The organism is Actinopolymorpha rutila, assembly GCF_013407855.1.
Classification (GTDB): Bacteria; Actinomycetota; Actinomycetes; order Propionibacteriales; family Actinopolymorphaceae; genus Actinopolymorpha; species Actinopolymorpha rutila.
On sequence record NZ_JACBZH010000001.1, the window covers coordinates 4,588,951 to 4,646,333 of the forward strand.

Genomic DNA, 57,383 nt, shown 5'->3' on the forward strand with positions numbered 1-57,383 from the left:
ACGCACAGGCCGCTGTCGTCGGCGACCGCGGGTAATCCCGAATGCGCGAACGCCGCACGGGCCTTCAGCAACGCGTTGCCGGCGAAGGTGGCCTCGGTCTCTGCGGGCTCGTCGTAGGACGCGACGTCGTCCAGGCTGAGCACCTCGACGTCGGGCAGCTGGGGGCGAAGGATCCGGTCGAGCTCGGCCAGCTTCTTGCGGTTGTGCGTGGCCAGCAGGATCTGTCGCCGCACGCCGGTCCCCATCGCCGTCACCACCTCACCGTGCCGACCCGGCCGGCAGGTCGACGGCGAGGGCCTCCGACTGGGCGCGGGTGAGCTCGGCGCACCCGATCGCTGACAGCTCCAGCAGCCCGTCGAGCAGCTTGCGGTCGAACGGCTCCCGCTCGGCCGTGCCCTGCACCTCGACGTAACGCCCGTCGCCGGTCATCACGACGTTCATGTCGGTGTCGGCGCGCACGTCTTCCTCGTAACACAGGTCGAGCATGGGCACACCGCCCACCACGCCGACCGACACCGCGCTCACCGAGTCGATCAGCGCCTGCCCCTTCAGCGCGCCCTTCCGCTCCAGGTGCCGCACGGCGTCGACCAGGGCGACGTAGGCGCCGGTGATCGCCGCGGTGCGGGTGCCGCCGTCGGCCTGCAGCACGTCGCAGTCGAGCACGATGGTGTTTTCACCCAGGGCAGCGTGGTCGATCACGGCCCGCAGAGAACGCCCGACCAGGCGAGAGATCTCCATCGTCCGGCCGCCGATCTTGCCCTTGACCGACTCGCGCGCGCTGCGGGTGTTGGTCGAGCGGGGAAGCATGGCGTATTCGGCGGTGACCCAGCCCTCGCCGGAGTCGCGCCGCCAGCGGGGCACCCCCTCGGTCACGCTGGCCGCGCACAGCACCCTGGTGCGCCCGAACTCGACCAGGACCGAACCCTCGGCGTGGTCGAGCCAGCCCCGGGTGATCGAGACCGGTCGCAACTGCTCGGCGGATCGGCCGTCCACTCTCGTCATGCTCGTCATGGGGCCGACCATACCGATCCATGCCGACAGGCATCGCAGCCGCGACGCGCACGCTTCCGGTGTCGCCCGGATGGCGCCCCAATGCCGCCCGGATCCTGCCCGGATCCCACTCGGATGGGCGCCTCAGATGTCGTACACCGCGCCGGGCCTGGCGAGCTCCAGCGGGCCGGCGTAGGCGGCGCGGGCGTCGGCGAGCATCCGCTGCCCGTCGTACCACGGCGGGACGTGGGTCAGCACCAGCCGGCCCGCACCGGCCGCCTGGGCGTACTCCCCCGCCTGCCGCCCGGTGAGGTGCAGGTCGGGCGGATTGTCCGCACCGTGCAGGAACGTCGCCTCGCTGAGCAGCAGGTTCGCGCTCGCGGCCAACTCGGCGAGCGCGGGATTAGGCCCGGTGTCACCGGTGTAGACCAGCGACCGGCCGTCGTGGTCCAGCCGCACGGCGTACGCCTCGACCGGGTGCCGTGCCGGCGCCACCGACACCACGAACGGCCCGATCTTGGTCGGCTCGACGTCCACCCAGGCACGGAAGTCGAACACCTCCCGCATGCCCGGGTCCAGCGGCAGGCCGTACATCGCGGCCAGCCGGTCCGCGGTGCCGAACGGCCCGTAGACCGGCACCCGGGCGCGCCGGCCACGCGGGTTGTAGCGGGACGCGACGTAGTAGGAACACACGTCGACGCAGTGGTCGGGATGCAGGTGCGTCACCCCCACCGCGTCCACGTCGTAGTCGGGGACGTACCGCTGCAGGGCACCGAACGCGCCGTTGCCCAGGTCCAGGACGAGCCGGAACGTACGCCCCTCGTGCGGCGCCTCCACGAGGTAACCGGACGCGGGCGAACCCGGCCCGGGAAACGAACCCGAACACCCCAGAACGGTGAGCCTCACGCCATCTCCTCCACGAAGGTGATCTCCGGTCCCAGGAACCGTCCCCCGATCTGCATGAAGGCGTCCGGGTCGCCGGTGGTGAGGAATCGGTGCCGCGGCGGATCCAGTGCCGGGCTGCGCTCGCCGCCGCTGCGCACCAGCTTCGCGAAGACGTCCTTCGCGGTCTCCTCCGCGCTGGACACCAGCGTGACGTCCGGCCCCATGACGTAGGAGATCACGCCGGTGAGCAGCGGGTAGTGCGTGCAGCCCAGGACGAGGGTGTCGATCCCGGCCCTGGTCAGCGGGTCGAGGTAGTCGTGCGCCACGGCCAGCAGCTCCGGGCCGGCCGTGAGCCCGCGTTCGACGAACTCCACGAAGCGCGGGCAGGCCTGCGTGTGCAGGTTGATGTGCGGCGCCGCCGCGAACGCGTCGTCGTAGGCCAGCGACGTCGCGGTCGCCCGGGTGCAGATCACCCCCACCTGGCCGGACCGGGTGGCGGCCACCGCCCGCCGGGCCGCCGGGAAGATCACCTCGACGACGGGAACGGAGTATCGCTCCCGGGCGTCGCGGAGCACGGCGGCGCTGGCGGAGTTGCAGGCGATGACGAGCAGCTTCACGCCCTGGTCGACGAGGTGGTCCAGGCACTCCAGCGCGTACTTGCGTACGTCGGCGATGCTCTTCTGGCCATAGGGGTACCGCGCGGTGTCGGCGAGATAGAGAACGGGTTCGTGCGGGAGCTGGTCGAGCAGGGCGCGGGCCACGGTGAGCCCACCGAACCCGGAGTCGAAGATCCCGATCGGCGCATCTGACACGGCCGTCAGCCTACGGGGCGAGCCGGACAGGCGTTCGCGGAGTGACCGGAGGTGTGACGTGAGGACCAGGGCGAACACCCGCGTGGCTCCGAATGTGGCCGGCGCCGGGGTTCGGCTCGCTCGCACGAGCCCGCACCCCGGTGCCGGCCACACCCCACTGCACCCCACCATCGGCGCCACCGAGCACCGTCACGCCGGCCTGCCCGGACCCCCCTCCGGTCCTGCCGACGTGCTCCACCCCTGGCCTCCTGTGCTCGGCGCCCCCCTCCGGGTTCCCCCGTAGTCGCCGTCCCGGGCGCGTCATGTGGCAGACCCGCGAGGTCCGAGCGTGGTTGCAGGCGGATTCGGGCAAATCCAGGTTTTTCTTACTGCTCGGTGGCTACGCCGCATCCGCCCTGCAATCCGGTGCATCTGCTCGGCGGTCAGGCCGCATCGGATCCGCGATCCCGCCACATTCCCTCGGCGGTCAGGCCCACAGCTGGCTGTCCAGCGCCTCCTCGGCGGCGTCGAGCGTGCCCTCGTAGGCGCCGGTGGAGAGGTACTTCCAGCCGCCGTCGGCGATGATCACCACGATGTCCGCGCTCCGGCCCGCCTTGACCGCCTGGTGCGCCTGGGCGATCGCCGCGTGCAGGACGGCACCGGTGGAGATGCCGGCGAAGATCCCCTCCGTGTCGAGGAGCTCACGAACCCGGCGCACCGCGTCGCGCGGTCCGACCGAGAAGCGGGAGTCGATCAGCTTCGGGTCGTACAGCTCGGGCACGAAGCCCTCGTCGATGTTGCGCAGACCGTAGACCAGCTCCCCGTAGCGCGGCTCGGCGGCGACCACGGTGACGTCGGGCTTGTGCTCGTGGAAGAACCGGCCGACCCCCATCAGGGTCCCCGTGGTCCCGAGACCGGCCACCACGTGGGTGACGCTCGGCAGGTCGGCGAGGATCTCCGGCGCGGTCCCATCGTAGTGGGCGAGGGCGTTGGCGGGGTTGCCGTACTGGTAGAGCATCACCCAGTCGGGGTGGTCCTCCGACAGCGCCTTGGCCACGCGTACGGCCTCGTTGGACCCTCCGGCCGCCGGTGAGGAGACGATCTCCGCGCCCCACATCCGCAGCAGCTGGCGCCGCTCCTCGGAGGTGTTCTCCGGCATGACGCAGACCAGGCGGTAGCCCTTGAGCTTGGCCGCCATCGCCAGCGAGATGCCGGTGTTGCCGGAGGTGGGTTCGAGGAGCGTCGCGCCGGGGCGGATCAGGCCGTCCTTCTCCGCCTCCTCGATCATCCGCAGCGCGGCGCGGTCCTTCACCGACCCGGTGGGGTTGCGGTCCTCGAGCTTCGCCCACAGGCGTACCTCGGGGCTCGGCGACAGGCGCGGCAACCCCACGAGCGGGGTCTGTCCCACCGAATCCAGCAGTGACGAGAAACGCATGCCGGCTCCCGTCCGCTCAGCCGCCGGCCACCGCGGGCAGCACGGTGACGACATCCCCGTCGGAGACCGCGGCGTTCAGCCCGCCCTGGAAGCGGACGTCCTCGTCGTTGACGTAGACGTTGACGAACTTGCGCAGGTCGTCGTTCTGGACCAGTCGGTCCTTCAGCCCGGAGTGACGTGCCTCCAGGTCGTCGAACAGCTCGCTCAGGGTCGCACCGGCGCCCTCCACGGTCTTCGCCCCGCCGGTGTGGGGGCGCAGGATCGTCGGGATGCGGACCTCGATAGCCATCGGTACGTGCTCCTTCGGTCGTGTCTCGTCGCGAGGGTCTGGCTGACTGACAGGGCTGGATGAACTGGCTGACTGCTGCTCTGGGGCGGGGCCGACCGGCGTACCGGTCCGGGAATCCGCCACCCGGATGCTCCAACACGCGCGTCGGCGCGGAGATTCCTCGGACTGCCGAGGGAGGGGACGCGCGGGAGACTAGGCGGGCGAACAGTCGTAGACCAGCGCCGGCGCCGAGTGGGTGAGCAGGAAGAGCTCCACGCCGCTCAGCTTACGGGCCTGCCGGTGCGGTGGCGGCGCCCGGTTTCACCCAGCGGGGACATCAAGGGACCAGGTGTCCTGAACCGGACTCGAGCCGTGGTCAGGTCAGGCGGTGCGGTCGGGTTCGGGGTCGCGGTCGTACGCCGGGACCACCCGAACCTCCTCCTCGGTGACCACGCCGTCCACGATCCGGTACGACCGGAACTCCACCGGGCCGTCCTCCGACCCGCACTCCCGGGTCGAGACCAGCACGTAGTGGGCCTGCGGCTCCGAGGCGTAGCCGATGTCGGTACGGGACGGATAGGCCTCCGTGGCGGTGTGCGAGTGGTAGATCACCACCGGTTCCTCGTCCCGGTCGTCCATGTCCCGCCACACCCGGAACTGCTCCTGCGGGTCGAACTGGAAGAACGTCGGGGAGCGCTCGGCGTTGGTCATCGCCACGTAGCGCTCGGGCCGGTCGGACCCGATCGGTCCGGCGACGACGCCGCAGGCCTCGTCGGGGTGGTCGGCACGCGCGTGGGCGACGATCGCGTCGCGGGTCGCCTGGTCGATCGTGAGCACGGGCCCGAGCCTACCGACCGCTCGGCGAGCCCGGCCGTCAGCACGAGCCCGTCAGCACGAGCCGGTCCGCACGAGCCGATCAGCAGCCGTCACCACAGGGCGGAGACCAGGGACTCCTGCAGCCAGCCGAGCCAGACGTACACGCCGTACACCTGCCGACGGCGGTCCTCCTCGGGCAGCGACGCCCAGCGGTCCTCGTCGTCCTCCTCCACCCCGAGCCGGGTGCCGAGGGCGAGCCGCAGGTCGGTGAGGGTTCGCAGCCAGCACTGCGCCTCCTCGGCGTTCAGCGAGACCGTCACCTGGTCGGAGTACTCGGGGTCGCCCAGCGACTCGAGCACGGTCTCGGCGCTCTTCACCTTGCCGTCGCGCAGGCCATACTCGGTGAACCGCCGGAAGTCGCCGGCCGCCTCCTCGTCGTCTGCGTACGCGCTGGGGAACAGCCGGGCGAGCACCTCGTCCTCGGGCGGCTCGGTCGAACCGAGGTGCCCGACCAGGGCCGCGAGGGTGTCCTCGGGCGGCGGGGCCGAGATCGGAGTCTCGCTGCGTACCAGCTCCACCAGCTCGCCGATCAGTCCGCGGACGAGCTGCACCTCCTCGGCCGCGAGGGTCGCGGTGATCACCCCGCGGCGGGACCGGAAGCCACTCGTCATACGTTCCCGCTCTTTCCGTCGCCGCCCCTGCCGCCCTTGCCGCTCTTTTCCAGCGTGGCCCACAGACCGTAGGAGTGCATGGCCTCGACGTCGCGTTCCATCTCCTCGCGCGAACCGCTGGACACGACGGCCTTCCCGCGCTTGTGGACGTCCATCATGAGCTTCTCGGCCTTCTTGCGCGGGTAGCTGAAGTAGGTCTGGAAGACGTAGGTGACGTACGACATGAGGTTGATCGGGTCGTTCCAGACGATCGTGATCCACGGCGTGTCCGGAAGGACCACGTCGTCGGTCTCGGGGCGTTCGAGCTCCACAGGTGCGGTACCGCTCACAGGTCCCATCGTGGCATCCGACGGGCGGAGCGTTCGGCACGCACCCCCCGAAAATCGTGCAGTCCGCCACCGAAGGAGCAGCGGGTCTAGGCTCTGGCCCATGGACGACGCGGCGCCCATGGGCCTTTCCCCCGCAGTGCCCACCGGGTCGGACACCGGGCCGGACACCGGGCCGAGCACCGCACTGCTCACCGACCAGTACGAACTCACCATGCTGCAAGCCGCGCTTGCCGACGGCACCGCGCACCGGCGGGCCGTGTTCGAGGTCTTCGCCCGCCGGCTGCCCCACGGGCGGAGGTACGGCGTGGTCGCGGGCACCGGGCGGCTGCTGGACGCTCTGGAGCGGTTCCGCTTCGACGAGGAGACGATCGCCTTCCTGCGCAAGCGGGAGATCGTGGACGACGCCACCGCCGACTGGCTGCGCGACCATCGCTTCCGGGGCAACATCTGGGGCTACGCCGAGGGCGAGTGCTACTTTCCCGGCTCCCCGATCCTGGTGGTCGAGGGGACCTTCGCCGAGGCGGTCCTGCTGGAGACGCTCGCGCTCTCCATCCTCAACCACGACAGCGCGATCGCCTCGGCGGCGTCCCGGATGACAGCCGCCGCCGGGAGCCGTCCGATCGTGGAGATGGGATCCCGGCGTACACACGAGAGCGCGGCCGTGGCGGCGGCCCGGGCGGCCTATGTCGCGGGGTTCGCGAGCACCTCCAACCTCGCCGCCGGCCACTGCTACGACCTGCCGACCGGAGGAACCAGCGCGCACGCGTTCACGTTGCTGCACGACTCCGAGGAGGACGCGTTCGCCGCCCAGGTGGCCGCGCTCGGCGTCGGCACCACGCTGCTGGTGGACACCTACGGCGTGCGGGAGGCCGTGCGGACCGCGGTCGAGGTGGCCGGTCCCGGCCTGGGCGCGGTCCGGATCGACTCCGGTGACCTCGCCGTCCTCGCCCACGACGTACGCGCCGAACTCGACGCGCTCGGCGCCACCGACACCCGCATCCTGGTCAGCGGGGACCTGGACGAGTACGCCATCGCCGGGCTGGTGGCCGCACCCGTCGACCGGTACGGCGTAGGAACGGCCCTGGTCGTAGGCAGCGGGTATCCCACCGCCGAGCTCGTCTACAAGCTGGTCGCCCGCTCCGTCGGCACCGAACCCGACTCGCCGCTGGAGGGCGTGGCCAAACTGTCCACGGGGAAGCCCACCCACAAGGGGCGCAAGTGGGCGCACCGCCGGTTGGAGGACGGAACCGCCGTCGCCGAGGTCGTGTCCACCCATCCCGAACACGTCGGCGACGGAGGGCGCCCGTTGCTGATCCCGCTGGTCGCCGAGGGGAAGATCGTCGGCCGGGAGCCGATCACCGCGGCCCGCGAACGTCACCTGCGGTCCCGGGCGGAGCTGCCGCCGACCGCGTTGAAGCTGTCGCGCGGGGAGCCGGTGCTGCCGACGACGTACGACAACACCGAGCACACGGGGAACACTGGGTACACGGGGCACTCGGGGCAGCCCGAGCACTCCGAGCAGCTCGAGCAGACGGGGCACACCAGGCGCGAAGGAGGAGCACGATGAGCCGTGCGCTGATCGTCGTGGACGTGCAGAACGACTTCTGCGAGGGCGGCAGCCTCGCCGTGAAGGGCGGCGCGGAGATCGCGTTCAAGCTCGGCGAGATCCTGCACACCTGGCAGGAGGCCGACCAGCGGGACAAGGCGTACGACTACGTCGTGGCCGTCCGCGACCACCACGTCGACCCCGGCGCGCACTTCTCCGCGCGGCCGGACTTCCGCGACACCTGGCCGCCACACTGTGTCGCCGGTACCGACGGCGCGGGCTTCCATCCGAACCTCGATCCGCAGCCCTTCGACGCGGTCTTCGACAAGGGTGAGTACGCCGCGGCGTACTCCGCCTTCGAGGGCAAGGCCAAGAACGGCGCCATGCTGGCCGACTGGCTGCGCGACCACGACGTCACCGAGATCGAGATCGCCGGGCTGACCACCGACTACTGCGTACACCTGACCGCGGTCGAGGCGACCAGGAAGGGCATCTCCACCCGCGTGCTGCTCGACCTCACCGCCGGAGTGGCCGCCGACACCACCCACGCCGCCGTCGAGGCGATGCGGGCTGCGGGGTGTGAGCTGGTGGGCGCCCCGATCGTCCGCGACCCCCGCGAGTAGGTGCGGCGGCGAGCTCCGCGCAAGCCCGGGCTCGTGCTCAGATCCGGACCCTGGCCAGCTCGGCGTCGGTGAGTTCCTCCAGCCGGGCACGCAGCCGGTCCGGGGTGAGCGGCAGCTCGCGGACCCGGATCCCCACCGCGTCGTCGACCGCGTTGGCCAGCGCGGCCGGGGTGGGCGGGGTGGACGCCTCACCGGCGCCGAGGGGCGGCAGACCGGGCCGGTCGAGGAGTACGACCTCCAGTGCGGGCACGTCGGCGAACCGCAGCACCGGGTACGTCGTCCAGTCCAGGCTCTCCACCCCGTCGCGGCCATGGCGTACCTGCTCGTACAACGCCCGGCTCAGGCCCTGTAGTACGCCGCCCTCCAGCTGGTTGCGCAGTCCGTCGGGGTTGACCACCACGCCGGCGTCGCAGGCGATCACCACCCGGCGGACCGCGATCGCCCCGGTGGCACCGTCGACGTCGACCTCGACCACCTGGGCGACGTAGGCCTTGCTGCCCTTGTACCTCGTCACCGCCACGCCCTGGCCGTGCCCGCCCTGACCGCTCGGCCCGACCCGCTCCCGCCAGCCGGCGTGCGCGGCGGCCGCCTCCAGCACCGCCCGGGCTCGTTCGTCGCGCAGGTGGGCGAGCCGGAACGCCACCGGGTCCGCCCCCGCGGCCTCGGCCAGCTCGTCCACGAACGACTCGATGGCGAAGGTGTTGAAGTAGCCGCCGAGAGAACGCAACGCCGACGTGCGCAGCGGTCCTGGCGCGTACTCCCCCACGATGTCGCGGGCGCCGAGCTCGTACAGCGGCTCGGCACTGCGTACCCCGCCCTCACCGCCGCCCGACCAGGGCCGCGGGCCGGCGTTCGCGCGCAGCCAGGACACCACCAGCCGGTCGCCGGTGCCGTGCGGGCGCGCGGTGTGCGCGTCGGTGCGGATGCGGTGCCGCCAGCCGGTGACCCGGCCGGCAGCGTCCAGGCTCGCCGCCAGGTCGGCCGACATCGGCGGGCCGTACGGCTCCCAGCCGAACTCGTCGTGCACGGCGTACTGGAACCGCACCGGCCGGCCGGGCACGGCGCGGGCGGCGGCCACCGCGAACCCGGCGGCGTCATCGGCGCCGTTGTGCCCGTAGCAGCCGGGGCCGTCCACGTGCCGGACGGTCAGCGCGTCCTCGGGCAGGCCGAACGCGGCGGCGAGTTCGCGACGCAGCGGATAGACGCCCTGGCTGTGGGTCCACACCGTGGTGCGGTCCGGCTCGACCAGGGCGACCGCGCTCGACGGTGCCACGGAGGCGTGCGCCTCGTACGGCTTGGCGTAGGAGGCCCGAACCACCCGTCCCGACGCCAGCGCCTGCTCGACGCCGGGCTCCTCGACGACGGGCGTACGCACCGGCGGGTTCGTCCGCGCGATGGGTCCGGTGCCGGTGCCGGTGCCCGGTCCGGCGCCGGGCTGGGGCGGCTCCGGCTCCCAGCGGGTCGTACCGGCGAGCCGGCGCACGGCCCGGACCGCGACCTCCTCGCGGGCGGCCACCACGAGCAGCAGCCGGCCGTCGTGCACGACGGCCTCCACCCCGGGCAGGTCCTTCGCGACCGAGAGGTCGACAGCGGCCGGCCGGGCGTCCTCGCGCGGCGGCAGCAGTGCGCGGGCGTACAGCATGCCGGGCAGGGCGAGGTCGTGGACGTACGCGGGCGCGCCGGTCAGCTTGGCCGGCAGGTCGCTGCGCGGTGCCGCCTCCCCCACCGGGCCGCCGGCCCATCGCGGCACGTCGTCCGGGCGGATCGGACCCCTCGGCGGGCCGCCCGCCGCGTCCCCTCCTTCGGCTGCCAGCCGGCGGTACGCCACGGCGGCCCGGGCGAGCGCCGCTCCCCCGGCCTCCAGGGAGTTGCTGCCCGCGGTGTAGCCCTCGTCGGGGGTGCCGTCGGTGGCCGCCGAGCGGACGACGAGGCGTTCCAGAGGTACGCCGAGTTCGGCGGCGACGACCTGGGCCAGCGCGGTCCGTACGCCCTGTCCCAGCTCCGCCCGCCCACTGCGTACCTCGATCCGGCCGTCGGGCAGCGGGCGCAGCCAGTCCTCGACGTTCGGCGCCGTCGCCAGCGCACCGGGCAGCGGCTCGGCCGGGCGGCCGGGCTCGGTGGGCACCTCCTCCGCCCGGTCGGCGCGGATGTCGGCGGCCACCTCCGGAGCGTCCCGGCCATCCGGCCCGTCGTCCATCCGGATCGGCGGGCGGGACGAGGGTTGCTCGTGGCCGGCGAGTTCGCGGATGGTGCGCAGAATCCGGTGGTGCGTGCCGCAGCGGCACAGGTGCTCGGCTAGTGCGGCCTGGATCTGTTCCTCGGACAGGCTCGGACTACCAGCTGGCTCGGTTGGTTCCGCGCCGTCGAGCAGGGCCGCGGTGGACATGATGATGCCGTTCAGGCAGTAGCCGCACTGGGCCGCCTGACGGTCGAGGAACGCCTGCTGGATCGGGTGCGGACGGTCGGGGGTACCCAGCCCCTCCGGGGTGGTGACCCGTCGGCCGGCCACCGCGGACAGCGGAAGCTGACACGAACGTTCGGCACGTCCGTCGACGAGGACGACACACGCACCGCACTCGCCGATCGCACAGCCCTGCCGGACACCGCGCAGTCCGAGGTCGTTGCGCAGCACGCTGACCAGCGGGGTCTCCGGATCCTGGTCGAGTTCGGTGGGCGCGTCGTTGACGACCGTCGGGATCGAGCCGGCACTGGTCACAGGCGGGTCCTCTCCTACGTCACGCGTTCTCGGCAGGCGGCAGACCGCTCCATCCTGTCCATCGCGTACGGGAAACGCCAGCCGGTCGCCGGTCACTCAGCGCGGGTCGATGGCGACCTGCCAGACCAGCCGGCAGTGCCGCAGCTCGACCGACCCACCGTGGTCGGCCAGCAACGATGTCAACGAGTCCTTGACATCGACGTACGAAATGCCGGAACCACCTACCAGCTTGCGGTACAGCTGCTCGCCGTCGTCGAAACGTTCGGCGACGTCCAGCCACCAGCAGCCGACCAGCTCCGCGCTCGCGTTCGAGGCCGCGACCCCGTCCCGCGAATCGAACGCGCGGGTCACCCAGGAGCGAACCGTGGCGTAGTCGAAGACCTGGCCGATCCGCAGCGGTTCCGGCAGCCGGGAGTTCCACGGCGGTACGGCACCGGCGGGACCGGTGGGGTGGATGCCCAGCGCCAGCGCACCGGGTCGCGCCAGCCGCAGCGCCCAGGGCAGCCAGCGTTCGAGCACCGGCCCCCGGCGGCACACGAAGAGATCGACCGAGCCGTCCGGCAGGTCGAGCTCCGCGCCTTGCTCCGCCGCGAGCGTTCGGAACTCGACGTTCGCGGCACCGCGTTCGGCGGCGAGTTCGCGGGCCAGAGCCACGACGCGCGGGTCGCGGTCGACACCGACGACGTGCCCGGCACCGGCGGCGAGCCGGCAGCTGTACGCGCCGTGGCCGCACCCCACGTCCAGCACCGTCGCGTCCGGCCGGAGCTGGGCGTGCACGAGCGCGTCGAAGAACGTCTCGCCGTTGCCAGCACCCACGTGCGAACGCCAGGGATGGGTGAAGCCACGCGCCACCAGCCGGTCGTCGCGTTCCCACTCCGCCAGGTCGGCCGGGTAGCCGGCCAGGAACCCCTCCGGAGGAGCGGGCGGGGAGGAACCGCCTCCGCCCCGGGCCGTCAACGGCCGAGCTGCCGGCGTTCCCGGATCCGGGCCAGCCGCCGCCGCTGCGACGGGTCGAGCATGAGGTAACCGGCGACCGGGGCACCGACCACCGCCAGCACGATCAGGAGCGCCACCCACCAGGGCAGCACGAGCCAGGCCACGAAGGCCACGCCCACTCCCCCGATGATCCACCACGCGCGATTCGACATCTCGTCCCCTTCACCCCGTTGTCCACCCGCCCCGCCCACGTCATACGACGGGGCCACCGCCCGGGTCGGTGCTTCAGCACAGTCTTCCTGCCACAGTCATTGTCCGCCATCCCACGCCCTACCGGCGACCGTCGCCCGTGCTGGTCGCCCAGCCCGGCCGTTGTCGAGCCCAGGTCGGGCGCGCTGTCGAGCCCCGGTCGGGCGCGCTGTCGAGCCCCGGTCGGGCGAACCATGCCCGCGCTCGGACATCGGGACGGACATCGGACGAAAACCAGGTGCCGGACACCCACGGACAATGCGATCCTCGCTGGCATCGTGCCCGACAGCGCCTTCGACGAGCCCGGCGACCTGCGAGTCGACCGGACTCCGGACAAGTCCGGCGACCAGCAGGACAACCACTCCGAGAACGCCCACCGGCGATCTGCCCGGCGGGCGGCGCTCGGCGTTCTGGTCCGGGCGTTCCCCGGCTGGACCGGCCTGCTGGCCGCGCTGGCCGTCCTGGGCGGCGCGCTGCCGTCGGTGTTCGCGCTGCTGGTCGGCCGGCTGGTCGACCTCGTGCCGGGCGCCGTGCGCGGTGGGTTCTCCTCACCCGACGGGCGCCGGATCGTCACCACCCTGGTCCTGGTCGGCGGCCTCCTCCTCGCCCAGGAGGTCGTCCGGATGGTGCGTGAGCTGGTCTCCAACGAGCTGTACCGAAGGTTCGACGAGTACCTCCTGAGCCGGGTGATGGCCACGATCCTCGGCGTACCCCGGTTGGATCTCTTCGAGGATCCGGTGCTGGCGGCGGCCACCGACCGGGCAGTGCGGATCGCCCGCTTCGGCCCGGGTGAGCTCGTCAGCGGCTTGTCCACCCGGTGGTTCGGCCTGGCGCAGGGTCTCGCCGCCGCCGCGGTCGCGGCCTACGTCTGGCCGGTCGCGGCAGTGGTGATCGCGCCGTTGTGGATCGTCCTGGGCCACCAGCTGCGCGCCGACGCGTTCCGCGCGAACCCGTTCTGGGCCGAGCCGCTGCGGCGCGCGGGCTACCTCAAGCGGCTGGCGACGATGCCGGAGTGGGCGAAGGAACTCCGCATCTTCGGCCTGGCCGAGTGGCTGGTCGACCGCTTCGGCGTGGAGTGGCGGCAGGTGATGGAGCAGTTGTGGCGCACCCGCCGGGTCGGCTACCGCGTGTCGGGGACGCTGTTCGGCCTGGCCCTGCTGGCGAACGTCGCGGTCGTCGTGTTCGTCGCGCACTCGGCGCTGACCGGCGGGCTGGCGGTCGGTTCGCTGGCCGTCCTCGTGCAGTCGATGTTCGGCATGGCCCAGCTCGCCTCGCAGGAGGGTGACGTGTGGATCGAGAACGGCGCCATCCCCGTCCCCGACGTTCTCGCCCACGAACGCCTGGCGGCCACCCGTGTACCGGCGAAGGTACCCACCCGCACCGCCCGCGGCCTGCCAGCTCGCGAGATCCGCTTCGAGGCCGTGCACTTCGGCTACCCGGGTCGGGAGCGTCCGGTGTTCACCGATCTCGACCTCACCATCGAGGCGGGCCGCTCGCTGGCCGTCGTCGGGCTGAACGGCGCCGGCAAGACGACGTTGACGAAGCTGCTCACCGGGTTGTCGCTGCCGCAGGCGGGCCGGATCCTCGTCGACGGTGTCGACCTGGCCGACCTGGACCCGGTCTCGTGGCGGCGTTCGGTGGCGGCGATCTTCCAGGACTTCGTGCACTACCCGCTGCCCGCACGGGACAACATCGGCTTCGGCGCGGTGGAGACCCTCGCCGATCCCGACGTCGCCGCCGTGGACGCACGAGTACGTGCAGCCGCACGGCGGGCCGGTGCGGAGCAGATCCTCGACGGCCTGCCCGGCGGGCTGGACACCTACCTGTCCCGGCGGCACACCGGCGGCGTCGACCTGTCCGGCGGACAGTGGCAGCGGATCGCGCTGGCCCGGGCGATGACCGCGGTGAGTGCCGGGGCCCGCGTGCTGGTGCTGGACGAGCCGACCGCCCACCTCGACGTCCGTGCGGAGGCCGATCTCTACGACCGGTTCCTGGACCTCACCTCCGGGCTCACCGCGATCGTGATCAGCCACCGGTTCTCGACCGTACGCCGCGCCGACCGGATCGTGGTCCTGGACGGCGGGCGCGTCGTGGAGGACGGCAGCCACGACGAACTCCTGACGGCCGACGGTCGCTACGCCGCGTTGTTCCGTACCCAGGCACTCCGCTACACCGACGAAGCGCACACCACGGCGGCCGGCGATGCCTGAGCCCGACGAGCCCGACGAGCCCGACAGGCCCGGCAGCGACCTCGCCGCTCCCCCGGCCAGTCGACTTCGCACCGCCCGGGTGATGGTCGGCCTGGCGTGGGCGGCCGACCCGCGCCGGTCCGTCCTCGCGTTCGGCCTGTTCACCCTGCAGGCGCTGGTGGCGGCGCTGTTCGGCTGGTGGCTCAAGCTGCTGCTCGACGGCATCACCGCGCACGACGTCGCGCGGACGGTCCTCGCCGCCCTCGCGCTCACCGGTTCGGTCGTCGGCGGTGCGGCCCTGGACTACGCCGGCACGCGGGTCCGGATGGCCCTCAACGAACGCGCACACCACCTGGTCGAACGCCGGCTCGCGCTCACCGTGGCACGCACACCCACCCTGGAGATCCACGAGACGCCCGCGCACCTCACCCAGCTGGAGATCCTCGTCGACGACAGCTGGGAGTTCGGCGAGGCGATCCCCTCGCTGGTCAACGCGACCAACGCCGCGGTCAGGGTGGTGGCGACGGCGATCCTGCTGGTGAGCGTGCATCCGCTGCTGCTCGCGCTGCCGCTGTTCGGCCTGCCGATGTTGTTGCTGAGCCGGTACACCAGCGGGTTGTTCAACCTCGGCAACGAACTCGCCGCCGAGCCGGCCCGCCGCGCGAACGACCTGTGGGAGCTGGCCACCACCAACGGACCCGCCAAGGAAACAAGGCTGTTCCGGCTGGGTGACCGGATCCTTGCAGGGTTCCACGCCGAGCACCGGCAGGTCCAGGCCATCCACCGCAAGCTGCAGGTCAGGGGGCAGCTGATCGGACTCGGCGCACAGCTCGCGTTCCTGGTGGGGTACTTCGGGTCGATCGTGTTCGTCGTCGACCAGGCGGTGCGCGGGCACAACAGCGTCGGCGACGTACTCCTCACCGCAGTGCTCGCGGGACAGGTGCTCGGTCTGGTCGGCAACTCCGCCGAGATCGTCCAGTGGACCGCCCGGACGCTCACCGCAGCAAGCCGGTTCGTCTACCTCGAGGACGTCGCCCACCGCGCCCGCAGGTCCGTCGACGAGACAGTGCCCTTGCCGACGCGGCTCACCTCCGGCATTCACCTTCGCGGACTGAGCTACCGCTACCCGCACCGCGACGATGACGTACTCCACGACCTCGACCTGCACCTGCCGGCGGGCTCGACGGTCGCGGTGGTCGGCGACAACGGCGCGGGCAAGACCACACTGGTGAAGCTGCTCGCCGGGCTCTACGTCCCGACGGCCGGCCGGATCGAGGTCGACGGTACGGACCTGCTCACTCTCGACCCGGAACGCTGGCGGCAGCGGGTGTCGGCGGCGTTCCAGGACCACGCGCGGTGGGATTTCTCCGTACGCGAGACCGTCGGGATCGGCGACCTGTCCGCGGTGGAGGACGAGGCCGCGGTGGCCGCTGCCCTGGACCGGGCCGGCGCGGGCGACCTGCCCGCCACCCTGCCGGCCGGACTGGCCACCCAGCTCGGCGCCCAGTGGCCGGGCGGCGTGGACCTGTCCGGCGGGCAGTGGCAGAAGCTCGCGGTCGGCCGGGGCATGATGCGCCAGTCGCCGCTGCTGTTGCTGCTGGACGAGCCCACCGCCGCGCTGGACGCCGAGACCGAGCACCGGCTCTTCGAACGCTGGACCGTCGCCGCCCGTGAGCTGCGGGCGGCGACCGGTGCGGTGACCGTGCTGGTGTCCCACCGGTTCTCGACCGTACGGATGGCCGACCTGATCGTCGTCCTCGACCGGGGCGAGATCGTGGAGTCCGGTACGCACACGGAGCTTGTGTCCCGGGGCGGGTTGTACGCGGAGCTGTTCGAACTGCAGGCCGCCTCCTACCGCTGACCGCCCGGCTCGGCGTTCCCGCACGAGGGGACCTACGGCTCCGCGGACTTCTCCAGCCCGCGCAGCAGGTGCGCCCTGGCCCGGTTGTCGGAAGGCCCGCCCCGCGCGGCCAGCCCGGCGGCGATCTCCCGACGGTGCGCGTCCTGCTTGTTGCCCGCGTACTTGAACTTCGCCCGCACCCCGGTGACGGTGAGCTCCAGCGCCCGCAGACCGGACAGCAGTCGCCGGTCGGCCTCGGTGGGCACGGGCGCGCGGCCGGACCCGGGCTCGAAGTGGCCCAGCTGCCGGTTGAGCACCGCCGCCTTCTCGTCCGGATCGTCGACGACGCGCACGTTGCAGGCCAGCTGGACCGTGGCATAGAACGACGTCGGTACGCCGAGCTCGATCTCGTAGTACGACGTGGTGCCCGCCACTTCGCCGGTCACCGCGTCGAGCTGGGTCCAGGGAAGGAGCACGCGCTTGTCCCGTTGCGCGAGGACCGCGCGTACGAAGGCCTCCCCCTCCTCGCGGGTCCTGGGCACCCGGGTGATCCGGAGGTGCTCGAAGACCTGGTCGTCGGCGGCGGCCGCGAGCCCCTCGGCGTGTGAGTGGGACATGGGTTCCAGGCGTACGTGGTCGCCGGACAGCACGGGTGCGTCGAACCATCGGCCGGCGGGCGCGGGCGTGGTCTCGTGGGCGGGTTCGGCGGTTTCGTGCTCGGGCTCGGCGGTCTCGGGTTCGGCCCCTGTCTCGACCATCGCATGCCTCCAGAACTTGCCGGCAGGTTTGTTTTAGTACAAACTGTTGATTGTGTCCTCACGATATTGCATCGTCGGCGCGACGTCGAACGCAATTGCCAGCAGCGTGGAGTCCGGCGTCCGCTCCGGTGACCTGACGCCGGGGACGAAGCTGCCCGCCGTACGCGCGCTGGCCGCGGAGCTGGACGTGTCCCCCGGCACCGTCGCGGCGGCCTACCGCACGCTGCGCCAGCGGGGCGTGATCGAGACCGACGGCCGGCGCGGTACGCGAGTCCGTCCGGTGCCCGCAGTCGCCAGCCGGTCCCGGACCCGGCTGCCGGTGCCGCCGGGCGCCCGGAACCTGTCCGTCGGCGGGCCCGACCCGGCGCTGCTGCCGTCGCTGCGCTCAACCCTGCGGCGGATCCCGCCCGACCCGGTGACCTACGGGTCGGGTTTCGGAATGCGGCCCGAGTTCGCCGAGCAGGCCCGGCGCCGGCTGGTCGCCGACGGGGTGCCCGCCGACGACCTCACCGTCACGAGTGGCTGCCTGGCCGCCGTCGAACGCGTCCTCGACGCGCACCTGTCCCCCGGCGACCTGGTGGCCGTGGAGGACCCCGGGTGGGCGAACCTGTTCGACCTGCTGGCCGCGATGGGGTTGCCTGTCGTACCCGTTCCCGTCGACGACGACGGCCCCGACCCCGAGGCCGTGGAGCAGGTGCTGCGGCGGGGCGCCCGGGCGCTGGTGGTCACCAGCCGGGCGCAGAACCCGTTCGGTTCCCAGGTGAGCGAGCGGAGAGCGGCGCGGCTGCGTGGGATTCTCGGCCGGCACCGGGAGGTGCTGGTCGTCGAGGACGACCACGCCGCCGAACTCGCGGCCGAGCCGCTTCGGCCGCTGGCCGGCGCGACGAGGCACTGGGCGCTGGTGCGGTCGGCTTCCAAGCCGTACGGGCCGGACCTGCGCTGTGCCGTGCTCGCCGGGGACAGCGAGACGATCGGCCGGGTCGAGGGCCGGCAGGCGGTGGTGACGCGATGGGTGTCGACGATCCTGCAGAACCTCGTCGTCGCCCTGTGGGAGGACGAGGCGGTCGCCGAACAGGTGGCGCGGGCCGGTGCGCTCTACGACGAACGCAGAGAAGCCCTGGTCGCCGCGCTCGCCCGGCACGGGGTGGCCGCACACGGCCGCTCGGGCCTGAACGTGTGGGTTCCGGTCGCGGACGAGACCGCCGTGTGCGCGCGGTTGCTGGAGGAGGGGTGGGTGGTGGCCCCGGGCGCGGCCTACCGGGTGCGGAGCTCGCCCGGCGTACGGATCACCGTCGCCGGGCTGCCCGTCGAGGACGCGGACCGGTTGGCCGACGCGATCGCCGCGGCCACCCGGCCCGCCCGCGGCCAGTACGCCGTGTAGGCCGTCCTGCCGTACAGCCGTCCAGCCGTACGCCGCGTGGGCCGTACGGCAGGCAGGTCGTACGGCGAAGGTCAGCGGTGCAGCTGGCCGCGGTTGCGCAGCCGGTGCAGGCGGCGCCGCTGGGAGTCGTCCAGCATGAGATATCCGACGACCGGTGCGGCGACCACCACGACGATCAGCAGGGCGGCCAGCCAGTTGGGCAGCAGCCACCAACCGAGGAGGGCGACGAGGACGCCGCCGATGACGTACTTGGTGCGGTTCGACATGGCATCATCCTCTGCCCTGAACCGCCCGTGGGCTCTCCGGCATCACCCTGGGATGTCCCGGAGAGCCCATGCGATTTGGCCTGGTTACGGCTGGATGATCACCGGCGTCCCGTTGGACACCAGCTGCCAGTCACGGGAGAAGAAGACCGTCGGGTCGATCTCGCCGGCGGCGGTCACCCAGTCGATCAGCAGCTGCCGGATCTCCACCTGGGCGTTGTAGAGCACCTCCGCGGTGTTCACGCCGGGGAAGTTGCCACCGCCGGACTGGCGGTAGTTGTTGACCGCGAGCGCGAACTCCTGGTCGGCGGCCACCGGAGCGCCGGCGTAGCTGAGGCCCGTGATGCGCTGGCCCACCGGCTTCGCGATGTCGATGTCGTAGGTCAACGGTGCGTCCAGCCCGCTCACGACGTCGTAGTTGTAGTCCGGCGTTCCGTTGGGAGCGGTCGGGGTCGGCGCGTTCGTCACGTCGTCGGGCGCGAACGGCCCGACGCCGCTGACCTGCTTGAAGTAGGCCGCGGACTGCTCGAGGTAGGCCTTCAGCCGGGCACCGGTGAAGCGCACCGCGAGCAGGGTGTTGTCGTAGATGTAGAGGCCCGCGACGTCACGCACCGACACCTGACCGGCCGGGATCTGCGCGTCCTTGTTGAACGGCGCGGCGATCGACAGCACCGGCAGGTCGGCGGCGGCGGAGCCCGCCAGCGCCTTCTTGACCGCGTCCGCCTGGACGTAGTTGACGAAGTCCAGCGCCGCGGTGTCCTCGTAGCGCGCGGTCGAGGCCGACATCGCCACCTTCGACGTGCCGATCGGCGAGTTGACGTAGGTGACCACGTCGTCGTGGTCGCCCTTGAGCAGTGCCACGATCTCGGGGTCCTCGGGAACCGTGTTGGAGTTGAGCACCTGCGAACCCCGGCCCACCACCTGCCATCCGTCCCGCGCGGACCAGCGCAGGTCGAGCTCGATCAGGCTCAGCCGCCGACCCCAGTACGAGGGTTCGGTGAGCACGACCTGCGCACCGGTCTCCTTGTTGGTGACGAACCGCTCCGGGATCTCCCGGTGGGCGTGCCCGACCAGGATGGCGTCGATGCCGGGCACCTGCTCGGCCACGAGGGTGGAGGCGTTCTCGGGCCAGGGCAGGGTGTCGCCGTAGGAGGAGGACGTGTCGGCGCCGGAGTGGGCGGACACGATCACGACGTCACAGCCGGCCCGGCGCATCTCCGGCACCCAGACCTTCGCCTGCTCGACCAGGCCGGGGAACGTCATCCTGCCCTCGACGTTGGCCTTGTCCCAGATGGCGATGCCGGGGTTGGTGAGGCCGAGGATGCCGACCCGCACCGGGCGCATCCCCCGGAACCGCACCAGCTTGACGACGTAGGGCTGGAACGCCGGCCGGCCGGTGCGGGCGTTCAGCGCATTGGCACCGAGCAGCGGGAAGTCGAGCTGCTCCTCGAACGTGCGCAGCAGCGGGATGCCGTAGTTGAACTCGTGGTTGCCGAGCGCCGCGGCGTCGTAGCCGATGGCGTTCATCGCCGCGGCCATCGGGTGGACGCGGGTCTTGGAGATCGGCTCGACCCGTGCGTAGTAGTAGGCCAGCGGGGTGCCCTGGATGGTGTCGCCCGCGTCGATCAGAAGGGTGTTGCCCCGGCCGCGCTCCTCGCGTACGGCGTCGACCAGGCTGGAAACCTTGGCCAGGCCGATGTCGTCGGGGTTGGTGGCACTGCCGAACTCCCGGTCGGCGAAGTAGTCCCAGTTGAAGACGTTGCCGTGCAGGTCGGTCGTGCCCATCACGGTGAGCCGGTGGCTGCCGTCGGCCGGGTGGGCGGCGTCCACGCCGTCGGCCCACGCGGGCCGGGCCCGGAATCCGGCGGCGGCCAGGACGGCGGCGGCACCGCCGGCGAGGACGCCGCGTCGGCCGACGAGAGTGCGCTCTGCGTGGGTGTGCTGGGGCACGAGGTCTCCTTCGCGGGGTGCGGCTGGCGGACTGACGGGTGTGGCCGCCGGGCGACGCGGGACCGTCTTAATGGCGGTCCCGAAGTGGCGAACGTAGCGTACGCGAAGGTTCGGACATTGCCGGACGAAAGCGCGGGGAACGACGCGTGGACGGGAGGTTCTCCGGCGTACGCTTGACAGGCGGAACGAGCCCGGTCGAGCGAGCGCAGGACAGACCCTGGGGGGAGCAGACCTGTGACCAGCGGTGGAACGACCCGGGAAGGCACGCGGACGGTCCGGCTGCCGTCCGGTGAGCAGGTGCCCGCGCTCGGGCAGGGCACATGGGGCTGGGCGGAGGACCGGTCCCGGCGGGACCAGGAGGTCGCCGCACTGCGGCACGGCCTTGACCTCGGGCTGACCCTGGTCGACACAGCCGAGATGTACGCCGACGGCGGTGCGGAGGAACTCGTCGGCGAGGCGGTCGCCGGGCGCCGTGACGAGGTGTTCCTGGTGAGCAAGGTGCTGCCCGAGCACGGCCGCCGTCGCGACACGCTGCGCGCCTGCGAGGCCAGCCTGCGCCGGCTCGGGACCGATCGCCTCGACCTGTACCTCCTGCACTGGCGCGGGCGCGTGCCGCTGGCGGAGACGCTGGAGGCGTTCGAGACGTTGGTCGCAGCCGGGAGGATCCGCTACTGGGGCGTGAGCAACTTCGACACCGCGGACCTGGCGGAGGTCATGGGGCTACCAGGTGGCGACGCGGTCACCACCGACCAGGTGCTGTACAACCTCACCAGGCGCGGGGTGGAGTACGACCTGCTGCCGTGGGCACGGGCGGCCGGCCTGCCGGTGATGGCGTACTCCCCCGTCGAACAGGGCCGGCTGCTCGCCGACGGCCACCTGGCGGCGCTCGCCGCCGACCTCGGCGCCACCCCGGCGCAGCTCGCACTGGCCTGGGTGCTACGCCATCCCCACGTCGTCGCGATTCCTCGGGCCGGCACGCCCGCTCACGTGGAGGAGAACCGCGCCGCCCTCGACCTGCGGCTCACACCGGAGGTGCTGGCGGCACTGGACCAGGTCTTTCCTCCGCCGGTGCAGAAGGTCCCGCTCGAAGTCCTCTGACCGACGCCCACAGCAGGCAACCGACGAAGGAAGGGCGGAGGGCACCGGCTACGTCAGGTGGCCCGGCGGCCTGCCCAGCTCCAGGCGTACACCCCGTCGTCACTGGCGATGCCGGCCTCGCCCAGCTCCAGCGGGCGGAAAGTGTCGACCATGACGGCGAGCTCGTCGAAGTACTCCACGCCGAGCGCCGCCTCGATCGCACTCGGCTGCGGCCCGTGGGCGTACCCGCCGGGATGCAGGGAGATCGAGCCCAGCCCGATCCCCGAACCCTTGCGCGCCTCGTAGTCGCCGCCGCAGTAGAACATCACCTCGTCGCTGTCGACGTTGGAGTGGTAGTAGGGCACCGGGATCGCCAGCGGGTGGTAGTCGACCTTGCGGGGGCAGAAGTTGCAGACCACGAAGTTGCTGCCCTCGAAGACCTGGTGCACCGGCGGCGGCTGGTGCACCCGCCCGGTGATCGGCTCGAAGTCGGCGACGTTGAACGTGTAGGGGTACAGACAGCCGTCCCAGCCCACCACGTCGAAGGGGTGGGTGGCGTAGACCATCCGGCTGCCGACGATGCCCGCGGGGCCCTGGCCGCGGTGCTTCACCAGCACCTCGACGTCCTCGCCGTCGCTGACGTACGGCTCGTCGGGTCCGTGCAGGTCGCGCTCGCAGTAAGGCGAGTGCTCCAGGAACTGGCCGTACCGCGACAGGTAACGCTTGGGCGGGCTGATGTGGGAGTTGGCCTCGATGCAGTACGCCTGCAGCGGGGTGCCGCCGGTCGGGATCCACCGGTGCGTGGTCGCCCGCGGCAGCAGGACGTAGTCGCCCTGCCGGGCCTCGAGAACGCCGAACACCGTCTCCACCCGCGCCGAACCGGACTCGACGTACACGCACTCGTCGCCGATCGCGTTGCGGTAGTAGGGCGACTCCTCACCGGCCCAGACGTAGGACAGCCGGACGTCGGCGTTGCCGAGCAGCAGCCGGCGGCCGGTGACGGCGTCCTGGGACTTCCAGTCCAGGTCGGCGAACAACCCGTGCAGCTTCAGGTGCCGCGGCGTCAGCGGGTGGTTGGCTCTGGTGGCGAGGTCGGGCAGCTCCCACACCTGGGAGTCGACGATGGCCGACGGCACTCCCGCGTGGTAGAGCAGCGAGGAGTCGGAGGTGAAGCCCTCCTCACCCATCAGTTCCTCGCGGTAGAGGCCGCCGTCCGGGCGCCGGAACTGCGTGTGCCGCTTGGGCGGGACCTCGCCGACCCTGCGGTAGTAGGTCATCGTCGGGCTCCTTCCGGCCGGGCCGCCGCGGCTGGTGGCGCGCGTGGGCCCGGCGTTCTCCCAGGTTGTGCCCAGACCGTACGCCGATCACTCCCGGGTGTCCCGCCCCGATTCCTCCGGCGTGCCCGGGCTTGGGCTCGGTGTTGTGCCCGACGGCGTGCCCGGGCTCGTGCCCGACGTGCCCGGTAGTGCGGTCTCGGCCGCCACCCGCGCCCGCAGCGTCTCGCGTACCTCCGCCAGGTCACGCGGGGACGTCCGCGACGCCAGCCAGTACATCGCCCCGGTGGGTACGAAGAACAGCTGGAACGCCGCCAGCCCGACCGCGTAGTTCAGCGGCGGCGGGAAGCCGACGGCCAGCGCCCGGAAGCTCACCCCGACCAGGCCGTTCCCGAGCGCCCGGCCGACGCCGTTGACGAGGTTGCCCGCGCTGTAGACGGTGCCGCGGTGCTCGGGCGGGTTGACGTCGGCCAGCAGCGCGTACCAGTTCGGCGAGTTGGCCGAGGTCAGCGCCAGGGCGAGCAGCGCCATCGCGAAACTGACCGTCACCGTCGGCTCGGTGACCACGCTGGCGAGTACCGCCGCCACGACCGTGCCGGTCCCGGCGGTGTCGCGGACGTCGATGTGCAGCGGCAGGAAGAACAGCACGACGTAGAACGGGATGCCGCCGAGGATGCCGATGGCGGCGACCATCGCCCGGCCGCGCGGGGTGCGCCGCTGCAACCGGTCGCCGACCAGACCGCCGACGATGGAGAGCACGCCGCCGAGTTGGAAGAGCGTGGCGAACAGGCTGCCGATGACGATGGAGATCTCCTCGGAGTGGCCGGACGCCTGCGCCTTGGCCTGGAACAGCCGCGGCAGCCACACCAGCGAGCCGAACACGAACTGCGCGGTGAAGCCCTGCATCACCAGCCAGACGTTGGTCCGCCGGGCGAGGATGCGGGGCAGGTCGGCCCGGCTGATCCGGTGGCCGTAGTCGCCACCCTCGGCGAAGATCGCCGCGAGCTCCGGCTCGCTCTGGCCGCGCCGGATGTCGTACGTGAAGAGGTACGCCACCGCCGCGACCAGCCCGACCACGGTGAGCACCAGGAACGGCCGGCGCCAGTCCGCGGCTCCGAGCACCCCTGCGAGCAGCGTGCCGACCAGGGTGCCGAGCCCCTGCGACAGCCCCCAGAAGCTCATCACCAGGCCTCGGCGTTTGGGCGCGATCAGGTCGCTGACCACGGAGAAGCCAACCGAGGCGACCGCGCCGAGCCCGACGGCGGCGACCATCTGCGCGGCGAAGAAGGCCGCGTAGGAGCCGGCCAGTGCGGTGCCGCTGGTCCCGGCCGCCCAGACCAGCGTGCCGATCATCAGCATCGGCTTGCGGCGGGTCCGGTCGCCGGCGTAGGCCCACGCCACGGCGGCGACCGCGGCCACCAGGAAGCTCACCGCCGTGACCAGGCCGATCCAGCTCTCCCGGACCTGGAGGTCGCGGGCGATCGGACTGTAGAGGGGCGGGACCAGGACGGCGGCCACGTTGTCGACCGAGGCGAGCACGATGAAGACGACCACGCTGTAGAGGCGGTGCGTCCTGCCTCCACGCCAGCCGGAGGTCCGCACCGTACTCGTGGTCACGGGCACATCAAACCAGCAAGCCCTCCGCGCCGGACCGCTTCCCCTCCGCAAGCCGGCCGTACCATTTCGGCGGATGCCAGGGCGTGTCCCCCAGATCAGGCGGCGACTAGAGTGCGAGGGGATGACTACTCCGCGCAGCCGTCCCATCCCGCCGTTGTGCGCCGGGTTGATCGACGACGCCGCGGTGTTCCCGCCCGCCAGCGAGCCGCTCGCCGCCGCGCTGGCCGTCTACCTCGACCGGCGCGAGGAGTGGTACGCCGGGCTGGTCGGGCCGTTCCTGTGCCCGGACGCGACTCTGCCGGAGCTGCTCGCCGCGCTCGACGACGCTCCGCCGCCCGAGGGCCCGCTGCCGCTGGGGCTGGTGGTCACCGGCGGCGCCGGGGCGATCGAACCCGCGCTTCGCTGGGCCGGCCGCACCGACCGGGCCAGGGTCGTCTCGGTGGAGGTGACGCTGCGGGACGAGCCGGACCTGGCCCGCAACGTCGCCCGGATGGACCGCGCGCTGGCCGCCGCCGAGCTTCCCGACGACGTGGCCGTCGCGGTCGAGGTGCCCCGCACCGACGGGTGGGACGGTGCGCTGGACGCGCTCGACGCGCTGGCGGAGTACGGCCACCGGGCGAAGTTTCGGACCGGCGGTGTGGCGGCCGAGTCGTTCCCCGACGAGCGGGCGCTGGCCCGGGTCGTCCTCGCCTGCCTGGACCGCGAGCTTCCGTTCAAGTGCACGGCCGGGCTGCACCACGCGGTCCGCGGGTCCGGAGAGTCCGGCGGATCGGGTGAGCCCGGTGAGCCCCGCGGGTCCGGCGCCCCCGAGCACCACGGCTTCCTCAACGTCGTCCTCGCCACCCGGCTCGCCCTGGACGGCGCGGACGAGCCGGCCCTGGTCGAGGCGTTGGCCGACCGGGACGCCGACCATGTCGCCGGTCAGGTGCGCGCTCTCGACGACCGGGCGGCGACCTCGGCCCGGCGGTGGTTCACCTCGTTCGGGTCGTGCAGCGTGTCCGATCCCCTTGCCGACCTGCTGCGCCTGGGTGTCCTGCAGGATTGACCCCGTGGCCACGACGAGTTGGGTGCCGGTTCCCGAGCGTTCGCCGTTCACCGTGCACAACCTGCCGTACGGCGTCTTCTCCCTCCCCGACGAGGACCCTCGGGTGGGCGTGGCCATCGGCGACCACGTGCTCGACCTAGCCCCGCTGGCGGCCAGCGAGTACGCCGACTTCGCCGGGGTGTTCACCGCTCCGTCGCTGAACCCGTTCATGGCGCTGGGCGCCCGGGCCTGGCACGCCGTCCGGCACTGGGTGACCGAACGCCTGACCGACGAGGCCTACCGCTCCCTGGTCGAACCCGAACTCGTCCCGGCGGACCAGGTCGAGCTCCACCTGCCGTTCGAGGTCGCGGACTACGTCGACTTCTACGCCTCCGAACACCACGCCACCCGCCTCGGCCGGCTGCTCCGCCCCGACGAGCCGCCGCTGACTCCCAACTGGCGGCACCTGCCGATCGGCTACCACGGCCGGGCCGGCACGGTCGCGGTCTCCGGCACGCCGGTCCTACGACCGCACGGGCAGCACCTCGCGCCGGGCGAGACGACGCCGGCGTTCGGGCCGTCGACCCGGCTCGACCTCGAGGCGGAGGTCGGTTTCGTGGTGGGCACACCCACCGCCGCGGGGCAGCGGGTGAGTGTGGACGAGGTACGCGAGTACGTCTTCGGAGTGGTCCTGGTCAACGACTGGTCGGCACGTGACCTGCAGGCGTGGGAGGCCCGGCCGCTCGGGCCGTTCCTGGGCAAGTCGTTTCGTACCTCCGTCTCGCCGTGGGTGGTCCCGCTGGCCGCGCTGGACGCCGCCGCGCTGCCGCCGCCGGCCCAGGACCCGGCACCGCTGCCCCACCTGCGCGGCTCGAACGACTTCGGGCTCGACCTCGACCTGGAGGTGTCGATCAACGACCAGGTGGTCGCCCGGCCCCGCTACGCCGACATGTACTGGACGCCGGCGCAGATGCTCGCCCACCTCACCTCCAACGGCGCGACGCTGCGCACCGGCGACCTGCTCGCCTCCGGCACGGTGTCCGGCCCGGGCGAGGGCGAGTACGGCTGCCTGATGGAGGCGACCGCCGGCGGTACGAACCCGCTCACGCTGGCGGACGGCTCCACCCGCGCGTTCCTCCAGGACGGTGACGTGGTGACCATCCGGGCCACCGCCCCGGCGCCCGGCGGCGGCCGGCTGGGCTTCGGGTCGGTGACGGGGCAGATCCGTCCGGCGGCCCCGTGACCCGCTCCCCGTGACCAGGACCCTCGACCAGGACCCTCGAGACCCGGCCCCCGATCCGGCCGCGCGCTCAGTACAGCGTGACGAAGAAGCCCACTGCGGCGGCGGTGACGACCGCCGCGCCCACCCGCGCCAGTGGGGCCCGTAGCCCCAGCGGCGCCTCGAACCTCCGCGTCGCCGCGACCACCGCCACCAGCACCGCCGCCATCACCGGAAGCCACGCCAGCCGGGCGAGCACCCACGACAGCTGGTCGGGTGAGGTGGTCAGTCCCGGCACCGCGCCGATCGCGGACTTCCCTGCCAGGGACACCAGCACCATCGGCACCTGGTGCCAGCAGAAGATGGTCATCGCGGACAGGTTCACCGCGGCGACGCCCGCCCACAGGCCGGGTCGGCGCATCAGCCGGGTGACCGGGCCGTGCAGGAGCAGGGCCGCGCCGGACTGGAACGCCGCCAGCGCGGGCACCAGCAGCGACGGCGGGTGCGCGTTGGACCGGGCCGCGCCCGGCACGCCGACCATGCTGGCCGGGTAGTGGAACACCAACAGCAGCAGGGCGAACAACGCCGCGCCGCCCACCAGCAGGAGCCAACCGGCCGACCGCCCGAGCCGGCCCCGCCGCCACGAGACGCCGAGCTGGTACGCGAACAACCATCCCGGCACCAGGTTGACCAGTCCGCCCGAGCCGGGCACGGCGTCGCTCCACGGGCCGTACCTCGCCAGGTCGACGGCGGCCACGACCGCCAGTAGCGGCAGCGCCGCCCATCCGCCCCACCGCCGGTCGGCCGCCACGGCGTACCGCGTGAGGACCGTCAGCACCGCGTAGACGGCGACGAACCAGAACGGCTGCACCAGCAGGACGACCCACGTACGCAGGGTTCCCTCGGGTACGCCGACCGCGCCGAGGACGGCGAGGCAGCCGGCCGACAGCGCCGTGGTGGCGAGCACCGGTCGGGTCAGCCGCGCGAACCGGCGGCGCAGCCAGGTGGCGTACGGCTCGCCCCGTTCGGCCGACCGGGCCAGGCTCGACACGGCGGCGTGCCCGCCGACGAGGAAGAACAGCCCCAGCATCTGCAGCACCCAGCTGGCCGGTGCCAGCGCTCCCAGGTCGCGCAGCGGGCTGGCGATCCGCAGTGTGCCGTCGGGCTGGGCGACCAGCGCACCGACCAGCCAGTGGCCGGTCACCACGCCGAGCGTGGCGAGGGCTCGGTAGGCGTCCAGTGCCCGGTCGCGGGACGCGGGGGTGCGGGCGGCCACGGTGTGGACGAACGCCTGCCAGGGACGGGTCACGACGGAGGTCATCGGGTCACCTCGTCGGTACGGCCGCGGACGATGCGGGCGATGTTGACCAGCGACTCTGTCCCACGGGCGAAGTAGTCGGCGTGCCCACGGGCGGTGCCGACCGAGAACCCGCGGGCGCCGAATCGTGGGGCGGTGGGATCCGTGTCGTGGCCGAAGCCGCCCACCCGAAGCGGCGGGGCGAACCGGATCGGGTCGCCCGGTGCCCGCGCGGCCCACACCCGGGCGGTGGTGTGCAGGCCGGCCCGGGTATCCGCGTCCATCCCGGGGCTGCCCACGACCACGATGTCGTCGACCTGAACCGCGGCCGCGGCCCGGCCGATGACCACCGACCCGTAGCTGTGGCCGACCAGGGCGATCCGGGTGTCCGGGGGCACCTGGCGTGCCAGCCGCCGGACGAACCGCGCCAGGTCGCGGGCGCCGGCCTTCGCGCGTTCGGACCGGGCCGAGGCGAGGTCGACGCCTTCGGGGGTGTCGTAGCCCAGCCAGACGACCACGGCCGAACCGGTGCCGGGCGACTGCCGGCGCAACTCGGCGAGCAGGGCCCGGCCCGCGCCACGTGGGGTGGGCCGGGCGTCGCCGGTGAAGTAGGTGGCCAGTCGGTGGCCGGCGCCCGGAACGACGACGGCCACCTGGTCGGCCGTGGCCAGGTCGCCGAGCACCTCCACGACCCGGCCGTCGCCGCGCGTGTCGTAGGCGAGGAACCGGTGGCCGTCGACGGTGCGGGCGGCGTAGCGCAACGGCGGCAGGGCGGTGTGGGAGTCGGTGAGGGCGACGGCACTCACCCCGGGCGTGAGGCCGCACCATCCCGCGTTGCAGAACAGGGGAATCGGCACCCCGGCCATCAGGAGAACGGTCGCGGCGACCAGTGGAGGCAGCAGAGTTCGCACGTCAGTGACGCTACGAAGCGCAGCCGCCCGTCACGATGCGGCAGATACCCCTTGTGGTGGTGGGGTTTCCGCCCTCGCAAGGTGGGGTTGCCCCCACCCTGACACCTCCCCTAGGGGTGCGTCCCGCAACGCGAACGTCCCGCTGTCAAAGAGCGCTTGACAGCGGGACGTACGTCAGAGGTGGGCGTCAGTCGAGGATGTTCTCGTGCAGCCGGGGTACGTCGGCGAGCAGCCGCTGGGTGTACTCGTGCCGCGGGTTGAAGATGACCTCGTCGGTGGGGCCCTGTTCGACGACCTGGCCCTGGCTCATCACCAGCACCCGGTCGCTCACGTAGCACGCCTGGCCGATGTCGTGGGTGATGAACAGGATCGTCATGTCGTAGTCGCGGCGCAGGTCGGCGAGGACGTTCAGGATGTTCGCCCGCAGCGACGCGTCCAGCATCGAGGTGGCCTCGTCGGCGACCAGGATCCGTGGCTGCAACATCAGCGCCCGGGCGATCATCACCCGCTGCCGCTGGCCGCCGGACAGTTGGTGCGGCCACTTGTCGAGCACGTCACCGGACAGCCCGACGTGGTCGAGCGCCTGCGCCATCAGCGTCTCGCCCCGCTCGGCCGAGCCGGCAGCGGCCAGGCGCAGCGACCGGTTCAGCAGCCTGCGTACCGTGAAGAACTGGTTGAACGAGCTGAACGGGTCCTGGAAGACCGCCTGCACGTCGCGCCAGTACGCCTGCAGGTCGCGGCCCTTCAGCGAGGTGACGTCCCGGCCGGACAGGTGCAGCGTCCCCGCCGTCGGGTCCAGCAGCCGCAGCACCAGCCGGGCCAGCGTCGACTTCCCGCTGCCGCTCTCCCCCACGATGGACACGACCTCCTGGCGGCCCAACGTGAACGACACGTCGTCGACGGCCCGGACGGTGTTGGCGCCGTGACCGAAGACACGGGACAGCGACTTCGCCTCGATCAGCGGCCCCGTGTCGCTGCGAGGCTCCGCGTCGCTTCGGGGCTGCGCGCTCATCGACCCACCTCCACCGTCTGGCCGGGATGCTGGTCGGCCCACCAGCACAGCGAGTGGCGGCGCTCGTCACCGACCCGCGGCGGGTCCTCCGTACGGCAGATGTCCATCACCAGCGGGCACCTGGGGTGGAACCGGCACGCGTCCGGCGGGTGGGCCAGGCTCGGCGGTGCGCCCGGAATGCCGCGCACCCTGGTCTGCCGCATGTGGGGTTCGGGCACCAGCACCGACGACAGCAGGGACGCGCTGTAGGGGTGGCGGGGCCGGTTGATGAGCTCGGTCGCGGGACTGACCTCGGCGATCTTCCCGGCGTACATCACCGCGATCCGGTCGGCGATCGTGTTGAGCACCGGCAGGTCGTGGGTGATGAAGATGACGCCGCCGATGATGTCCTGCTTCAGCATCTCCCGCAGCATCTCGATCAGGATCCGCTGGGAGGACACGTCGAGCGCGGACGTCGGCTCGTCGGCGATCAGCAGCCGGGGGTCGAGCAGGGTGGAGATGACCGTGACCACCCGCTGCTTCATGCCGCCGCTGAGCTGGTGGGGGTAGTAGTCGAGGACGCGTGCCGGCAGGTCGAGTTGTTCCAGTCGCTGCCGCGCCCGCTCGATCGCGTTGTCGCGCCGGACGCCCGGCTGGTGCGCGCGGATCACGTCGTAGGCGAAGTCCCGGATCCGCACCGTCGGGCTGAGGGAGTTCATCGCGCCCTGCGGCAGCAGGGACACCACCTCGCCCCGCCACGATCGCGGCGGCTTGCGGTCCGGCCCGAGGTCGAGCTGCTTGCCGTCGACCTCCAGCGAACCGCTCAGCACGTACAGCGGCGGTCGTACGGTCAGCGACAGGATCGAGCCGAGGGTGCTCTTGCCGCAGCCGGACTCCCCGGCCACCCCGAGCACCTCTCCCTTGCGCACCTCGATCGACACGTCGTCGACCGCGACCACCCGGCCGCCCTCGACGTTGTAGGCGGCCCGCAACCGCTCGGCCCGCAGCAGGACGTCGGTGGAGGTCATCACCCCGGTCATGCGCTACCCGACCTTTCACTCGTCCGGTCCGGACCGGAGCCGACGACGCGTTCGCCCGCGCCGGGTTCGGCCACCGGTTCGCCCGCCGCCCCGACATCGAGAGTCTCGGCGGCGACGGCACCGCTGGTGACCAGCGACACCGACGCACCGGCGCCGGCACCGGCGGCCGCACCGCGCTGCCGGCGGCCACGCCGCAACCGCGGGTTGAACACCTCGTCCAGGCTGGACTGCAACATCAGCAGGGCGAACGCGACCAGCGTCAGGAGGATCGTCGGCGGGAGGAACGCCCACCAGGCGCCGTTCAGCAACGACTCACCGACCAGGGCCCAGTTGAGCATGATGCCGAGCGAGACGCTTCCGCTCGGGCCCAGGCCGAGCAGGGACAGCCCGGCCTCGGCGAGGATCGCGCTGGACACCTGGAGCACGAACGCCATCGCGATGTAGGACATGAGGTACGGCAGGACGTCCCACATCAAGATGTCGAACGTACGCGCGCCGGACAGCCTCGCCACGTCGAGGTGCTCACGCGTTCGCACACTGCTGGCCTGTGCGCGTACGGCCCGCGCCGTCCACGGCCAGCTGGTGATGGCGATGACCACCGCCATCGCCACGATCGAACGGAAGTCGATCGCGACCGACAACAGGATGAGTACGACGATCGCGGGGATCGCCAGCGCGACGTTGGTGACGCCCATCAGCGCCTCTTCGACCACGCCGCCGTGGTAGCCCGCGAGCAGGCCGAGGACGACCCCGATCAGCGTCGCCACCACCCCGGCGACCAGGCCGATGATCAGTGAGGTCCGGGTGCCGAGCATCAGGTTGGTGAAGACGTCGTGGCCGAGGTCGTCGGTGCCGAGCCAGGCGTGGCTCGACGGCGGGTCGTACAGCCCGCCGACGTCCTTGCCGGGGTTCGCGCCGAAGAGCATCGGCCCGAGCACCGCGAACGCCACGACCAGGGCGAAGATCACCGCCGCGACCCAGAACCGCGGTGTGAAGCGCGCCATTCGCATCAGCGTTCACCTGCCTGCGACGCCCGGATCCGCGGGTCGACGAACCCGTAGGCGATCTCGACGAGGAAGTTGGACAACAACACCGCGACCAGAATGATGAGGGTGATCGCCTGGATGACCGGATAGTCGTTCTGGCCGATCGCGGAGAACAGCAACGAGCCGATTCCGGGATAGGAGAACACGATCTCGGTGATGAGGGCGCCACCCACCAGAGTGCCGATCGACAACGCCAGGCCGGTCACCTGCGGGAGCATCGCGTTGCGGAAGATGTAGCGCACGATCCGCTTGTCCGACAGGCCGAGCCCGCGACCGTAGTTCACGTAGTCGGAGTTCAGCTCGTAGATCGCCATCGACCGCATGCCGACGGCCTGCCCGCCGACGAAGATGAGTACCAGTGAAAGGAACGGCAGCCAGTAATGTCGCATCACGTCGACCATGAACGTGACACTCAGCTCCGGCGAGCTGCCCGGCTCGTAGCCGCCACCAGGTGGGAGCAGCGGTAACGCCACCGCGCACAGGTAGAGCAACAGGATCGCCAGGCAGTAGTACGGCATGCTGGACAGGAACAACGAACTCAGGAACGCGCCCCGGTCGAACCATCCGCCCTTGAACGCCGCCAGCGCGCCGAGCGCGTTGCCGACCAGCCAGCCGATCAGGATGGCCGGCAGCTGCAGGCCGATCGTCCACGGAAGCGCCTGGCTGATCAGACCGTCGACATGCGCGGGGTACTGCGCGAACGACGTGCCCAGGTCGAAGTGCGCCAGGTTGCCGAGATAGGTGAAGAACTGCCCCACCATCGACTGGTTGAGGCCGAACTCCTTGACGTAGTGCGCGTGAATCCGCTGCAGCGACTCGGCCTGCGTCCCCGAGCGCCCGAGCTGGGCGACGATCGCGTCCACCGGGTTTCCGGGGACGAGCCGCGGGAGCAGGAAGTTCAGGACCAGCGCCACGATGAGTGCGCCGATGTACCACAGCGTCTTGCCGACGAGGTACTTACGTAGCCGCATTCACTTCCCTCACGTTCCGCCGACGGGCGTGCGGCCGGATGGGACGCCGCGCCGCACCCCGTCGTGCGCGCGGCGTCCCAGCCGGGTGTTCAGCTCTGCGAGACGCGCTTGATCTTGAACAGCCAGGCGACGCCGGCGCCGGAGAACATCGGCGGCGCGTAGGGGTTCTTCTCGTTCGGGAAGTTCTTCCAGTTGGTCTCGTTGAACTCGTAGAACTCCAGCGGGCGGTACATCAACGGGACCATCGGCGCGTTCTTCATGAAGATCTCGTCGAGCTTGCCGTACGCCTCCTTGGCCGTCGCGGTGTCGGTGGCCGCGGCCGCCTGGTCGAGCAGCGAGGCGACTGCCGGGTCCTTGAACCGGCCGTAGTTCCAGAAAGCCGGCTGGCCGAGCTTGGCGACCCCGCGGTTGTCGAGTACGTCGCGGAACCGCTGCCACGGTGTGGCCGCACTGGTGGAGGCCACACCCCAGCAGGCCAGGTCGAAGTCGCCGGCCTGGACCGAACTGGTGACGTTGGGCGCCTGCGGGAACTTCGTGGTGATGTCGATCCCGGCCGCCTTGGCGTTGTTGGCGACGATGCGCAGGGCGCTCTGCCAGTCGCTCCAGCCGGTGGGCGTCTGCGCCGTCCACGGTCCGAGCCGGGTGCCGTCGGGCAGGACGTAGATGCCGTCCGATCCCTTCTTGGCCTTCAGTTCGCCCTCGAGAATCTTCTTGGACTCCTCGGGGTCGTACTTCCAGCCGTTGGTCGCCACCGACTGCTGGTCGAAGAACTTCGACTCACCGCCGGTGGGCAGAATGACGCTGGAGTTGGCCGGCTTGGAGTACCGCGACATGGCCTTGTCGGCAATGTCCTGGTAGTTGATGGCGAACGCCAGCGCCCGGCGCACCTTCGGGTTGTCCAGGCCCTTCTTCGTGGTGTTGATGACGAGCATCGGAATACCGCCGGGCACGTGGTAGGGCGCCTTCTTGTACCACGTGGACACGGCCAGCTTCTTGTCCTCCCACATCTTCCAGATCTGTGGGGTGAACTGCTGCATCACGTCGACACCGCCGCGCTGGAAGCGCAGGTCGCCGTCCTGGTTGCCCTTGAAGATGGGGTGGACGATGTACTTCGGCGCGGGCAGGCCGCCGAACGCGCTCTTGCCCCAGTAGGTGTCCTGGCGGGTGAGGCTGATCTGCTGCTGGTTGTAGGAGTCCACCTTGTAGGCGCCGGAGCCGACCGGCTTGAGGTTCTCGAACTGCCCCATCTGCTTGCCCTGCTTCTCCAGCGGCTCCCACACGTGCTTGGGCAGGATGAACGTGCCGGCCAGGCCGTTCTTTACCAGAGCGGGGTTGTACTTCTTGCGGTTGAGGGTGACCTTGACCGTCTGCGGGTCGCTGGCCTCGATCTTGTCCACGTTGTCCCAGAACGAGGCGTAGGACAGTTCCGAGTGCCGCTTGGCCAGCTCGAACGTGTAGACCACGTCGTCGGCGGTGAGCGGTTTCCCGTCCTGCCACTTGGTGCCGTCCTGCAGCGGAACGACGATCGTGCTGTCGTCAGGCGTCTGGAGCTCCTTGCCCAGGCCGGGTTCGAGCTTGCCGGTCAGCAGGTTGAAGCGGACCAGCGTCTCGTAGACCAACTGCATGGCGCCCTGTCCGCAGGGCCAGCCAGTGCTTTGCCCCAGCGGGTTGAACTGCGTGGGCGGGCCCCACTGGAAGCCGGCGATGAAAAGCGTCTCGCCCTGCTTGCCGGACCGGCCGCCGCCCTTTCCTCCCCCGCCACCGCCGGCGCCACTTCCGCCCTGACCACAACCGGCCAGGGCGCCGCCACCGACTCCCACGGCCGCGGCTGCCATCGCGGCGTTGAACAAGAACTGCCGGCGCGACGAGCGCGCGGCACCGAATTCTGACATCGCTCGAATCCCTTCCCGCGCGGGGAGAACCATGTCCTCGCGCAGTCACCGGGTGACGGATGCCCAGCAGGCTACGGGTAAGCGGGTACGGACACCAGATGGAAACGGCAACGAAATGGTTCTGTTGCGTTCGCGGGAAAGACTCAGCAGCGCTGCCTTCGACCGGTATCGGATACGAATAGCGACCAACCGAAAGCAATTTGTGGACAATGGCCGATAGCGGCCGAGGTTCTGTTCGGAGAATGAACGCAGAAAGCGTTTCGATAAATAGGCCCGCGACCGGGCGCCGCTCAGGGCGCGAGCACCTTCCCGGGGTTGAGGATCCCGGCCGGGTCGAACAGCCGCTTCAGGTCGCGGTGCACCCGCTCCCCGACCGGCCCGAGCTCACGGGCCAGCCAGTCGCGCTTCAGTACGCCGACGCCGTGCTCACCGGTAACTGTGCCGCCCATCTCCAGGCCGATCCGCATGATCTCGTCGAACGCCCGGTCGGCGCGGCGTACCTGGTCGGCGTCGCCCGCGTCGAACATCACGCTGGGATGCAGGTTGCCGTCGCCGGCGTGGCCGACCGTGGCGATGGTGAGGTCGACCTCGGCGGCCACCTTCTCCACCTGGTGGATGAAGTCGGCCAGCCGGCTCAGCGGAACGCACACGTCGTCGGTCAGCCGCGAGCCCAACGACTCCAGGGCGTAGTGGGAGTCCCGGCGCGCGGTGAGCAGCATCTCCCCCTCGGCCAGGTCGTCGGCCTCCACCACGTCGAAACCGCCGGCCTCGGTGAAGATCGCCGCGATGGCGCCGATGTCGGCCGCGGCCCGGCCTGCGTCGGCGTCGGACTGCGCGATGAGCATCGCGGCGGCGTTCTCGGGCAGGCCCATGTTCCGGTAGTCGTTGGCCGCCCGCAGCGACGTCTGGTCCATGAACTCCAGCAGGCTCGGCACCAGACCCGCCGCGACCACCCGGGCCACCGCGTCACCGGCCGCCATCACCGTCGGGAAGAGACCCGCGACCGTGCGGGGCTCCTGTCCGGTCGGGCGCAACGCCAGCGTCGCCTCGGTGACGACGCCGAGCGTGCCCTCCGAGCCGACGAACAGCCGGGTGAGGTCGTAGCCCGCCACCCCCTTGGCGGTCCGCCGTCCGGTGCGCAGCACCTCGCCGTCGGCTAGCACCACCTCCAGGCCGCGGACGAAGTCGGCGGTGACGCCGTACTTCACACAGCACAGCCCGCCGGCGTTCGTGGCCACGTTGCCGCCGAGGGTGGAGATCTCCCAGCTGGACGGGTCGGGCGGGTAGAACAGTCCGTGCTCGGCGACCGCCGCCGACAGCGCCGAGTTGAGGACACCGGGCTCGACCACCGCGATCCGGTTCGGCGCGTCGATCTCGCGGATCGTGGTCATCTTCTCCAACGACAACACGACGCAGCCGTCGATCGCGTTGGCGCCGCCGGACAGGCCCGTGCGCCCGCCCTGCGGCACGACGGGGACCCCGAGGCTGGACGCGACCCGCAGGACGTGCTGCACGTGCTCGGTCGACCGGGCGAGCACACCGACCGCGGGTGTGCCGTACGGGCAGAACGTCGCCATGTCGTGCTGGTAGGACGCCAGCCGGTCCGGGTCGGTGACGACCGCCTCGTCCGGGAGCCCGGCCCGCAGGGCGGTGATCAGGTCATCAGAGGTTTCCGCCATGCCCCATACGGTACGGCGGAGAGGTCACAGGTTGCCGCGCCGCTCCTGCTCGCGTTCGATCGCCTCGAACAGCGCCTTGAAGTTGCCCTTGCCGAACCCGAGCGAGCCGTGGCGTTCGATCAGCTCGTAGAACACCGTCGGCCGGTCGCCGAGCGGCGAACAGAAGATCTGCAGCAGGTAGCCGTCCTCGTCCCGGTCGACGAGGATGCCGCGCCGCTTGAGCTCCTCCACGGGGACGCGCACCTCGCCGATGCGGGCGCGCAGCTCGGGGTCCTCGTAGTAGGAGTCCGGCGTGGACAGGAACTCCACGCCGTTGGCGCGCAGGATGTCCACCGCCTGGAGGATGTCGTTGGTGGCGAGGGCGATGTGCTGGCAGCCGGCCCCGGCGTAGAACTCGAGGTACTCGTCGATCTGGCTCTTCCGCTTGCCCACCGCCGGCTCGTTCAGCGGGAACTTCACCCGGTGGTTGCCGTTGGCCACCACCTTGCTCATCAGCGCCGAGTAGTCGGTGGCAATGTCGTCGCCGACGAACTCCGCCATGTTCACGAAGCCCATGACGCGGTTGTAGAAGGCGACCCACTCGTCCATCCGGCCGAGCTCGACGTTGCCGACGCAGTGGTCGACCGCCTGGAAGATCCGCCGCGGGTGACCCTCGGGCCGGGCTACGGTGGTCTGCCGGGCGACGTAGCCGGGAAGGTAGGGGCCGGTGTAGTTGGAGCGGTCCACCAGGCTGTGCCGGGTCTCGCCGTACGTCGCGATGGCCGCGCGGCGTACCGTCCCGTGCTCGTCGCTCTCGTCGTACGGCTCGACCAGGATCGTGGCGCCCTGCGCGCGGGCGTGCGCGACGCACTTGTCCACGTCGGGCACCTCCAGGGCGAGGTCGACGACCCCGTCGCCGTGAACGCGGTGGTGGTCGAGCACCGGGCTGTCGGGGGCAGCCCCGCCCTCGAGCACGAACCGCGCCGAGCCGGACTTCAGCACGTACGACCTGCGGTCGCGCATCCCGGTCTCCGGCCCCGCGTGGGCCACCAGCTCCATCCCGAACGCCAGTTGGTAGTACGCCGCGGCCTGGGTCGCGTTGCCCACCCAGAAGACCACCGCGTCCATGCCGGTGACCGGGAACGGGTCCTTCGTCGCGTCGTAGTCGACCAGCCCGACGAGCTGGCGGAGCTGGTCGAACCGTAGGTCGGCCGCCTGCTCCTCGGGGGTCAGTGTGGTGTTCGGCTGCATGGCCGCCTCCTCGTTCGTCCCGCCGCTTTGCCAGAGCGTCGAACAGTCCGACAGTCTGTGCAACAGGTCGCCGACAGCCTGTACAGAATGCCCAGTCGAATGGCAGAGTTCACCGGCAGAGTGCTCAGGTTGCGCAAGGCTTTGGGCACGTACGTTCGGGAGGTCGCCCGTGGGGTCGTCGCCGCAGCAACCCACCTCGTCCGCGGGGCCGTCAGCCGCGCCGGTTGACGAGCTGGACGCCCGGATCGTCCGGTTGTTCGCGGCCGAGCCGAGGATCGGCGTGCTGGAGGCCTCGCGCCGGCTCGGCGTGGCCCGCGGCACCGTTCAGGCGCGCCTGGACCGGCTCGCCCGCACCGGCGTCGTCCGCGGCTGGGGACCGGAGGTGGAGCCGGCCGCGCTGGGGTACGGCGTGACCGCGTTCGCCTCCCTTGAGCTGCGCCAGGGCGCCGGCCACGAGGCGGTGGCCCGGCACCTCGCCGGCATCCCGGAGGTGCTGGAGGCACACACGATCACCGGCCCCGCGGACATGCTGGCCCGCCTGGTGGCGCGATCCAATGCCGACCTGCAGCGGGTGATCGACGAGGTGCTCGCGTTCGACGGCATCGTGCGGATCTCGACGGTGATCGCGCTGGCGACGCAGGTGCGGCCGCGGGTGGTGCCGCTGCTGTCCCGCGCCGCCGAGGACAGCAGCGGCCCCGCGCAGCCCGGCGTCTGAGGACAGCCGGCGACGCCGCGGGACCCCGGGGCTCAGGACCGCTTGACCGCCCAGGCTCGGATCATGTCGATGCGGGCCTGCAACTGCTCGGCGGTGGCCTGCACCGCCAGCGGTCCGCCGCACACCCGGCGCAGCTCGGCGTGCACCGCGCCGTGCGGCTGGCCCGTCCGGTGGTGCCAGGCGGCGACCAGGCCGTTGAGCTCCCGGCGCAGCACACCCAGCCGCTGGTACGTCGCGCCGTCGGGTGCGCCGGAGCCGCCCGCGGACTCCTCGGCCACCGGCGGCGGCACCGAACCGACAGCCCCGGACGAGGACGCGGAGGACACCGAGCCGGACCTGGTCGTCGACGTCGGCGCGTCGGAACCGTTGCCCGAGCGGCGCCGGCGCAGCAACTCGCGCATCTGGTCGGGTTCGAGCAGCCCAGGGATGCCGAGGAACTCCGTCTCGTCCTCCCCCAGCTCCCCGCCGAACTCGTTGCCGTCGTACACCAGCCGGTCGAATGCCGCCTCCGACCCGATCGCCTGGTAGCGCTGGTCCTCCAGCAGGTCGGCGCCGGTCTCGCCGCGGGCCGCCTCGGCCAGCAGATCCTCCTCGGCGGCGAAGATGTCGTCCTCGTCCTTCACCGCCCGGCCCAGCGCGTGGTCACGCAGAACCTCCATCTCAGCGGCGTACTGCAGCAGGATCGGGACCGTCGGCAGGAACAGCGACGCGGTCTCACCCCGCCGCCGGGCACGGACGAAACGGCCCACCGCCTGGGCGAAGAACAACGGCGTCTGGGTGGCGGTGGCGTACACGCCGACGGCCAGCCGGGGCACGTCGACGCCCTCGCTCACCATCCGGACGGCGACCATCCACCTGCTGTCGTTCTCGGCGAACTGCCCGATCCGCTTGCTCGCCGTGGACTCGTCCGACAGCACGACGGTGGGCTTCTCGCCGGCGACCTGGCCGAGGATCTTGGCGTACGCGCGGGCGGTCTCCTGGTCGGTGGCGATCACCAGGCCGCCGGCGTCGGGGACGTGCCGGCGTACCTCCGTGAGCCGGGTGTCCGCGGCCCGCAGGACGGTCTGGATCCAGTCGCCGGCCGGGTCGAGCGCGGTCCGCCAGGCCTGGGCCGCGAGGTCCTTTGTGAGCGGGGTGCCCAGCCGGACGTGCATCTCGTCACCGGCGCTGGTCCGCCAGCGCATGTCACCGGAGTACGCCAGGAACAGCACCGGCCGGACCACACCGTCGGCCAGGGCGCGTCCGTAGCCGTAGCCGTAGTCGGCCTCGCTGCGCGGGACGCCCTCGGTGTCCGGGGCGTAGGTGACGAACGGGATGGGGTTGGCGTCGCTGCGAAACGGCGTACCGGTGAGGGACAGTCGCCGGGTGGCCGGCTCGAACGCCTCGCGGACCGACTCGCCCCAGGTGAGCGCGTCGCCTGCGTGGTGGATCTCGTCCAGGATCACCATCGTCTTGAACCGCTCGCAGCGCACCCGCAGCGCCTGGGTCGCCGCCGCCACCCCGGCGTAGGTGACCACGACACCGTGGAAGTCCCGACTGGTACGCCCCCCGCGCCCGGCGAACGCCGGGTCCAGGGCGATGTCGCCGCGCGCGGCCGCGTCGGCCCACTGGCGCTTGAGGTGGTCGGTCGGGGTGACCACGATGACCTTCTCGACGATCCGCCGGGCGAGCAGGTCCGCCGCGATGGTGAGGGCGAACGCCGTCTTGCCCGCTCCTGGTGTCGCGACCGCGAGATAGTCGCGCGGGCTGCGGGTGCTGTAGGCGTCGAACGCCTCCTGCTGCCAGGCGCGCAGCCGGCCCCAGGGTCCGACGGTGCTGGCGGCTCCGGCGCCGGCGACTCCGGGGTTTCCGGTGCCTGGGGCTACTCGAGGGGTGTCGGTCGTCGAGGCGGGCGTGCTCACGTCTTCCCTTCCGCATGGACGAACTCCGACCCGCGACATTAGCTTGATCGCCGGTCGTTTCGGGCCAGGCCCACACGCATCGGGACAACAACCCTGGTGATAGGGCGAACGGCGTGTCGCACCGGTCGGCTCGTCCCGGTTTCGACGGGTAGGACACCCTTCTCCCGTTATCGATCGGTTACCGAACCGTGAGCATGTCTCCCACCCAGGCTTGACCAATCTGTGACCATCGGGAAACTCCAAGTGGGGAATATCGACCCCAGCGCCAGGTGCCGGCGCGCTCGGAATCGGGGGCGCGCGCCGGCACCCTCGGCAAGGTCGAACGGGGTCGAACGGGGTCGATGAGGGAGCAGCGATGGTCGATGGCGACGGGTCCACTTCGGACGGTCGGCAGGTTCCGATCCCCCAGCGAGGTCTGGTGGAAACCGCCCGTAGGCTCGTCGGCCACGTGGCGTCCCGCCTGCCCGGCCTGGACGCCGACCTCGGTCAGCGCAACGCCTGGGAGGCCGTGTGTGCCGACCTCCAGCGCCGCCAGCAGTGGAACGACGTCGTCGAACTCGCCGTGAACGCCGGGCGTCGGCCCGCGCGGCGCCGGCACGCGCCGCCCACACAGCGCTCGACCTCCACGTCGGCGGGTCCGCCGTCCTCGGCCCGGGCGGCCCGCCGCGCGCCCGACCAGTCGTAGGGCGGTTCCGCGACGCTCCCGAGCCGGCCGCGTCGTCGGCCGTCCGCGAGCCGTCCGATGGATGCCGACAACCGTCGACCGGCATTGACCTGCCGGCAACCAGCACGCAACACAACCTGCGCATCCTCGTGGGGAGAACACCCCCGGATCGCGTCCGGCGGCCGTCCGCCGCCGGAGCAGCGAGGAGCCAGCATGAGCAGCCGGGCGACGTCCCCCGAGCCGGTCGCCGCGTACGCGCAGCCCGGACCGCCCCCGCTCGTACGGGGAGCACGGTCGGTGGTGGGCCGGATCGCCGCGCTGCTCGCGACCGACGCCGACGTCGCCAGGCGTAACGCCTGGGAGGCGGTCTGTGCGGACCAGGAACGCCGTCGTCAGTGGGTGGAAGCGGGATGCGAAAAGCTGACGCCGATCACCCAAAGGCGGCACTCGGCCGGTTGAGCACAGCCGATCAGCGGGTCCTGCCCGAGCAGGACCGGCCGGTCAGCGGATCAGTCGTCGCCCTCGCCGTCACCGCCGCCGGGCGGGAGGCCTTCCCAGATCTCCTTGCACTCCGGGCAGACGGGAAACCGCTCCGGGTCGCGGCTGGGCACCCAGACCTTGCCGCACAGCGCGATCACGGGCGTGCCCGTGACCATGGCCTCGACAAGCTTCTCCTTGGGTACGTAATGGGAGAACCGCTCGTGATCGCCGTCGTCACCGTGTGAGGGCACCGTGCGGGTGTCCTCGACGGTCTGCGCACCGGGGCTCAGTTGCGTACTCACCCGGCGCAGTCTAGACGCTCCCCTCCCCCGCGCACACCGTCCTGCCATGATCCACCGGGCATACCGGCCGGTCAGTTCAGGGACGGGTCCTCGGGGAACGTCGCGACCAGGGCGAGCTCGTCCGGCTGCCGGCGCAGCACCCGCCGCCACAGCCCTTCGGGGTCGGTGGTGAACGCGTCGCCGGGCTCGGCGTCCACGACGTACCACCCGCCCTCCTTGACCTCGGCCTCCAGCTGGCCGGGCGACCAGCCGGAGTAACCGGCGAACATCCGCATGCTGCGGACCCCGCCGGCCAGCAGCTCCGGAGGGGTGTCCAGGTCGACCAGACCGAGGTGACCGTGCAGCCGCCGCCACCCGAGCGGCTCGGCCTCGCCGCCGGCGGGCACCTCCGCCAGCGCCAGCGCGGAGTCGGTGGCCACCGGGCCGCCGTGGAAGAGCACGTCCGGCGGGCAGACCAGGTCGTTCCACTGGGCAAGGACAGAGGTGACGGGCAGCTCGCTGGGCCGGTTGACCAGCACCCCGAGCGCGCCGTCGTGGTCGTGGTCGAGGACCAGGACGACACCTCGGGCGAAGTTGGGGTCGGTCAGCGCGGGCGTCGCGACCAGCAGCTGCCCGGTGTAGTAGTCCCCGCTCATGTCCTCATGATCCCGCGTCCGGTGCCGTCGTACGAGTGTCTCCGCCGTCCCGGGCCGGCACATCGTCCGCGGCAGACCGATCCTTCCCCGCGGACCGGCTCTTCACCGCGGGCTGCCTTCCGGCGGCGGAGCGACGGCCGGCAGCGGCGATGGCCAGGCCGACCGTGACCCCGACCAGATCGGCGAGTACGTCGAACGGGTCACCCTCGCGGTGCGCCATCAGGGTTCCCTGGACGATCTCGCTGCTGACCGCGTGCAGCGCGAGGATCCCGGCCAGCCAGCGCACCGGGACACCGGCGCGCGCGCCGGTCCAGGCCACCGAGGTGAAGGTCGCGAAATGCGCCACCTTGTCGGCATAGCTGAACGACAGGTCCGGGCCGGGCTCGGTGGGCGCGTACAACCCGTAGAGGTTGAGCACACACGCCAGCCCGAACGCCACCCACCAGGCGACGCCGGCCACCCCCGTGAGCCGGCGCATCAGTGGCTGGAGGCGGCCACCGCGTCACGCACCGCGGCCGCGACGGCGTTGTGCACGTCCGGGTGGAAGACGCTCGGGATCACGTAGTTGGCGTTGAGCTGATCTTCGGTGACGACGTTCGCGATCGCCTGGGCGGCGGCCAGCAGCATGGTCTCGTCGACGTGGTGGCTCTGGGCGTCGAGCAGGCCGCGGAAGACGCCGGGGAACGCCAGCACGTTGTTGATCTGGTTGGGGTAGTCGCTGCGGCCGGTGGCCACGACGCTGGCGTGCTCGCGGGCCTCCGCCGGGTCGACCTCCGGGTCGGGGTTGGCCAGCGCGAAGACGATCGCGCCCTTGTTCATGGTCGCCACGTCGGCTCCGGCCAGGACGTTGGGCGCCGAGACGCCGACGAACACGTCGGCCCCGACGACCGCGCCGTGCAGGTCACCGGCGTAGTGCGCCTGGTTGGTGTGCTCGGCGATCCAGCGCAGCTCCGGCGACAGCCCTTCGCGGCGCGCGTGGATAACGCCATCGATGTCGGCGACCAGGACGTCCTTGGCGCCGGCGGCCAGCAGCAACCGCAGGATCGCGCTCCCGGCCGCACCCGCACCGGACATCACGATCCGCACGTGGGCGAGATCCTTGCCGACGATCCGCAGGGCGTTGGTCAGCGCCGCCAGGACGACGATCGCGGTGCCGTGCTGGTCGTCGTGGAAGACCGGGATGTCGAGCAGTTCGCGCAGCCGGCGTTCGACCTCGAAGCAGCGCGGGGCGGAGATGTCCTCCAGGTTGATCCCGGCGAAGCCGGGGGCGATGCTGCGGACGACCTCGACGATCGTGTCGACGTCCTGGGTGTCCAGGCACAGCGGCCAGGCATCGATGCCGGCGAACCGCTTGAACAGCGCCGCCTTGCCCTCCATCACCGGCAACGCGGCGTGCGGGCCGATGTTGCCCAGGCCGAGCACCGCGGACCCGTCGCTGACCACCGCGACGGAGTTGCGCTTGATCGTCAGCCGGCGGGCGTCGTCGGGGTTGGCGGCGATCGCCATCGACACCCGGGCCACGCCGGGGGTGTAGATCATCGAAAGGTCGTCGCGGTTGCGGATCGGGTGCTTGGCCTGCATCTCGATCTTGCCGCCGAGGTGCATGAGGAAGGTGCGGTCGGACACCTTGTGGATCGCGACGCCGGCGACCTGGCGCAGCACCTCGACCAAGCGGTCGGCGTGCGCGGTGTCGGTGGCGGCGCAGGTGACGTCGATCCGCAGCCGCTCGTGCCCGGACGCGGTGACGTCGAGGGCGGTGATGGTGCCGCCCTCGTGCTCGACGGCGGCAGTGAGTTCACTCACCGCCCGTCCGCCGGCAGGCACCTCGAGTCGCACGGTGATGGAGTACGAAGCACTCGGCACCGAAGTCACGTCCGCTCCTCACGATCGCCAGACCGTCCGGACGTCCATGTCCGGACGGTCTCACCTTAGGCCCCGGGAGGCACCGGAGCACCGGGGCACCGGTGAGGCTCAGGCGTCGCGTTTGTGGAACAGCGCCGTCGCGGCGGCGAGCACGGCGGCCACCCAGGCGGTGAAGGTGAGGCTGCTGGCCAGGCGGCTCGGCAGGTCGGCGACCCGCGGTCTGTCGCTGCCGAGGTCGTTCATGGTCTGGGACATGGCGTTGCCTGCCGTGAACGGCAGGTAGTGGACGTACCCCCGCAGCGACTCCAGCGCGGGGATCATGGTGAGCGCGGTGAGCAGCGGCTCCACGACCAGGGGGACGACGAAGAGCAGCACCATCGCCGCCGGCAGGTTGCGCAGCAGGCCGCCCAGACCGAGGCCGAGCAGACCCCACAGCACGACGAACCCGAGGTAGCCACCCAGCGCCGGGCCGACGGGCGCGTCGAACAGCGGCAGCGACTGGCCCGACAACACCCTGGCCACCGCCCAGTTCAGCGCCACGCTGACCACGGCCACCACCAGCGACAAGCCGATCACCATCGCGGCCTTGGCGAGCACGAGCGAGCCGCGCCGGGGCACCGCGGTCAGGGTGGGCAGGATCGTTCCGTGGCGGTACTCGTGGCCGAACGCGAAGACACCGACGATCCCCATGAACACCGCAGTGAAGGGCAGCGGGCTGAACGCGGACCCGCCGGTGAGGATCACCCCGGCCATCTCGGCGCTGATCGTGTTCTCCCGGCCGAAGTACGCGACCACACCGGCGACCCCGGCGCTCAGCAGCAGGGCCAGGGCGGTGAGCCAGTACGTGGAGCGGATGGTGCGGATCCGGATCCACTCGAACCGCAGGGCGTCGATCATCGAGACTCTCCGGAGGACGGGATGGCGGACGAGGAAGGCGAGGAAACGGGGGTGGCGGGCTCCCCACGGTGGGCGTCGGCAACGTCCTGCGCGGTCACCTGGCCGAGCTGGGCGACGTACTCCTCCGAACCGCCGGTCGCCTCCAGGAAGGCCTCCTCCAGCGTGGCGGTCCGGGTGGTGAGCTCGTGCAGGACCACGCCGGCGGAGAACGCGAGCTCGCCCACCTTGGCCTGGTCCAGGCCGTTGACCACCAGGCTGCCGTCGCCCTGGGGCTCGGTCCACACCTGCTGCGCGCGCAGCGCCTCGGTCAGCCGGTCGGCCTGAGGCGTACGGACGACAACGGCGGTGTGGGAGGCCGCGCGTACGAAGTCCTGGACCTCGCCGGAGGTGATCAGCCGGCCACGGCCGATCACCACCAGCCGGTCGGCCATCAGCCCCATCTCGGCCAGCAGGTGGCTGGAGACGAACACGGTGCGCCCGGTGGAGGCGAAGGACTTCAGGAAGTTGCGCAGCCAGGTGATGCCCTGCGGGTCCAGGCCGTTGGCCGGCTCGTCGAGGATCAGCGTGTGCGGGTCGCCGAGCAGCGCGCAGGCCAGGCCGAGCCGTTGCCCCATTCCGAGCGAGAACGACTTCGGCTTGCGGCCGGCGACGTCGGTCAGCCCGACGTGGTCGAGGACGACGTCGACCCGCTGCCGCGGGATGCCGTTGGCGGCCGCCAGCATCGTCAGGTGGTTGCGGGCGGTCCGGGTCGGGTGGAACGCCTTCGCCTCCAGCACCGCGCCGACGTGCCGCATCGGGTGGGTGAGCCGGGAGTAGGGCTTGCCGTCGAAACGGGTCTGCCCGCCGCCGTGGTCCAGGCCGAGCATCAGCCGCATGGTGGTGGACTTGCCCGCACCGTTGGGGCCGAGGAAACCGGTCACCACGCCGGGTTCGACGCTGAACGACAGGTCGTCCACCGCGCGTTTCCCGCCGTAGGTCTTGGTGAGGTTCCTCGCCTCGATTCGTCCCACGGATGCCTCCCGACACCTTGGTTCGCACACACCTGGCCTGCCAGGACGTGTCCCAGCCGTCCCCAACCGTAGGCGGTGGGCAACCCCGCGGCGTGGCCCGCCGGGTGGAGTTTGCCCGGCTCTGCGTCCGCCCTGAGGAGGAGAGCGACCTCCTCAGGGCTCCTCGGAGACTCCTCGGGCACTCTGCGGGCACTCTGCGGGCACTCTGCGGGCACCCCTCAGGCCCCTCAGGCCCCTCAGGCCCCTCAGGCCCCTGGGCATGGCGGCGCACGGTGTCCGGCGCGTACCTTTGTCGGCATGGGCGTACCCGGGCGGCGATTTCTCCGCCCCGGCCGGCACCGCGGTGCCGTCGGGGTGGAGTGCCGGGCATGCCCGGGTGCCGCGTTCGTCAGTGTCTCCTTCTGTCTGTTTCGGTCTCCTGCGGCCGAACGACTGAACGTCTGAACGTCTGAACGCGAACCACCGGGCGCCGTCGGCGGCGTTCTCCTCGGTGGATCCCGCGGCCGGTCGGGGTGTGCGAGTCCTTTCACCCCGTTCCACCCACCGCGAACGATCTTTCGAGGAGTACTCCGATGTCGACCCTTTCGCCCGCGCAGCTGCGGGCCTGTCTCTCGATCCGCGACCTGTCCGACCCGGCACAGGGCCCGCACGCCCTCCAACTCGTGGTCGACGACCTGGCCGCCGCCCTGGGTTCGGCCTGGGACGCCGAGGTCCGTGTCGTACGGTCCTCTCCCGTCGTCTCCCTCGCCGACAACTACGACAACCTGGGCTACGCCGCCGACGCCGTGACGCGCGAGGAGCGCTACACCCGTTACGCCGACGCCGGTCACGTGCTGCGGAGCCACAGCAGCGCGATGATCCCGGGCGCGCTTCGCCAACTCGCCGCCGACGCCGATCTCGAGGCCACGGCCACGGTCGGCGGGTCACCGGCCGACGTGCTGCTGGTCTGCCCCGGCATGTGTTACCGGCGGGACAGCATCGACTGGCAGCACACGGGTACGCCGCACCAGCTCGACCTGTGGCGCGTACGCCGCGACCGGCCCTGCACCGACGCCGACCTCACCGAGATGGTCGGGCAGGTGGTGGAGGCGGCGCTGCCGGGCAGTCGCTGGCGTACCGAACCGAAGGTCCACCCCTACACCGAGCACGGCCGCCAGATCGACGTGTGGTGGCAGGGCCGCTGGGTGGAGATCGGCGAGTGCGGGCTGGCCGCACCCGGCGTGCTGGCCGGCGCCGGGTTGCCCGTACCCACCTGGACCGGCCTGGCGATGGGCCTCGGACTGGACCGGCTGCTGATGCTCGGCAAGGGCGTCCCGGACATCCGGTTGCTCCGGTCGGTCGACCCCCGGGTGGCCGGCCAGATGCTGGACCGGTCGACGTACCGGCCGGTCTCCCACCAGCCGCCGGTACGCCGCGACCTGTCCGTGGTGGTGGACGCCGGCGTGGACACCTCGGCCGAACTGCTCGGCGACCGGGTACGCACGGCCCTGGGCGCGGACGCCGACGTCGTGGAGACCGTCGAGGTGCCGGCCGAGACGTCGTACGACGAACTGCCCGAGGCCGCGCGGACCCGGCTGGGCATCGCACCGGGCCAGCGGAACGTGCTGGTCCGGCTGGTGGTGCGGGCCCTGGACCGCACGCTCACCGACGCCGACGCCAACCGGTTGCGGGACCAGGTGTACGCCGAACTGCACCAGGGCGCCGTCTCGGAGTGGGCGACCGGCGCGGGGCGGTGAGGCGTCGGGCGCGGAGGCGCGGGTGACGGCTCGTCAGCCGTCGATGTTGGCCGGGCCGTGGGCGCGGGCGGCGGTTTCGCCCGCGGCCACCGTCCCGGCCCACCCGCCGCCGGTGTTGTCGCCATCGGCGTTGCCGCCGCCGGCCGCGCCGCGGAGCAGCCCGGCCGCGACGAAGATGAGCGCCACGAAGGCGAGCGGGATGACCAGCGCCCACGTCAGCCCGGCCCGGTGGGCGACGGCTCCGATCGCCACCGGGCCGAGCACCGCGCCCAGGTAGCCCGCCGACACCACCGGGCCGAGGACCGACACGCGGTTCTTCGTCCCGGTGTTGCCTGCGGCGCTGAACACCACCGGCACCGCCGGCCCGATCCCGAACCCGGCGACGGCGAAGCCCACCAGCGCCACCGTCGGCCCGGGCGCGAGCAGGAAGACGGCGTACCCCAGCGCACCCAGCGCGGCGCCGGCGCGCGCCACCACCACCGGGCCGTACCTCGCGCCCACCCGGTCCGCGATCAGCCTGGACGCCGTCATCGCACCGGAGAACACCGACAGCCCGAGCGCGGCCAGCCCGACGGAGGCACCGAGGCTCTCGTTCAGATAGACGGCGCTCCAGTCGGCGATCGCCCCCTCGCCGAGGAACGAGCCGAACCCCATCGCCGCCATCATCACCACCACGACGACGCGCACCGGTGGCCGTCGCCCGCCCGGCACCTCCACGTGGTGGCCGGTGACCGCCGCCTCCTGGTCGGGGCGCAGCAGGCGGGCGAGGAACGGCGCGCTGACCAGCGCGCACACCGCACCGGCCACGATGAAGTGCACGCGGACGTCCACGCCTTCGCGGGCCACCAGCGCCGCGATCGCCGAACCCACCATCGAGCCGAGGCTCCACAGGCCGTGGAAGCCGGACATGATCGGCCGGCCGTACAGGCGTTCGACCGCCACGGCGTGCGCGTTCATCGCGACGTCCAGCATTCCGCCGATCAGGCCGAGCACGGCCAGCGCGGCGGTCAGCGTCACCAGGTCGGTGGCGAACGCCGGACCGACCAGCGCGACGGCCTGCACCGGAACGAGGATGCGCATCGCCAGACCGGTGCGGCCCGCCCGCTCCATCCGGCCGGTAAGCCTGGTGCCCACCAACAGGCCGACCGCGAGCCCGCCGAGCGCTATGCCGAGGGCGCCGTTGTCGAGGTCGAGAGCCTGCTTGATGGACGGGATCCGGGGTGCCCAGGTCGCGAAGACGGCCGCGTGGACGAGGAACGTCACGGCCACCGCGAGGCGGGCCCGGCGTACCTCCGGCGGCGGTGCGGGTGCGCGCGTCACCCGTCGACCCTACGGGGTGGGTCCCCCTCACCCACCCTGTAGGCCGTACGCACGTCAGCCCGTACGTGCTCGCTACTTCATCAGGCGAACCGACCAGGGATAACGCCAGCGGTTACCGCACAGCGACGACATCCCCGCGATGCCCGACAGCAGCATCCAGGCCAGGATCAGCGGGACGTACATCACCGCGCCGATCCCGAACGTGATGCCGCTCAGGATCCCGGCCGCGATGCAGGCACCGAGGAAGGTGAGCTGGAAGTTGGTCGCCTCGACGGCCTGCTCACGCACGAACGCCGACCGCTGGCCCGCCGTCGCCGCGATCACCAGCGGTCCGACGAACAGTGTGGGTACGCCCGACCAGTGGGCGAGCAGCGCCAGGGAGCGGTCCGTCCCGCTCGGCACGGCACCCGGGCGACCGGTCGGCACGCGCGGGGCAGTGCTCCAGGTGCCCGAGGCGCCCGAGGCGCCCGAGGCGCTCGGTGCACCGGTGTCCGGCAACGGGAGCCCGCGCAGCGCATGGGCGAGTTCGGCGCGGTCGACAGCGGCCAGTGCGCCGCCCACCCGCAGGTCGAGTTCGGTGTGGTCGATCCGGCCCTCGGCGTAGGCCGTCTGCAGCATCTCCACGGCCCGCTCGCGTTCGGCGTCCCCGATCCGCAGCGATCCCGCCGGCGACGTGTGCTGCGGGGAGGTGTGCTGCGAAGTGAAGCCAGTTCCAGCGTTCATGGGGTCGATGATTGCCGTCCGCGCGACGTCGGCCATCGGGGTAAGTCCCTGATCGCTCCCCCAACCGACCCTGGCGTACGCCGACCCGCCCCGGCGACCCGGGTTTGCCCTGGCCGGCCCGGCTACTCGGGTGGGCGCGAGGGCGGTGCCGACGTGACCGCGCCGTCGTGGCCGAGCGCGATCCGCACCAGGTTGCGCAGGGACTCCGTGCCGGGCGCGAGGTAGCCGCTGTGGCCGCGGGCACCCTTGGTGGCGAAGATCCTGGCGCCGAACGCGGGGTCCATCGGGCTCGGTCCGTGGCCGTAGTCGCCGACGCGTACGAACGGGACGTACCTGATCGGGTCACCGGCGGCGAGTCCCGCCCAGACCCGGGCGGTGTGCGACAGGCCGGAGGCGGTGCGGTGCCGCACCCCAGGGCTGCCGAACACGGCGATGTCGTCCACCTGTTTGGGCAGGTCGCTGAGGCCGCAGACCACCGAGCCGTAGCTGTGGCAGAACAGCCCGACCGGGGCCGAGGTGTACGCCGACAGGCCGGCGAGGAACCGCTGCAGCCGGGCCGCGCCCACCCGGGCCAGGCTGCCCTGCATCGCGGCGGCGCCGGCGTCGACCGGCGTGGCGTAGCCGGCCCAGGCGATCACCGCCAGCCGGGTGCCCGGCTGCTGGCGTTCGGCCTCCGCGCGCATGGCCCGGGCGCCGGCAGCGATTCCGCCGGGCTCGTCCAGGTGGTACAGGTCCGCGCCCGCGCCGGGCACCAGCACTGCCACCCGGTCCGCGGTCGCCAGGTCACCGAACACCTCGACGGCCAGGCCGCGTTCGCGGGGGTCGAGCGCGAGGATCTGCCGGTCGCGCAGGTCCAGCACGCCGCGCCAGACACCGGACCTGGCCACCTCGTGCCGGTTCGCGGCGTATCGCAGGGCAGGGGGTACGCCGTCCAGGTTGCCGACCACCGCGGGGTAGCGCGTGGCCAGGCCCTTCTGCTCGGCGGCGGGTAACCCGGCGAAATACGCCGCCACCGAGGCCGGCGACGCGCCGCTGAGACTGGGCAGTGGGCGCCCGTCGAAGGAGGCCCGCTGCCAGGCCGCCGTGCCCGGGAGATCGGGTCGGGTGTTGGTCGCGCCGGCCGGGGTGATGGCGGGTCCGGCGCCGGTGAGCGCCGTCAGCGCGGCCAGGGTCGCGAGCACGATCCGCCGGGATCGAACCATCCGCTCGTCGTTCCTTCCATTCCGACGTCACCAACGTGCCAGCCGTTGAGTAAGACCGCACAGATGCGGAACGGAGCGAACGGTGGCCTACCTCGCCCCCGTCTGCCGCGTCGGCCGCGACGCCTCCCCAGAGTAGGCGAGCCGGCTGGGCGAGCCTTCCGGGGTACCACCGCTGGTCCCGTACGGGACCACTCATGCCCGCCGAAGGCGCACGTCATCCCGGATGTTCCTACTGTCCGTGGTGTCCGGACCCGGCCTCGTCCCGCGGCAGTTCGTGGGTTCGCCTGTGCCGAGCCCGGGCTGGACCTGGGCTGGACCTGGGCTGGGTCACCGGCGTTTCCGGTCGGCACCGACCGTGACCGGGCCGGTCTCGTACGCGAAGGTCACCGCCTGTGCCCGGTCACGTAGGTCCGGCTTGGTGAAGATCCGGCCGATGTGGGTCTGGGGTCGCCGGCGATCTCGTCCGCGGCGGAACCGGCCGCGGCCCGGGGTCGCGTCGGCCCCGCGGAACCGCGATGATGCGGAGGACGCCGGCCGGGCGTCGGCGGTGACTTCGGGGAGGTCTGCATGCGGGTACTCGTCATCGGCGGTTCCGGGCTGGTGGGTGGGCTGGTTCTCCCCCGGCTCGCCGAGCGGCACGACCTCCGCGTGTTCGACCTGAAGCCGCCGCGCTCCGACGTCGACGTCGAGTACGTGGCCGGTGACCTGCGCGACGTCGCCGCGGTGACCCGGGCCGTCGAGGGTGTCGACGCGATGATCTTCATGGCGATGGGGCCGATGGCCGGATGGGGCAGCATCGACAACGCCCGCGCCCACTTCGAGGTGGCGGCGCCCGGCCTGCACGTGGCGTTGCGGGCCGCGCACGAGGCCGGGGTCACACACGCGGTCTACACCAGCAGCATGTCGGTGTACGCCGAGCCGGCGGTGGACGACCCGCGCGCCGACGACGACATCCCGCGAGACGACACGATCTCGATCAGCCCGGGCGTGCCCGGACGTGACCGCTACCCCGACGAGTCCACCCCGCCGGACGCGACCGACTTCTACGGCCTCGCCAAGCGGATGGGCGAGGAGGTCTGCCGCAACGCGGTGGAGGTGTACGGCATGAGTGTGGTGGCGCTGCGGCTGTGTCACCCCGTCGCCGACGACGACTTCCCGCGTACGGACCACCCGCGTGCCCGGCTGATCTGCACCTCCGCCCGGGACGTCGCCCGCGCCCTGCTGGCGGCGCTGGACCGGCGCGGCCACGGGTTCGAGCCGTTCGCGATCAGCGGCGACGGCGCCGAACGGCTGGTCCCGATGACCAGGGCGCGTGAGCTGCTGGGCTGGACGCCGCTGGACAGCACCGACCAGCCCGACAAGCGGTGAGGCCGCCGCCTCACAGCTCCCGCAGGGCCGGCAGCAGTTCCTTGGTGGCCCAGGCGACGAACTCCTCCTGGTGGTCGCCGCCGATCTGCACCAACGCCACGTGCGTGTAGCCGGCGTCGACGTACGCCTTGATCGCCTGCACGTGCGTGGCGACGTCCGGACCGCACGGGATCTGCTCGGACACGTCGTCGGGCCTGACGAACTGCGTCGCCATCTCGAACGCCGTCGGACCCGGCAGCTCGGAGTTGACCTTCCACCCGCCGGCGAACCAGCGGAACTGCTCGTGGGCACGGCGCTTGGCGGCCTCGGCGTCGGTGTCGTAACACACCGGGATCTGGCCGATACGCGGCTTGCCGGTGCCGCCGAACTCGTCGTACATCCTGCCCAGCTCCGGCTTGGGCTCGGTGGCGATCAGCGCGTCGCCGTAGTGGGCGGCGATCCGCACCGACTGCGGCCCGGAGGCCGCGACCCCGATCTTCGGCGGCGTCGGCGGCAGGTCCCAGAGCCTGGCCGACTCCACCTTGAAGTGCTCACCGTCGTACCGGAGATAGCCGCCGTCCCACAGCTCACGGATGATCTCGATCGCCTCGGTCAGCATCTCGTGGCGTACGTCGACCGGTGGCCAGCCGCCGCCCACGACGTGCTCGTTGAGGTTCTCCCCCGCGCCGAGGCCGAGGGTGAACCGCCCCTCGCTGAGCAGCGCGACCGTTGCGGCCTTCTGCGCGACGACCGCCGGGTGGTAGCGCCTGATCGGGCAGGTGACGTACGTCATCAGCGGGATCCGCGAGGTGGCCTGGGCGACCGCGCCCAGCACCGACCAGGCGTACGGAGAGTGGCCCTGCGCGTCCAGCCAGGGGAAGTAGTGGTCGCTCATCACCGCGAAGTCGAAGCCGGCCTCCTCGGCCAGGCACGCGTCGCGTACGAGCTGGGCCGGGCCGGCCTGCTCGCACATCATCGTGTAGCCGAACTCCACCATGGTCACTCCCTCGTCGGTTCGGGCCGGGGTCACCGGGTCCTCGCGCCTGTGGGATGTACTTCCCGGGACACGTCGCCGAACACGTGGCCGCCGGTCGCTCCGTGCCGCACAGTGACGCCGGACATCTGTCCCGCACACGTACGGCCCGATCCGTCACCGCGCTCCTGCGAACTGCCGGGACTGCTGGTAGGAAGGGTGACGATGAAGGTAATACCGGTACGACCAGAACCGCCGCCAACCCGCGGCTCGCAGCCCAGCCGCGCAGGCCGGGCGCACCAGGAGGTAGGTGCGCGCCGATACCTGTGGGCCGACAGTGGGACCTCCCACGCGTACGGCTAACCGACCCGACGAGAACGAGCCAGTTGCTTCGGCGCCCTCGCGGCGCCCTTTTTTCCGCGGCGAGTACCGCGGCAGACCTCCACGACCCGACGCCTGAGCGGCAGGCGGAGGCACCACGAGGTGTCTCCGACCGTGGCCGCTGAGCCGCTGTCAGGTCACTGACCGGTCGCTTCGAAAGCGCGCCCGTCGACCCACGTCGACCGCGGCGCCCGACGACCACCGGCACACGATCACACCGGTACACGATCACCGCGGGGGGCGGTTTTCGAGCTCCGGCGGCGCTGCCGCCTGCTCTCTATAGCTAGGAAACGCCTGCATGCCTGTAGTCCGCACCACCGTCCGTCGCATGACCCTCACCGCTTTGCTGATCTTCTCCGCCGCTGCGTCCCTGACCATGTCCCGGTGGCTGCACCACGGCCTGGCCAGCGTGTACGGGTTCGCCGTCTTCAGCATCCTGGGCACGAAGCTGTTGCTGTCCCTGCTGCCCGCGAGGCGGTGGCCGAAGCCGAACCCGCGCCGCCGGATCGGCGCGATCGTCACGATCTACAACGAGGACCCGGACCTGCTGCGCTCGTGCCTGGACTCGCTGCTTGTCCAGTCGTACCCCCTGCGCCGGATCGTGGTCGTCGACGACGCCTCCCAGGACCCGGCCGCGTTCGAGGTGGCCAGGGAGTACGCCGCAGTCCACGACCGGATCAGCGTGTTCCGCCAGCCGGAGAACCTCGGCAAGCGGCACGGGCTCGCGGTCGGCTTCCGGGCGATGGCCGGGGAGGTGGACATCTTCGTGTGCGTGGACTCCGACTCGGTGCTGGAGCCCACGGCGGTGTACGAGGGCCTGCGCCCGTTCGGGCGCCGGCGGGTCACCGCCACCACCGGGCTGGTCCTCCCCCTCAACCACGACCACAACGTGCTGACCCGGATGCAGGACGTGAGGTACGCCAACGCGTTCCTCGGTGAGCGGGCGGCATACTCCCGGTTCGGGTCGGTGCTGTGCGTGTGCGGGATCCTCGCGTTCTACCGGGCGGACGTCGTACTCCGGCATCTCGACGACTTCCTCACCCAGGAGTTCCTGGGCAAGCCCGCGATCACCGGCGACGACCGCAGGATGACGAACTACTGCCTGAGCGAGGGCCGGGTGGTGTTCGTGGAGTCCGCGATCGCGCACACCGCCGTACCCGAGCGCTTCAACCACTTCGTCCGCCAGCAGGCCCGGTGGGGCAGGTCCTTCTTCCGCGAGTCGCTGTGGGTCCTCGGCAACCTGTCCCTCACCAGGCCGGCGTGGTGGCTCACCCTGCTCGAGCTCGCGCAGTGGGCGGTCTTCTCCTCGATCCTGCTGTACGTGCTGGTGGTGCACACGTTGCTGACCGGCGAGATCCTCGTGCTGCACTACCTGTGGTTCGTGGGGCTGATGTCGCTGGCGCGGTCCGTGCGCTACTTCGACGTACGCCGGGAGGGGCAGAGCGTCTGGTCGCGGTTCCTGACGTTCGCGACGTCGCCGCTCTACGGCTACGTCAACCTGCTGGTGATGCTGCCGCTGCGGTTCTGGTCCCTGGTCACCCTGCGCTCCACCGGGTGGGGCACCCGGGCGCGGGTCGAGGTGGCACTGCGCCGGAAGCCGGAGCCGGAGCTGCCGGTGCGGGAGCGGTCGGAGCGGTCGGAGCCGTCGGAGCGGAAGCAGACGGAACGGGAACGGGAACGGGAGTACGTCGACGCCGCCTGACCCCTGCCGGCTCCGGTCGCGCCGGGCGTGTTGTCCGCGCCGGCTGGTAGGAAGGTCCGGTGAAGGCGATCCTGGTGCTCTTCGACACGCTCAACCGGCGCTTCCTGCCGCCCTACGGCAACGACTGGGTGCACGCGCCCAACTTCGCCCGGCTGGCACGGCGGTCCGCGACGTTCGACCGGTGCTACGGCGGCAGCATGCCGTGCATCCCGGCCCGTCGTGAGCTGCACACCGGCCGCTACAACTTCCTGCACCGCGACTGGGGTCCGCTGGAGCCGTTCGACGACTCGATGCCTCAGCTGCTGAGCGAGCACGGCGTCTACACCCACCTGGCCAGCGACCATCAGCACTACTGGGAGGACGGCGGTGCGACCTACCACGGCCGCTACGACTCCTGGGAGTTCTTCCGCGGGCAGGAGGGCGACGCCTGGAAGGGCCAGGTGGCCGACCCGCACGTGCCCGACAGCCCCAAGATCAACCGCGGCGCGACCTGGCGGCAGGACTGGATCAACCGCGAGCACCTGCGCCAGGAGGAGGACCACCCGCAAAGCCGCACCTTCGACGCGGGGATCGAGTTCCTCGACACCAACCACGCGCAGGACAACTGGTTCCTGCACCTGGAGACGTTCGACCCGCACGAGCCGTTCTTCACGTACAAGCAGTACAAGGATCTCTATCCGCACGCCTACGCCGGACCACACCACGACTGGCCCGACTACAAGCGGGTGACCGAGCGGCCCGAGGTGGTCGAGCACGTGCGGTTCGAGTACGCCTCGCTGCTCAGCATGTGCGACCACTCGCTGGGCCGGGTGCTGGACGCCATGGACGCCCACGACCTGTGGTCGGACACCATGCTGATCGTGGCCACCGACCACGGCTTCCTGCTCGGCGAGCACGGCTGGTGGGGCAAGAACGCCCAGCCGTGGTACGACGAGAACATCCACAACCCCTTGTTCGTATGGGATCCGCGCGCACCGCACGCGGCCGGGCAACGCCGGTCCAGCCTGGTGCAGACGATCGACATCGCGCCCACCCTGCTGGACCACTTCGGTGTGGAGCGCTCGCCGGACATGCACGGCGTGCCGCTGCGCGCGACGGTCGCGGACGACACACCGGTGCGTGAGGTGGGGCTGTTCGGCAGCTTCGGCGGCCACGTCAACATCACCGACGGGCGGTACGTCTACATGCGGGCGTGCGCCGAGCCGGCCAACGGCCCGCTGTACGGCTACACCCTGATGCCCACGCACATGCGCGAACGCTTCGGCGTCGACGAGCTACGCGACGCCCAGCTCAGCCCGCCGTTCGGGTTCACCAAGGGCTGCCCGGTGCTTCGCGTGCCGGGCGAGCCGCTGGCGAACACCTACCTGCACGGCTCGATGCTGTTCGACCTCGACAACGACCCGCACCAGGACGACCCGCTGGTCGACGACGAGATCGAGACCCGCCTGGCCGGCCTGATGGTGGAGCTGATGCGGGCCGAGGAGGCGCCGCCGGAGCAGTTCACCCGGCTGGGTCTGCCGGCCACCGCGGACATCGGGCCGGAGCACCTGCTGCTGCGCCGCCAGCGCGAGCAGGTGCGTCAGGCCACCACGCCGCTGCCACAGCCGGAGGAGTTCCCCGCCGGTGCG

At 71.7% G+C, this 57,383-nt stretch carries 52 protein-coding genes (2 of these 52 only partly in view); 15 read left to right on the forward strand and 37 right to left on the reverse strand.

The features are described 5' to 3' along the window. The 9 genes from rdgB to clpS all read right to left on the reverse strand — a co-directional run. Positions 1–245: the 5' portion of an RdgB/HAM1 family non-canonical purine NTP pyrophosphatase gene (gene rdgB, locus F4554_RS20475; RefSeq protein WP_179791666.1), read on the reverse strand. It extends 472 nt beyond the left edge of the window; only the first 245 of its 717 coding nucleotides appear in the window; its start codon is at positions 243–245; its stop codon lies off the left edge, out of view. Between the two features lie 13 nt (positions 246–258). Continuing rightward, positions 259–1,011 (reverse strand): ribonuclease PH, encoded by a 753-nt coding sequence (rph, locus tag F4554_RS20480; protein WP_420360730.1) that lies wholly within the window; start codon positions 1,009–1,011, stop codon positions 259–261. 123 nt (positions 1,012–1,134) lie between these two features. After that, the gene (locus F4554_RS20485) at positions 1,135–1,896 is read right to left on the reverse strand and encodes an MBL fold metallo-hydrolase (RefSeq protein ID WP_179789066.1); all 762 of its coding nucleotides are present in this window, start codon (positions 1,894–1,896) and stop codon (positions 1,135–1,137) included. Then, positions 1,893–2,687 carry a glutamate racemase gene (murI, locus tag F4554_RS20490; protein ID WP_337796124.1) on the reverse strand — a complete coding sequence of 265 codons (795 nt, stop codon included), beginning with the start codon at positions 2,685–2,687 and terminating at the stop codon, positions 1,893–1,895. Before murI ends, F4554_RS20485 begins: the two co-directional genes overlap by 4 nt. Before the next feature lie 466 nt (positions 2,688–3,153). Beyond that, the gene (locus F4554_RS20495; RefSeq protein WP_179789068.1) at positions 3,154–4,101 is read right to left on the reverse strand and encodes a PLP-dependent cysteine synthase family protein; all 948 of its coding nucleotides are present in this window, start codon (positions 4,099–4,101) and stop codon (positions 3,154–3,156) included. 16 nt (positions 4,102–4,117) lie between these two features. Then, a complete protein-coding gene (locus F4554_RS20500) occupies positions 4,118–4,390 on the reverse strand; it encodes a MoaD/ThiS family protein (RefSeq protein WP_179789069.1) in 273 nt (90 codons plus the stop codon). Between the two features lie 360 nt (positions 4,391–4,750). Beyond that, positions 4,751–5,206, reverse strand: coding sequence for a Mov34/MPN/PAD-1 family protein (locus tag F4554_RS20505; protein WP_179789070.1), 456 nt, complete (start codon positions 5,204–5,206; stop codon positions 4,751–4,753). A gap of 89 nt (positions 5,207–5,295) precedes the next feature. Then, complete coding sequence (locus F4554_RS20510) at positions 5,296–5,856, reverse strand: DUF2017 domain-containing protein (protein WP_179789071.1); 561 nt, start codon at positions 5,854–5,856, stop codon at positions 5,296–5,298. Next, entirely contained in the window at positions 5,853–6,194 is a 342-nt protein-coding gene (clpS, locus tag F4554_RS20515) for an ATP-dependent Clp protease adapter ClpS (protein ID WP_179789072.1), read from the reverse strand. The genes F4554_RS20510 and clpS overlap by 4 nt, the downstream gene beginning before the upstream one ends. A gap of 109 nt (positions 6,195–6,303) precedes the next feature. Between clpS and F4554_RS20520 the strand changes: the two genes are divergently transcribed. Continuing rightward, entirely contained in the window at positions 6,304–7,752 is a 1,449-nt protein-coding gene (locus tag F4554_RS20520; protein ID WP_179791668.1) for a nicotinate phosphoribosyltransferase, read from the forward strand. Continuing rightward, positions 7,749–8,354, forward strand: coding sequence for an isochorismatase family protein (locus tag F4554_RS20525; RefSeq protein ID WP_179789073.1), 606 nt, complete (start codon positions 7,749–7,751; stop codon positions 8,352–8,354). Before F4554_RS20520 ends, F4554_RS20525 begins: the two co-directional genes overlap by 4 nt. Before the next feature lie 37 nt (positions 8,355–8,391). Here the strand turns inward: F4554_RS20525 and F4554_RS20530 are convergent, their stop codons facing one another. The 3 genes from F4554_RS20530 to F4554_RS20540 all read right to left on the reverse strand — a co-directional run bounded on the left by F4554_RS20530 (position 8,392) and on the right by F4554_RS20540 (position 12,218). Beyond that, positions 8,392–11,070 (reverse strand): molybdopterin cofactor-binding domain-containing protein, encoded by a 2,679-nt coding sequence (locus F4554_RS20530; RefSeq protein ID WP_179789074.1) that lies wholly within the window; start codon positions 11,068–11,070, stop codon positions 8,392–8,394. A 96-nt stretch (positions 11,071–11,166) separates the two neighbouring features. Beyond that, complete coding sequence (locus F4554_RS20535) at positions 11,167–12,027, reverse strand: class I SAM-dependent methyltransferase (RefSeq protein WP_202889389.1); 861 nt, start codon at positions 12,025–12,027, stop codon at positions 11,167–11,169. Then, complete coding sequence (locus tag F4554_RS20540) at positions 12,024–12,218, reverse strand: hypothetical protein (protein WP_179789075.1); 195 nt, start codon at positions 12,216–12,218, stop codon at positions 12,024–12,026. The genes F4554_RS20535 and F4554_RS20540 overlap by 4 nt, the downstream gene beginning before the upstream one ends. A 315-nt stretch (positions 12,219–12,533) precedes the next feature. On the opposite strand from F4554_RS20540, the gene F4554_RS20545 reads away from it, so the two are divergent. Both F4554_RS20545 and F4554_RS20550 read left to right on the forward strand, forming a co-directional pair. Next, complete coding sequence (locus tag F4554_RS20545) at positions 12,534–14,465, forward strand: ATP-binding cassette domain-containing protein (RefSeq protein WP_337796125.1); 1,932 nt, start codon at positions 12,534–12,536, stop codon at positions 14,463–14,465. Further along, positions 14,458–16,305 carry an ATP-binding cassette domain-containing protein gene (locus F4554_RS20550; protein ID WP_179789077.1) on the forward strand — a complete coding sequence of 616 codons (1,848 nt, stop codon included), beginning with the start codon at positions 14,458–14,460 and terminating at the stop codon, positions 16,303–16,305. Before F4554_RS20545 ends, F4554_RS20550 begins: the two co-directional genes overlap by 8 nt. Positions 16,306–16,337: 32 nt before the next feature. On the opposite strand, the gene F4554_RS20555 is transcribed toward F4554_RS20550, so the two are convergent. Further along, positions 16,338–17,042, reverse strand: coding sequence for an FMN-binding negative transcriptional regulator (locus F4554_RS20555; protein ID WP_238341366.1), 705 nt, complete (start codon positions 17,040–17,042; stop codon positions 16,338–16,340). Positions 17,043–17,094: 52 nt separating this feature from the next. Between F4554_RS20555 and F4554_RS20560 the strand changes: the two genes are divergently transcribed. After that, a complete protein-coding gene (locus F4554_RS20560; RefSeq protein WP_179789078.1) occupies positions 17,095–18,423 on the forward strand; it encodes an aminotransferase class I/II-fold pyridoxal phosphate-dependent enzyme in 1,329 nt (442 codons plus the stop codon). Positions 18,424–18,494: 71 nt separating this feature from the next. Here F4554_RS20560 and F4554_RS20565 read toward each other — a convergent pair whose 3' ends face one another. Beyond that, positions 18,495–18,689 carry a hypothetical protein gene (locus F4554_RS20565; protein ID WP_179789079.1) on the reverse strand — a complete coding sequence of 65 codons (195 nt, stop codon included), beginning with the start codon at positions 18,687–18,689 and terminating at the stop codon, positions 18,495–18,497. 84 nt (positions 18,690–18,773) lie between these two features. Continuing rightward, a complete protein-coding gene (locus tag F4554_RS20570) occupies positions 18,774–20,636 on the reverse strand; it encodes a bifunctional metallophosphatase/5'-nucleotidase (protein WP_337796126.1) in 1,863 nt (620 codons plus the stop codon). A 234-nt stretch (positions 20,637–20,870) separates the two neighbouring features. Here F4554_RS20570 and F4554_RS20575 point away from each other — a divergent pair, with 234 nt between their 5' ends. Next, entirely contained in the window at positions 20,871–21,734 is an 864-nt protein-coding gene (locus F4554_RS20575) for an aldo/keto reductase (RefSeq protein WP_337796127.1), read from the forward strand. Positions 21,735–21,787: 53 nt separating this feature from the next. On the opposite strand, the gene F4554_RS20580 is transcribed toward F4554_RS20575, so the two are convergent. Beyond that, positions 21,788–22,990, reverse strand: coding sequence for a homogentisate 1,2-dioxygenase (locus F4554_RS20580; protein WP_179789080.1), 1,203 nt, complete (start codon positions 22,988–22,990; stop codon positions 21,788–21,790). An 87-nt stretch (positions 22,991–23,077) separates the two neighbouring features. Further along, positions 23,078–24,604, reverse strand: coding sequence for an MFS transporter (locus tag F4554_RS20585; protein ID WP_337796128.1), 1,527 nt, complete (start codon positions 24,602–24,604; stop codon positions 23,078–23,080). Between the two features lie 121 nt (positions 24,605–24,725). Between F4554_RS20585 and F4554_RS32415 the strand changes: the two genes are divergently transcribed. After that, a complete protein-coding gene (locus F4554_RS32415) occupies positions 24,726–25,649 on the forward strand; it encodes a hypothetical protein (RefSeq protein WP_238341367.1) in 924 nt (307 codons plus the stop codon). 4 nt (positions 25,650–25,653) lie between these two features. Beyond that, entirely contained in the window at positions 25,654–26,871 is a 1,218-nt protein-coding gene (gene fahA, locus F4554_RS20590) for a fumarylacetoacetase (protein WP_337796129.1), read from the forward strand. 67 nt (positions 26,872–26,938) lie between these two features. Here the strand turns inward: fahA and F4554_RS20595 are convergent, their stop codons facing one another. The 9 genes from F4554_RS20595 to hppD all read right to left on the reverse strand — a co-directional run bounded on the left by F4554_RS20595 (position 26,939) and on the right by hppD (position 37,904). Next, a complete protein-coding gene (locus F4554_RS20595) occupies positions 26,939–28,168 on the reverse strand; it encodes an acyltransferase family protein (RefSeq protein WP_179789083.1) in 1,230 nt (409 codons plus the stop codon). Beyond that, complete coding sequence (locus F4554_RS20600) at positions 28,165–29,055, reverse strand: alpha/beta hydrolase (RefSeq protein ID WP_202889392.1); 891 nt, start codon at positions 29,053–29,055, stop codon at positions 28,165–28,167. Before F4554_RS20600 ends, F4554_RS20595 begins: the two co-directional genes overlap by 4 nt. Before the next feature lie 187 nt (positions 29,056–29,242). After that, on the reverse strand, positions 29,243–30,067 hold the full coding sequence (locus F4554_RS20605) for an ABC transporter ATP-binding protein (RefSeq protein WP_179789084.1): 825 nt from the start codon (positions 30,065–30,067) through the stop codon (positions 29,243–29,245). Then, complete coding sequence (locus F4554_RS20610; protein ID WP_179789085.1) at positions 30,064–31,086, reverse strand: ABC transporter ATP-binding protein; 1,023 nt, start codon at positions 31,084–31,086, stop codon at positions 30,064–30,066. The genes F4554_RS20605 and F4554_RS20610 overlap by 4 nt, the downstream gene beginning before the upstream one ends. Next, positions 31,083–32,090 carry an ABC transporter permease gene (locus F4554_RS20615; protein ID WP_238341368.1) on the reverse strand — a complete coding sequence of 336 codons (1,008 nt, stop codon included), beginning with the start codon at positions 32,088–32,090 and terminating at the stop codon, positions 31,083–31,085. Before F4554_RS20615 ends, F4554_RS20610 begins: the two co-directional genes overlap by 4 nt. A 5-nt stretch (positions 32,091–32,095) precedes the next feature. Further along, positions 32,096–33,103: an ABC transporter permease gene (locus tag F4554_RS20620; protein ID WP_179789087.1), complete on the reverse strand. Its 1,008-nt coding sequence runs from the start codon at positions 33,101–33,103 to the stop codon at positions 32,096–32,098. Positions 33,104–33,192: 89 nt separating this feature from the next. Then, positions 33,193–34,995 (reverse strand): ABC transporter substrate-binding protein, encoded by a 1,803-nt coding sequence (locus tag F4554_RS20625; protein WP_238341369.1) that lies wholly within the window; start codon positions 34,993–34,995, stop codon positions 33,193–33,195. A 290-nt stretch (positions 34,996–35,285) separates the two neighbouring features. Next, complete coding sequence (locus F4554_RS20630; protein WP_179789088.1) at positions 35,286–36,674, reverse strand: FAD-binding oxidoreductase; 1,389 nt, start codon at positions 36,672–36,674, stop codon at positions 35,286–35,288. A gap of 24 nt (positions 36,675–36,698) precedes the next feature. Then, positions 36,699–37,904 (reverse strand): 4-hydroxyphenylpyruvate dioxygenase, encoded by a 1,206-nt coding sequence (gene hppD / locus F4554_RS20635; RefSeq protein ID WP_179789089.1) that lies wholly within the window; start codon positions 37,902–37,904, stop codon positions 36,699–36,701. 169 nt (positions 37,905–38,073) lie between these two features. Here hppD and F4554_RS32420 point away from each other — a divergent pair, with 169 nt between their 5' ends. Beyond that, complete coding sequence (locus F4554_RS32420; protein ID WP_337796130.1) at positions 38,074–38,619, forward strand: Lrp/AsnC family transcriptional regulator; 546 nt, start codon at positions 38,074–38,076, stop codon at positions 38,617–38,619. Between the two features lie 32 nt (positions 38,620–38,651). Here F4554_RS32420 and F4554_RS20645 read toward each other — a convergent pair whose 3' ends face one another. After that, positions 38,652–40,520, reverse strand: a complete 1,869-nt coding sequence (locus tag F4554_RS20645) for a DEAD/DEAH box helicase (RefSeq protein WP_420360731.1) — start codon at positions 40,518–40,520, stop codon at positions 38,652–38,654. Positions 40,521–40,875: 355 nt separating this feature from the next. Between F4554_RS20645 and F4554_RS20650 the strand changes: the two genes are divergently transcribed. After that, positions 40,876–41,205 (forward strand): hypothetical protein, encoded by a 330-nt coding sequence (locus tag F4554_RS20650; protein ID WP_179789092.1) that lies wholly within the window; start codon positions 40,876–40,878, stop codon positions 41,203–41,205. A 192-nt stretch (positions 41,206–41,397) separates the two neighbouring features. Further along, positions 41,398–41,643, forward strand: a complete 246-nt coding sequence (locus F4554_RS20655; protein WP_179789093.1) for a hypothetical protein — start codon at positions 41,398–41,400, stop codon at positions 41,641–41,643. 50 nt (positions 41,644–41,693) lie between these two features. Here F4554_RS20655 and F4554_RS20660 read toward each other — a convergent pair whose 3' ends face one another. The 6 genes from F4554_RS20660 to F4554_RS20685 all read right to left on the reverse strand — a co-directional run bounded on the left by F4554_RS20660 (position 41,694) and on the right by F4554_RS20685 (position 46,371). After that, a complete protein-coding gene (locus F4554_RS20660) occupies positions 41,694–41,966 on the reverse strand; it encodes a DUF3039 domain-containing protein (RefSeq protein WP_092654338.1) in 273 nt (90 codons plus the stop codon). A 71-nt stretch (positions 41,967–42,037) separates the two neighbouring features. Continuing rightward, entirely contained in the window at positions 42,038–42,601 is a 564-nt protein-coding gene (locus F4554_RS20665; protein ID WP_179789094.1) for a YqgE/AlgH family protein, read from the reverse strand. 4 nt (positions 42,602–42,605) lie between these two features. Further along, a complete protein-coding gene (locus F4554_RS20670) occupies positions 42,606–43,079 on the reverse strand; it encodes a VanZ family protein (protein ID WP_179789095.1) in 474 nt (157 codons plus the stop codon). After that, positions 43,079–44,473: an NAD-dependent malic enzyme gene (locus F4554_RS20675; protein WP_179789096.1), complete on the reverse strand. Its 1,395-nt coding sequence runs from the start codon at positions 44,471–44,473 to the stop codon at positions 43,079–43,081. The genes F4554_RS20670 and F4554_RS20675 overlap by 1 nt, the downstream gene beginning before the upstream one ends. A 99-nt stretch (positions 44,474–44,572) precedes the next feature. Further along, positions 44,573–45,361: an ABC transporter permease gene (locus tag F4554_RS20680; RefSeq protein WP_179789097.1), complete on the reverse strand. Its 789-nt coding sequence runs from the start codon at positions 45,359–45,361 to the stop codon at positions 44,573–44,575. Next, the gene (locus F4554_RS20685) at positions 45,358–46,371 is read right to left on the reverse strand and encodes an ATP-binding cassette domain-containing protein (RefSeq protein WP_179789098.1); all 1,014 of its coding nucleotides are present in this window, start codon (positions 46,369–46,371) and stop codon (positions 45,358–45,360) included. The genes F4554_RS20680 and F4554_RS20685 overlap by 4 nt, the downstream gene beginning before the upstream one ends. Positions 46,372–46,943: 572 nt before the next feature. Here F4554_RS20685 and srmL point away from each other — a divergent pair. After that, on the forward strand, positions 46,944–48,107 hold the full coding sequence (gene srmL / locus F4554_RS20690) for a PheS-related mystery ligase SrmL (protein ID WP_179789099.1): 1,164 nt from the start codon (positions 46,944–46,946) through the stop codon (positions 48,105–48,107). A gap of 33 nt (positions 48,108–48,140) precedes the next feature. Here the strand turns inward: srmL and F4554_RS20695 are convergent, their stop codons facing one another. The 3 genes from F4554_RS20695 to F4554_RS20705 all read right to left on the reverse strand — a co-directional run bounded on the left by F4554_RS20695 (position 48,141) and on the right by F4554_RS20705 (position 51,352). Continuing rightward, positions 48,141–49,427, reverse strand: a complete 1,287-nt coding sequence (locus F4554_RS20695) for an MFS transporter (RefSeq protein ID WP_179789100.1) — start codon at positions 49,425–49,427, stop codon at positions 48,141–48,143. 72 nt (positions 49,428–49,499) lie between these two features. Then, complete coding sequence (locus F4554_RS20700) at positions 49,500–50,150, reverse strand: DUF1707 and DUF4870 domain-containing protein (RefSeq protein WP_179789101.1); 651 nt, start codon at positions 50,148–50,150, stop codon at positions 49,500–49,502. 122 nt (positions 50,151–50,272) lie between these two features. Continuing rightward, positions 50,273–51,352, reverse strand: a complete 1,080-nt coding sequence (locus F4554_RS20705; RefSeq protein ID WP_179789102.1) for an alpha/beta hydrolase — start codon at positions 51,350–51,352, stop codon at positions 50,273–50,275. A gap of 567 nt (positions 51,353–51,919) precedes the next feature. Here F4554_RS20705 and F4554_RS20710 point away from each other — a divergent pair. After that, the gene (locus F4554_RS20710) at positions 51,920–52,720 is read left to right on the forward strand and encodes an NAD-dependent epimerase/dehydratase family protein (RefSeq protein ID WP_179789103.1); all 801 of its coding nucleotides are present in this window, start codon (positions 51,920–51,922) and stop codon (positions 52,718–52,720) included. 10 nt (positions 52,721–52,730) lie between these two features. Here F4554_RS20710 and F4554_RS20715 read toward each other — a convergent pair whose 3' ends face one another. After that, entirely contained in the window at positions 52,731–53,729 is a 999-nt protein-coding gene (locus tag F4554_RS20715; protein ID WP_337796131.1) for an LLM class F420-dependent oxidoreductase, read from the reverse strand. Positions 53,730–54,381: 652 nt separating this feature from the next. On the opposite strand from F4554_RS20715, the gene F4554_RS20720 reads away from it, so the two are divergent. Continuing rightward, on the forward strand, positions 54,382–55,755 hold the full coding sequence (locus F4554_RS20720) for a glycosyltransferase (protein WP_179789104.1): 1,374 nt from the start codon (positions 54,382–54,384) through the stop codon (positions 55,753–55,755). 59 nt (positions 55,756–55,814) lie between these two features. After that, a protein-coding gene (locus F4554_RS20725; protein ID WP_179789105.1) for a sulfatase-like hydrolase/transferase crosses the window boundary here: on the forward strand, positions 55,815–57,383 show its 5' portion. 204 nt of this gene lie beyond the right edge of the window; 1,569 of the gene's 1,773 nt are visible here — the first part of the coding sequence; it begins with the start codon at positions 55,815–55,817; its stop codon lies off the right edge, out of view.

Bases quoted from the DNA above. Each gene is read 5' to 3' on its own strand.
- F4554_RS20550 (WP_179789077.1), top strand. From the start codon at position 14,458: ATGCCTGAGCCCGACGAGCCCGACGAGCCCGACAGGCCCGGCAGCGAC.
- clpS (WP_179789072.1), bottom strand. From the start codon at position 6,194: ATGGGACCTGTGAGCGGTACCGCACCTGTGGAGCTCGAACGCCCCGAG.
- rph (WP_420360730.1), bottom strand. From the start codon at position 1,011: ATGACGAGCATGACGAGAGTGGACGGCCGATCCGCCGAGCAGTTGCGA.
- F4554_RS32415 (WP_238341367.1), top strand. From the start codon at position 24,726: ATGACTACTCCGCGCAGCCGTCCCATCCCGCCGTTGTGCGCCGGGTTG.
- F4554_RS20605 (WP_179789084.1), bottom strand. From the start codon at position 30,067: ATGAGCGCGCAGCCCCGAAGCGACGCGGAGCCTCGCAGCGACACGGGG.
- F4554_RS20525 (WP_179789073.1), top strand. From the start codon at position 7,749: ATGAGCCGTGCGCTGATCGTCGTGGACGTGCAGAACGACTTCTGCGAG.
- F4554_RS20655 (WP_179789093.1), top strand. From the start codon at position 41,398: ATGAGCAGCCGGGCGACGTCCCCCGAGCCGGTCGCCGCGTACGCGCAG.
- F4554_RS20510 (WP_179789071.1), bottom strand. From the start codon at position 5,856: ATGACGAGTGGCTTCCGGTCCCGCCGCGGGGTGATCACCGCGACCCTC.
- hppD (WP_179789089.1), bottom strand. From the start codon at position 37,904: ATGCAGCCGAACACCACACTGACCCCCGAGGAGCAGGCGGCCGACCTA.
- F4554_RS20565 (WP_179789079.1), bottom strand. From the start codon at position 18,689: ATGTCGAACCGCACCAAGTACGTCATCGGCGGCGTCCTCGTCGCCCTC.
- F4554_RS20580 (WP_179789080.1), bottom strand. From the start codon at position 22,990: ATGACCTACTACCGCAGGGTCGGCGAGGTCCCGCCCAAGCGGCACACG.
- F4554_RS20670 (WP_179789095.1), bottom strand. From the start codon at position 43,079: ATGCGCCGGCTCACGGGGGTGGCCGGCGTCGCCTGGTGGGTGGCGTTC.
- F4554_RS20630 (WP_179789088.1), bottom strand. From the start codon at position 36,674: ATGGCGGAAACCTCTGATGACCTGATCACCGCCCTGCGGGCCGGGCTC.
- F4554_RS20625 (WP_238341369.1), bottom strand. From the start codon at position 34,995: ATGTCAGAATTCGGTGCCGCGCGCTCGTCGCGCCGGCAGTTCTTGTTC.
- F4554_RS20520 (WP_179791668.1), top strand. From the start codon at position 6,304: ATGGGCCTTTCCCCCGCAGTGCCCACCGGGTCGGACACCGGGCCGGAC.
- F4554_RS20705 (WP_179789102.1), bottom strand. From the start codon at position 51,352: ATGGTTCGATCCCGGCGGATCGTGCTCGCGACCCTGGCCGCGCTGACG.
- F4554_RS20680 (WP_179789097.1), bottom strand. From the start codon at position 45,361: ATGATCGACGCCCTGCGGTTCGAGTGGATCCGGATCCGCACCATCCGC.
- F4554_RS20610 (WP_179789085.1), bottom strand. From the start codon at position 31,086: ATGACCGGGGTGATGACCTCCACCGACGTCCTGCTGCGGGCCGAGCGG.
- F4554_RS20595 (WP_179789083.1), bottom strand. From the start codon at position 28,168: ATGACCTCCGTCGTGACCCGTCCCTGGCAGGCGTTCGTCCACACCGTG.
- F4554_RS20710 (WP_179789103.1), top strand. From the start codon at position 51,920: ATGCGGGTACTCGTCATCGGCGGTTCCGGGCTGGTGGGTGGGCTGGTT.
- F4554_RS20720 (WP_179789104.1), top strand. From the start codon at position 54,382: ATGACCCTCACCGCTTTGCTGATCTTCTCCGCCGCTGCGTCCCTGACC.
- F4554_RS20650 (WP_179789092.1), top strand. From the start codon at position 40,876: ATGGTCGATGGCGACGGGTCCACTTCGGACGGTCGGCAGGTTCCGATC.
- F4554_RS20700 (WP_179789101.1), bottom strand. From the start codon at position 50,150: ATGAACGCTGGAACTGGCTTCACTTCGCAGCACACCTCCCCGCAGCAC.
- F4554_RS20665 (WP_179789094.1), bottom strand. From the start codon at position 42,601: ATGAGCGGGGACTACTACACCGGGCAGCTGCTGGTCGCGACGCCCGCG.
- F4554_RS20495 (WP_179789068.1), bottom strand. From the start codon at position 4,101: ATGCGTTTCTCGTCACTGCTGGATTCGGTGGGACAGACCCCGCTCGTG.
- F4554_RS20555 (WP_238341366.1), bottom strand. From the start codon at position 17,042: ATGGTCGAGACAGGGGCCGAACCCGAGACCGCCGAGCCCGAGCACGAA.
- F4554_RS20615 (WP_238341368.1), bottom strand. From the start codon at position 32,090: ATGGCGCGCTTCACACCGCGGTTCTGGGTCGCGGCGGTGATCTTCGCC.
- srmL (WP_179789099.1), top strand. From the start codon at position 46,944: ATGTCGACCCTTTCGCCCGCGCAGCTGCGGGCCTGTCTCTCGATCCGC.
- F4554_RS20620 (WP_179789087.1), bottom strand. From the start codon at position 33,103: ATGCGGCTACGTAAGTACCTCGTCGGCAAGACGCTGTGGTACATCGGC.
- F4554_RS20500 (WP_179789069.1), bottom strand. From the start codon at position 4,390: ATGGCTATCGAGGTCCGCATCCCGACGATCCTGCGCCCCCACACCGGC.
- F4554_RS20540 (WP_179789075.1), bottom strand. From the start codon at position 12,218: ATGTCGAATCGCGCGTGGTGGATCATCGGGGGAGTGGGCGTGGCCTTC.